This is a genomic window from Paraburkholderia sediminicola, from assembly GCF_046026675.1.
Classification (GTDB): Bacteria; Pseudomonadota; Gammaproteobacteria; order Burkholderiales; family Burkholderiaceae; genus Paraburkholderia; species Paraburkholderia sediminicola_F.
This window is the reverse complement of sequence record NZ_JAQQEY010000001.1, coordinates 800,121-857,791: the sequence shown is the minus strand read 5'-3', so window position 1 is coordinate 857,791 and position 57,671 is coordinate 800,121. Positions and strand designations below refer to the sequence as shown.

Below are 57,671 nucleotides of genomic sequence, written 5' to 3'. Positions count from 1 at the left end.
AGCGCACCTTGCTCGAAGGCGCGCTGCTAACGGTGCTGATCGTGTTCCTGTTCCTCGGCTCATGGCGCAGCACAGTGATCACGGGCCTCACGCTGCCGATCGCGCTGATCGGCACCTTCGCGGTGATGTACGCCTGCGGCTTCACGATCAACGTGATCACGCTGATGGCGTTGTCGCTATGCGTCGGCTTGCTGATCGACGATGCGATTGTGGTGCGCGAGAACATCGTGCGGCACGTGCAACTCGGCGCGGACCATCGCACGGCCGCGCTCGACGGCACCAAGGAAATCGCGCTCGCCGTGCTGGCGACCACCTTCTCGATCGTCGCGGTGTTTCTGCCGGTGGGCTTCATGGGCGGCATCATCGGCCGCTTCTTCCACCAGTTCGGTATCACGGTCGCCGCTGCCGTGCTGATCTCGATGTTCGTATCGTTCACGCTCGATCCGATGCTGTCCTCCATCTGGCCGGACCCCGACCTGCATGACGCCGACACTGGTCGCAAAGGCTATCGCTATGGACGCGTCATCGAACGTTCCCTGCATCTGTTCGACAAGCAGATCGACCGGCTCACCGCGTTCTATCAGCGCCTACTCGGCTGGTCGCTGAAGCAGCGCGCGATCACGTTGGTCGTGGCTGCGGCCACGTTTTTTGGCAGCCTCTTTCTGGTGCCGTTCGTCGGCACCGAGTTCGTGCCGAACGCGGACTTCTCCGAAACGCAGATCGGGTTGAACACGCCAGTGGGCACCTCGCTCGACGCCACTTCGGAAAAAGTGAAACAGGTGCAGGCGATTCTCGCCACCTACCCCGAAGTGCGCTTCAGTTACGCAACGGTCAACTCAGGCAATACGCAAGGCAAAAACACCGCGCTCATCACCGTACGCCTGAAAGACCGACGCGACCGCACGCGCGGCATGGTCGAACTGAACCAGGTGTTTCGCGCGCGGCTTGCCTCAGTGGCGGGGGTGTCGATCACCGAAATCGGCGTGCCCGACGGCGCCGGCAGCACAAAAGCGATCCAGTTGAGCTTGCAAGGCGACAACATCGACGAGCTGCGCCGGCTTTCGGACGCAGCTCAGGCACGGATGGCCAGGATCACGGGCCTCGTCGACCTCGATTCGAGTCTCAAGGCGGACAAGCCGATCGTCGCGATCAATGTGAAGCGCGAACTGGCGTCCGACCTCGGCGTGGGCGTGGCCGATATCGGCACGGCCTTGCGGCCGCTGCTCTCCGGCGACGCCATCAGCACATGGCGCGCGCCCGACGACCAGGACTACGACGTCAGCGTGCGCCTGCCGCGCTCGCAGCGCGAGGACGTCGACGATCTGGCGAAAGTCATGATCGCCACCAACCGCACCGACGCAAATGGCGCGCCAGTGCTGGTGCCGCTGCGGCAGATCGCGGACATCGTCAAAACGACCGGTCCCGATGTGTTGAATCGGCGAGACCTGCAACGCGAGGTGATGCTGTCGGCGAACGTGAATGGCCGATCGCCCGGCGAGGTGGCCGCGGACGTCGCGAAAACGCTCGACGCGATGCATCTGCCGGCGGGCTATCACTACCGATTCGAAGGCTCGACCAAGAGCATGAACGAATCGTTCGTGTACGCGGTGGAGGCGTTGGCGCTCGCGGTGATTTTCATCTACATGATTCTTGCGTCGCAGTTCGCGAGCTTCGCGCAGCCGCTCGCGATCATGGCGTCGCTGCCGCTTACCTTGATCGGCGTGCTGATCGCGCTGCTGCTGTTCGGCAGTACGTTGAACATGTTTTCAATCATCGGCTTCGTCATGCTGATGGGCCTGGTGACGAAAAACGCGATTCTGCTGATCGACTTCGCGAATCAGGCACGGCGCGGCACCTTGCTCGATGCGTCCGGCAAGGGGCGCGTCATCGAGCGGCGTGAAGCGTTGCTCGAAGCGGCGCGCGTGCGTCTACGGCCGATTCTGATGACTACGCTGGCGATGATCTTCGGCATGCTGCCGCTGGCAGCCGCGCTCGGTGAAGGCGGCGAGCAACGCGGGCCGCTCGGGCAAACGGTGATCGGCGGCGTGATCACGTCGTCGATTCTGACGCTGGTGGTCGTGCCGGTGGTCTATACGGTGCTGGAGGATTGGGCGGATTGGCTGCGGAAAAAATTCGGCAAAGTCGGAGCCGCCAAACTGGAGCAATAGCCACGGTTGACCATGCGGACACCACACATCCGGCGTTCGCCGTTCTTCCCAATGTTCTGCGTCAGTAGCCGTTCCTGACCAGTTCAAACGCTGACCGATATGCCCAGGAACGCATTCCGGAAAGCTGACAACGTCCGGTCGGTTCCATCGGCGAAGTCGTCCAGCATCTGAGCGACGGCACGTGCCAACATGTCGCGCCTCAGCGTGTCGTACATGGCATCGTCCGAGAGGATCGCCGAAACGGCATCGAACGTTACCGGCAAAGCGATCTGTCGCGATTCGCGGCCGAGCAGCGCCGTCGCCGCAAGATCGACATCGAAATCATGCTGCACTAGCAGGTCTGCACCGTCCACCCAGATGCGATCCGTATTGCCCGCGTCGCAGTAGGTGCGAAGAATCGGAAGCAGGTCCGACGCGTCGGTATTCCTGGAGGCACGCCGGTCGTGCCATGCAAGAATCTTTAGAAGCGCAAGGGACGGCAGGCTCACAACCGGCACCATGAGGCGTTCACCAAGGTCAATCTCGACAGACGTATCGACGGCCTCCCGGAACCCGAGAACATTCATCACGACGTCGCCCCGGGGCGGCCAGGCGACAGAACCTTCCGGGGCTTCGAGTTCGCCGAACGGAACCAGGTCCAACGGCACCGGATGACCGACGTCCGGATCATCGAAGACCAGGGTCTGCTGTGCTTTGGTACTCGCCCTGAACAGGCCTGTCCGCTCGAGTCCGGCAATCAGGGCGCCATACGCGTCCCAACTGATCGCACAAACGGCAACGTCGACATCGCGCGTAGCGCGCTCGGCACGAATGCCGTACACGTGCCAAAGCACCAAATCCCGCGCGGTCGCGCCGGCGACAACAAACGTCACGCCGAGGCGATGTGCAGCCTCCTTGACGTGGGCAAGCAGCGCCGCGGTGACGGGATGCACGGGCCGCTCTTCGGCAACTTTAAGGCTGAGTAACGTACTGCTCATAGATTTGCGCGGCGGCGGAAAGATTGCGGCTGTCGCCTGAGGCGACGAGGTCCGCGTAGATGAGGAACGGGTGGACCAGCGGCTGACGGCCAGATTCTATCCAGGCACGCTCGAGAGCCTCCGGCCAGAACGATTCAAGAATCTCGACGTCGCCGCGCGGGTCAGGGCGTAACCGGGCGCTCAGCATGAACTGACTGCCAAGCGGAGCACGGCTGTAGAGGGTGACATTCGCGGCCTTCAGTTCATGCGTCAGGATATCAGCTGCCGACTCGCCCCCGAGTCGAGTATCGAAACTCGCGAAGTCGAATGCGCGCCACCAGTCAGGCGTCGTGCTTGCGAAGCGCCGGGCACCCAGTTTGAATCGCAGGCGGGTCTGATAGAGGCTGGCCCACTCGAAAACAAATTTCTGCCAATCAGGAAAGATACGCTCGCCGCTGCTCTTCAGCGCGACAAGCCCCCGGGAATGCAGATCATCGATGACCTGGTTCACCGTGCTCAATGCCACGCCGGAGGCTTGGGCGATAGTTCTATACGGTTGCGACACGAGGCCAGGCTGTGTCGCAATGGCGAACATCACTTGCAGCCCTTTGCGTGTGGTGGCACGTCCTGTCTGCGGCCTTTGCATACGCGGCGGTTTTGGCCGGCCGCTAATCATGACAACACCTTCAGGCTCGCTCAGAAAGGCGTTGCCGGCCGTATCCAGAAATGGCACGTTCTGCTCAATTAGACGGCCGGCGAGTTCCGGGTCGACGTGGGGAACGACCAGCATAAGCGGGCGTCGGGGCGCTTGGGGTTTCGTTGTAAGGGGACGGTTTTGCGTGAGAAGAATGTTCGCGATATCCGCTGCACTCGCCCGTGTCTTGATGAGCACAGGCATTTTGAATTTCCGTCCGGAGAGGTCGAATTCGATTGCAGCGTCGCCATATGGAACGAGTTTACGAACCGGTTTTGCCTTGTAGACGCTGGTCGACCGTCCGAATGCGTCGCACGCTTCTTCAAGAATCTGCGTTTCAAGGAACGAATTGTCGGGACGCGGCATGGTCGGCTCGTGTACGATTTTTATGAATGTACCAGAAAATCGTACATTGGCAAAAAATCGTACAGACTTTCAGCTCATCACTTGAGGGGCGCGCCTCCGGTTCAAAGCGATTCACATCTATCCGCAGGAGTGCGTGTGCGGCGGAATGCGTGCGCAACGCCGGCACAACTCGTCAAACGCCGACAGGCAGGGGCACGGCGGATTGCTGTTAAAGTGTTTAGCTTCAAATTCGCTCTTCCCCGACCATGCGCACCACCCGAGCCATCCACGCTGTCGAGCGCCTGAAAACGCGCAGCGGCAATCCGCAGTTCGCCGCGATCAGCCTCTCCGGCGGCCTGTTCTATCTGGTCGACAAATCGAGTGGTACGGACAGGAAAGTCTCCGATCCGCTGACGCTCGACGACTTCGTCAAATTCGTCGACGGTTTCGGACCGCCGAAACCGCGCAAGGCGAGCAAGCTCGATATCGCGTTTGAAGAGCAAATCAAGAAGAGTAAGGGCAGCTAGGAAGCTGCCGTACCCCATTTGACGACCGAAGATATCCGCTCCATGACCAGGACAAGCGCCAGGTCCGTCAGCATCGCGCCGGACCACAATCGACCCACCCTGTCGAAGGGCCAGAAAGCCTTCAACACGCTGATCAAACAGATCGAAAAGCGGCGCGCCAGTTTGAGCGCGTGGGAGGAGTTCGCGCCGGCTTTCCAGCAAAAGTACGTGAATGAACTGCTGCCGGTGAAGCAGCAGGTGCAACATTTGCGTGCGCGGATGGCGCACCTTCTCGACGAGCAGAGCAACCAGAAACGTATCACCCAGACCGAACGGCGCGCCCTTTCAGGGGTGATTGTCGATCTGGCGGCGAGGTGTCTCGGGGAAGAAGACAGCGACGAGTTGAAAGCGCTATACAACCGGCACAGCGGGTCCGACTACGACGACGAAAAAGCGTCCCAGTTAGACGAAATGAAATCGATGCTCGAGACAGTACTAGGCGTCGAACTGGACGACATCGACATGAACTCGCCCGATGAAGTTCTGGATCGCCTGCAGGCCCATATCGAACAGGATGACGCCGCGCAAGCGGCACAACACCAGGCGCGCCAGGCGCAAAGCGCCCCGAAAAAGAAGACGGCGAAGCAGATGGCTGCCGAGACGCGCCGCCAGGAAGAAGAGGCACAACTGAGCCGCTCGATTCGCGAGGTATATCGCAAGCTGGCCAGCGCATTGCATCCCGATCGCGAAAGCGACCCAGAGGAACGCAGACGGAAGACCGCGCTGATGCAACGAGTCAACGAGGCCTACAGCAAGAACAACCTGCTGCGTCTGCTCGAATTGCAGCTGGAACTGGAACACATCGACCAGAACGCGATCGATAACCTGAGCGAAGACCGACTCAAGCATTACAACAAGATACTGAAGGAACAGGTAGGCGAACTCGACGACGAAATTTTGTTTGCCGAAATGGCGTTCAAGGAGCGCTACGGGCTCGACCCGATGGCGTCCATCACGCCGAAAAAGGCAATGCACGGACTGACGGAGGACGTTTTTATGCTGCAGGAACAGATCCGTTCGCTCGAGTACGATCTGATGGAGTTCCAGGACCTCGGCACGCTTAAGGCCTGGTTGAAAATCAGGCGGCGTTGAAATTGAATGGATCCCTTCGCCGCCGGGCGTGCGCATCACGTATCCACGATCAACCGGGTTCTATCTCGCGCCACTGCCCATCCACTGCACTACTTGCCAGCACGGCCTCAATAAAACGCAAGCCCGCCACACCGTCATCCACCGTTGTGAGCAACAGGCTTTCAGCGGGCAACGGTTGCCCTGCATTCAACGCTTCGATCTGCAACGCAGCATCCTTGTACAACTGCGCGAACGCTTCCAGATAACCCTCAGGATGCCCCTGTGGCACACGCGTCGCATGCGCGGCGATCGCACTTTTCACCCGTCCGCGTGTCAGTCGCTCAGCCGACCCACCGAGCGGCGTAAACCACAACTCGTTCGGATTCTCCTGATCGAAGGCGAGATTCGCTTTCGTCCCATACACCCGCAGACGCAGCGCATTCTCCGCGCCGCTCGCCACCTGGCTCGCCCACAGCATGCCGCGCGCGCCGTTCGGATAGCGCAGCATCGCCTGCACGTGGTCGTCGATCCGGCGTCCTTGCACGAACGTATGTAGCTCGGCGGATAGCGACGACGGCGTCATCCCCGTGATGAAGGCGGCGAGGTGATACGCATGCGTGCCGATATCGCCGAGACAACCGGCAGGACCCGCCAACAATGGATCCGTGCGCCAGCCTGCCTGCTTGTTCGTGCCGCTCGTTTCTATCGGTTCAGCAAGCCAGTCCTGCGCGTATTCGACTTGCATCACGCGTATTTCGCCAAGCGCACCTTTTTCGATGAGCTCGCGAGCATGGCGCACCAGCGGATAACCGGAATACGTATGCGTCAGCGCGAACAACTTGTTCTTCTCGCGCGCGAGCTTCGCGAGCGCCTCGCCTTCCGCCAACGAAATCGCCAGCGGTTTGTCGCACACCACATGAATGCCCGCTTCGAGAAAAGCCGTCGCCACCGGCGCATGCAGATGATTCGGCGTGACGATCGCGACTGCATCGATACCGTCGTGGCGCGCGGCTTCGGCGTGCGCCATCTCGCGCCAGTCTGCATAGCTGCGCGCGATGCCGGCCTCAGCGGCGCTCGCCTGCGCGCGCTGCGGATCGGACGACAACGCGCCAGCTACCAGTTCGAACCGATCGTCGAGCCGCGCGGCGATTCGATGCACTGCGCCGATAAATGCGCCCTGCCCGCCACCGACCATGCCGAGCCTGAGTCTTCTTTGTGCCATCGCACTCACTCCTTTGCGATCTGCTTCAGCCGCTTCACGGTTAGCTCGTAGCCAACTCGCCGTCAAATGCCAAGCACGCGTTTTAGCTGCTCGGCATCCACGCCGCTGCCCGCAAAATCATCGAATGCATGATCGGCCACGCGAATGATGTGGCGGCGAATGAACTCCGCGCCTTCACGCGCGCCGTCCTGTGGATGCTTCAGCGCGCACTCCCATTCCAGCACCGCCCAGCCGGGAAAATCGTACTGCGCCATCTTCGAGAAGATCGCGCCGAAATCGATCTGCCCGTCGCCAAGCGATCGGAAACGCCCCGCTCGTTCAACCCAGCCGCTATAGCCACCGTACACACCTTGCTTGCCGTTCGGACGAAACTCCGCGTCCTTCACATGGAACGCCTTGATGCGCTCGTGATAGATGTCGATGAACGCGAGGTAGTCGAGTTGCTGCAAGACGAAATGGCTCGGGTCGTAGAGGATGTTCGCGCGCGGGTGTTGCTTCACGGAGTCGAGAAAGCGCTCGAAGGTCACGCCGTCGTGCAGGTCCTCGCCGGGATGCAATTCGTAGCACACGTCCACGCCCGCTTCGTCGAACGCATCGAGGATCGGCGTCCAGCGGCGTGCGAGTTCCTCGAACGCCGCTTCTATCAAACCTGCGGGACGCTGCGGCCACGGATACAGATACGGCCACGCCAATGCGCCGGAAAACGACACGTGCGTATCGAGACCCAAACGCTGCGAAGCCTTCGCTGCAAGCTTCATCTGCTCAACTGCCCACTGCGTGCGCGCAGCAGGATTGCCGCGCACATGCTGCGCGGCAAAGCCGTCGAACAACACGTCATAGGCCGGGTGCACGGCCACCAGTTGCCCTTGCAGATGCGTCGACAGTTCAGTGATCGTCACGCCGGCATCTTCCGCGACCTCGCCCAGCTCGTCGCAATACGTCTGACTCGCCGCCGCCTGCTCGAGATCGATCAGACGCGTATCACACGGCACCTGAATCCCCTTGAAGCCGAGACTCGCGGCCCAACCGGCCAGATGCGCGAAGTTGTCGAACGGCACCTCGTCGCCCATGAATTGAGCGAGAAAAATCGCCGGCCCTTTGATGGTTTTCATCGTACGGTTCCTCGAACTATGGCGCACCTGTCACGCCTCTACGACAGAGACATGGCAAGCGCGCGCCGGATGCCCAGGATCAGAACGGCGAGTCAGGAAAATAGAACTGCTGCGCGTTTTCCTTCGTGATCAGCACCGACGGAATGATCGTGGTCGGCGGCAGTTTTTCGCCCTTCAGACGCGCTTCTGCGGTGAGCTTGATCGCGTCGTAGATGAATTTCGGCGAGTACGAGACATCGGCCTTGATCATCGGTGCGCCGTCCATCACGTTCTTCACCATGCCCTTCGAACCTGCGCCGCCGAACACGATCTTGATGTCGGTACGCTTAGCCTGCTCGATCGCCTTGATGACGCCAACGGCCATGTCGTCGTCGGCGGCCCAGACCGCGTCGATGTGCTTGAAGCGCGTGAGGTAATCCTGCATCACCTTGAAGGCGTCGTCGCGATTCCAGTTCGCGTATTTGCCATCGAGAATCTTGATGTTCGGATACGCCTTCAGCACGCCGGTAAACGCGGTCCAGCGTTCGTTGTCGAGCGTCGTCGGAATGCCACGCAGCGCGACGATGTCGCCCTTGCCGTCGAGCGCTTTCGCCAGATACTCGGCGGGGATCTTGCCGAATGCAGTGTTGTCACCCGCAACATACGCATCCTGTGCGCTGGTATCCGTCAGGCCGCGATCGACTACCGTCACGTACACGCCCTTCTTCTTCACCTGAGCAACCGGCTGCGTGAGCGAAGCCGATTCGAACGGGAAAATCACCAGTGCGTTGATCTTGTTCACCGTCACCAGATCCTGCAACTGGTTCGCCTGTTCGGGCGCGCCAGCTGCAGTCTTCACGATCACCTTGAGATCAGGATGCGCTTTCTCCAGATCGGTTTTCGCCTTGTTCGCCCACCAGACGATGCCTCCAGTAAAGCCGTGGTCGGCTGTTGGAATCGCGACGCCCAGCGTGACTTTTTCATCGGCACGCGCAACGCCTGCCGTGCCCAGTATCCCCAACGCCAGCATGCCGGCGCCAACCGCTCGAATGACCTGCTTCATGGTTGTGTCTCCAATTGTGAGGCGGCCATGCGCCCCGATTCTCGAACTTGCCGCTGTATTCCTTGAAGCTCAACGCCCACCACCTACCGCCGTCCGCGCTGCACAAACGCGACGAAGATAATCACGACGCCCTGCACCGCCGCGTTCAGATACACGCTGATGATGCTGGTCAGATTCAGAATGTTGGCGATCACCGAAAGCAGGATCGCGCCAATCACCGTGCCGACCACGCGCCCTTCGCCGCCCTTCAGCGCCGTGCCGCCCACCACTACCGACGCAATCGCCTCGAGTTCCCAAAGCAAACCCGTGGTCGGCGTAGCCGAACCGAGCCGCGGCACATACAGCACCGTCGCAACGCCGACGCAGATACCGAGCAACACGTACGTCACGATCTTCACGGTATCGACACGAATCGCCGCGTAGCGTGCGACTTGTTCGTTGGAACCGATCGCCTGCACGTGGCGGCCAAACGCCGTGCGATTGAGGATCAACGCGCCGCCCGCCGCAACGACCAGGAACACCCAGATCGGGACGGGCACACCAAAGAAGCTCGCGTAGTAAACCGGTCCGTATAGATCGGACAACGAGTTATCCAACGTCAGCGCGCCGCCGTCCGCGAGCCACGTCAACACTGCGCGAAAAATCCCCAACGTACCCAACGTGACGATGAACGGCTCAATGCGTCCTTTGGTAATCAGCAGCCCGTGCGCGCAGCCGAACAAACCGCCGAGCACCAGCGCGAACACAATGCCGAGCGTTAGAATCAGCAAGGGCGCGAACGTATGACCGCCAACACCAGCAGCGAGTCCGTTCATCAACCAGATCATGCTGCCCGCGATCAGCGCCGCCATCGACCCGACCGACAGATCGATGCCGCCCGAAATGATCACGAAGGTCATGCCGACCGCGATGATGCCGATGAACGACGTGCGTGTGAGCACGTTCATCATGTTGTCGAGCGTCGCGAAATCGCGGTTGAGCAGCGTGCCGACGATGCACAGCAGGATCAGCCCAACGAGCGGCCCGAGTGCATACAGGCGATGCGCGAAGCGCAACGCGCGGCCGGACTGGACGGCTTCAGTGGGTGCCGGTCGCATGGGCGATCAACTCCTCTTCGGTCAGATGTTCGAGCGTGAGCGTGGTTTGCAGACGTCCCGCGCGCATCACGGCTACGCGATGGCACAGACCGATCAGCTCGATCAGTTCGGATGAAATGACGATCACCGCGCGTCCCTGCGCAGCGAGACGATGGATCAGGAAATAGATGTCGCGTTTCGCGCCGACGTCGACGCCGCGAGTCGGCTCGTCGAGCACGATCACGTTCGGATCGGGCTGCAGGAACTTGGCCAGCGCGAGCTTCTGCTGATTGCCGCCGGAGAGCATGCGCGCGCGGAGCGACAAATCGCCCGTGCGAATGCCGAAGTCGTGCACGGCTTTCGCTAACGCCGCGCGCCCCGCTTTCATATCGAGCAAGGGATGCGCGTAGCGTTCAAGCGTCATCAGCGTGACGTTGTCCTGCAGGCTTAGATTCACATGCAGGCCTTTGCCTTTGCGGTCTTCGCTCAGATACGTAAGGCCGTGGCGCATGGCGTCGCGCGGGCTCTTCAGATCGGCGCGGCGGCCGGCGATCTCGATGCGGCCCGCCGTGCGTTTGCGCAGGCCGATGAGCGCTTCGAATGCTTCAGTACGGCCTGCTCCGACGAGGCCGGCAAAGCCCAGCACTTCGCCGGCGCGCACGTCGAAGCTCAGGTCTTCGACCCAGTCCGGTACAGCAAGGCCTTCTACCTTTAACGCGATCGGCGCGTCGGCAGGCACCGTGATCTTGTCGGGGAACATATCGGACACGTCGCGCCCGACCATCAGATTCGCCATCTGCTGCCGCGCAAGTCCCGCCGTTTCGCTGCGCGCGACAAAGCGGCCGTCGCGCATCACGATCACTTCGTCGGTGATGCGCTCGACTTCGTCGAGCTTGTGCGAGATGTAGACGATGGTCACGCCGTCAGCTTTCAGCTTCGCCATCAGCGTGAAGAGGCGTTCGGTTTCGGCGGGCGTGAGTGTGGCAGTCGGTTCGTCCATGATGAGCAAGCGCGCGCGCCGCGACAGCGCTTTGGCGATCTCCACCATCTGCTTTTCCGCGACGATCAGCTCGCGCACTTTCGTATCCGGCGCCTTCTCGAGACCGACCAGCGCCAGAAAACGCGCGGCCTCGGCGCGCATTGCAGCGTCGTCGACGAACCAGCTGCGCTTTTTCTCATGACCGAGATACATGTTCTGCGCGATCGTTAGATGCTCGGCGAGATTGAACTCCTGATGGATCAGCACGATGCCGGCCGCTTCCGCGTCGCGCGAACCGATGAACTGCTGCGCCTGGCCGTCGACCAGCAACGTGCCCGAGGTCGCCGTTTCGTAGCCGGCGAGGATTTTCATCAGCGTCGACTTGCCCGCGCCGTTCTCGCCGAGCAAACCGTAGATACGCCCCGGCGCCAGATCAAAGCTCACCCCGTGCAGCACACGCACTGGCCCGAAGTCTTTGCGGATATCGTCGAAGCGAATGGCGAGACTCATGACTTACGCGCTCCTGCGGATCACGAGCCGATGCGGCAGCAGCACGCCCGGCACGTTCGCTAACGGATTCGCGAGCCGTTGCAGCAGGAGGCGCGCAGCGGTTTCGCCGAGTTCGCGCATTGGCTGGGCGATGGTGGTCAGCGGCGGATCGACTTGCGCGGCGAGCGAGATATCGTCAAAGCCGACCACGGCGACATCGTCCGGCACGCGCTTGCCGACGCTGCGCAAGCCGTGGATCACGCCGATCGCCAGCGTGTCGGAGACGGCGAAGATTGCGCTCGGCGCGTGAGGCTGCTGCATCAGCAAGGCCGCCGCCGATGCACCCGCCTCGTAGTCGAGACTGTTCAGGTTCATGCGCCAACGCTCGTCCGGCGTGATGCCCGCATCGGTCAACGCGTCCAGATAGCCTTGCTGACGCTGCCGCGCGTATAGATAGTCGACATCCGAATTGATGAGGCCAATGCGCCGGTGGCCGCGCGCGAGCAGATGCCGCACCGCGTCGCCCGCCGCCCGATAGTTGTCGATGCCGACGTACGGCACGCCCATCTCCGGATCGAACTCGCAGCACGCGACCCACGGCAGCGCACTGGACGCCTCGCCGAGCGCCTGCTGAATGGTCGCCGGATCGAGGCAGATCGCGCCGTCCGCGCGGCGGCGGCGCAGCAGATCGAAGTAGCTGCGCTCACGCCCCGGGTCAGCGCCTGTGTCGCAGAGCAGCATGAAATAGCCGTGCTGGCGCGCGACGCTGTCGATACCGCGCACGATCTCCGCGTAGAAGGGGTTGCCGACGTCGGGCACCATCGTCAGCAGCAGGCGGCTTTCGGCGGTGCGCAGGTTGCGCGCGAGTTCGTTGACGCGATAGCCGCTGGCGTCGACGGCTGCCAATACCTTGTCGCGCGTGGCGGGCCGCACGTTCTCGTGGCCGTTCAGCACGCGCGACACCGTCGCCACCGAGACCCCCGCTTGCTCCGCCACCTGAGCAATCGAAAGGCCCTCGGCCGGGCGCTGCGGCTGACCGTCAGGCTGCGGGCGCGCTTTCGACGACGGCGACGAAGTCGCGCGGGCCGCTTTGGACACCGACTTGGACAAGGGAACCTGCCTCGAAAATGTAATCGATTACATTTTTGCGCGATGGAAGCGGGAATCGCAAGGACAGATCGCTAGGGATTAACACGGGGTCGAGCAGGCATGGCAAGAGCCCGTCCAGGGTTCGGCCCGGCGGCGCACTGCCCGCAACAGCGTGGATTCGCGCCGCCATTTGGTACAATCCCGCAGTTACCCTGTCGTGGCTTGCGTACTGGGCTGTACCCCGCGGGCTGTACCCCGGCGTCACACCCGGAGTCGCACCCCGAGGTCGCCGGTCAGGGCAAAGAATCGCAAACTCGCCAAACCACACTGCCGAATCCACCATGAACATCGAGCAAGCGCGTTTCAACATGATCGAACAGCAGATCCGCCCCTGGGAAGTGCTCGACCAGGACGTGCTGAATCTGCTCTCGATCGTCAAGCGTGAAAACTTCGTCCCCACCGTCTACCGCGATCTGGCCTTCGTCGACTTCGAAGTGCCGTTGCCGGCCGGCCAGCACATGCTGGCGCCGCGCGTCGAAGCGCGCGTGCTGCAGGAACTGGCGGTGAAGAAACACGAAAGCGTGCTCGAAATCGGCGCCGGCTCGGGTTACATGGCCGCCCTGCTCGCGCATCGCGCGCAGCACGTGCTAACGGTCGACATCGAACCGGAACTGGCTGAACTGGCGAAAAACAACCTGATCGCCAACGGCGTGCTGAACGCCGAAGTCGTCACGGGTGACGCCTCGCGCGGCTGGGCCAACGCCGCACCGTACGACGTGATCTGCGTATCGGGCGGCCTGCCGGTGCTGCCGCAGGAAATCCTCGAACATCTGAAGGTCGGCGGCCGTCTGGCAGCTTTCGTCGGCACCGCGCCGGTTATGAAGGCGCAGATCATCACGCGTATCGACGAGAAGCAATACCGCATTGCCGACGTGTTCGAAACCTATGTCGAACCGCTGATCAACGCCGTGCAGCCGCCGCGCTTCAAGTTTTAGATCGCACGTTTCGCACGTTTTTCTGGACGGCCGGCACGCCGCCGTTCTCTGAACTGGATGTCCTGCTGATGCAAAATCTGACCGCTCCCGCGCTCGCTGAATGGCTCGCCGATCAATCGCGCCCTGCACCCGTGCTGCTCGACGTGCGTGAACCGTGGGAAATCCAGACGGCGTCGATCGCTGGCGCCGTGTCGATCCCGATGCGTGAGATTCCCGCGCGCAGCGAAGAGCTCGACGACGACGTGCAAATCGTCTGCGTGTGCCATCACGGCGCGCGCAGCGCTCAGGTCGCGATGTTCCTCGAATCGCGCGGCCACACCAACGTCTTCAATCTGCAAGGCGGGATCGACGCGTGGTCGCGCCAAGTCGATCCGACCGTTCCCACCTATTGATCGCACGGTCGCGATGATCCGTCGGCGGGTGCCGGTCCACGCGGCCGCTCTGGCGCTTCATTGCGCGGTTCTCGCATTTCTCCCGGTTTCCGCACACGCCGTCGGCCTATCGCAGCTTTACGACGAAGCACTCTCGAGCGACGCGCAGTTGCAAAGTGCACGCGCGGCGCTTGCCGCCAATAGCGAAGAGCTGCCGCTCGCCCGCGCCAAACTGCTACCGCAAGTCTCCGCGTCGCTCACTGCGAATCGCCAGAACACTGATTTCGGCGGCGGCTTTCCTGCGTCGTACGGCAATAGCAATGGCTACACGATTTCGCTTACGCAGCCGCTAATTCACGTCGATAGCTGGTACGGCTACGCGCAGGGAAAGCTTGCAGTGGATTCGGCGCAGGCGTCGTTTGCCCAGGCGCGGCAGGATCTGATCGTGCGGCTTGGCCAGGCTTACTTCGACGCGCTCGCCTCACAGGACAGCCTCGCGATTGTGCGCTCGCAGAAGGCGTCGATCGCCCAGCAGCTCGAATCGGCCAAGCGTTCATTCGAAGTCGGCAATACGACGATCACTGATACCAACGAGGCTCAGGCCAAATACGATCAGGCGATCTCGCAGGAAATTGCCGCGCAGAACGATCTCTCGGTGAAGTTGGCCACGTTGCAGCAGATAGTTGGACATCCGGTCGAGCGTGTGGATGGACTCGCCGTCGGCGCGCCGCTGCCGCCGCCCGTGCCCGCCGATATCAATCTGTGGGTCGACGCGGCCACTGATGGGAACTACCAGGTGGTGCTGAAGCAGATCGCGCTGGACAGCGCACAGCGCGAAACGTCGAAGGCCAAGGCCGGCCATCTGCCGACCGTCGACCTGGTCGCGAGCCGCTCGCGCAGCAGTCTCGGTGCGGCCGGTGCGGGTAACTTCGGCGGCAATTTCGGTGGTGGCTTTGGAAGCGGCGCGAACACGCCCTCGCCCGGTACGCCAGCGCTTGCCGCGGAACTGGGTAATCTGGGTTCGACGTATACGAACAGTACGATCGGCGTGCAGCTCACGATTCCGATCTTTGCGGGCGGCGCGACGCAAAGCCGTGTACGTCAAACGCGCGCGCTCGAAGACCAGGCTGCGGCCGATCTGGATACGGCCCGGCGCAACGCGGCACTGTCGGCACGTCAGTCGTTTCTCGGCGTAGTGAGTGGACTCGCACAGGTGCGCGCGCTGCAGACCGCAGAGCGATCGGCGAACACCTCGCTCGAATCGAATCTGCTTGGTTATCAAGTCGGCGTGCGGATCAATATCGATGTGCTCAACGCGCAGGATCAGTTGTTCTCGGCGCGTCGCGATCTGGCGAAGGCGCGTTATGACACGCTCATCAATAGTCTCAAGCTGAAGGCTTCGACTGCTAATCTGACCGATCAGGACGTGCTGCAGTTGAGCGCGCTGCTGTCGCCGGTCGATGATGGTTCGTTGACCGCGCTTCCACAGGTGCCGGCTGTGCCGCATCCGGGCGCCGCGGCGAAAGGCGCTGCCGGGAAGCGCGGTCGACTGGCGTTGCCGAATGTGACGGCGCCGCAGTAAACCGATTCGCTTCATCTTTTTCATTCCCCGATTGACCCTTTGTCTACGCAGCGCTTCATTCGTTGCGCGGGTGGGCTATCTGCTGCTTGTCCATGTTTACTTGCTGTCAATGCCTGCTGACGTTCCCATTTTCCGACGCATGTGACTCTTCGCACATCCTCAGTGCGACGACCCTTTCCCACCTCCCTGACACCGCCCCTTCGTTGCGATCCTTCCGGTCCACGCCGCAGCATTTTCTGAGACTTTCCTGACCGCGACCCGGGCACCATGCTCCGACCATTTTTGGAGGAGCACGGTGATGAAAGTTTTGAAGATCGCGATGCTGGCGGCAACGCTGTTGCCGCTTGCTTCGTATGCGGTTTTGGGCGGCGCGCCGAGCTCCAGTTCATCCTCGCCGGTGATGCTACGTGCCACGCCGCAGTCTGCCGACGCTGCAAGCACGGGCACTGCCTCGGCCAGCGCAACCACCACGGCGCCCTACGCCGTGCGCGAGTCGCGCGACGCCGACGGCGTCACGATCCGCGAATACGTGCTGCCCAGCAACGTCGTGTTCGCGGTCACCTGGGAAGGGCCGATACGGCCGGATATGAAAGCGCTGCTCGGCAGCTATTTCCCCAACTACGTGAACGCCGGTGAAAGCCGTGTGCGCGGGCCCGGCCCCATGGTCGAAGGCAACGACGACTTTCGCGTCGAGTCCGCTGGCCGCCTCGGCCACTTCTTCGGCGTCGCCTATCTCCCCCGCCTGAAACCCGCCGGCGTCCGCCCGGGCGATCTGAAATAAGACGGCCACCGAGTTACGGAAAAATATGAAAACCATTCACAAAACGTTCTGGGCGGCCATGACGGCTGCCAGCGTTCTACTTGCGGCTTGCGGCGGTGGAAGCGGTGGGAGCAGCGGTGACGGCAGCTCCATAGGCTGGAACGCCACGCCCGACTGGATTACCCCGCCCAACGGCTCCGGCGGTACCAGCGGCTCGGGTAACGCCGGCTATACGAGCAACATCAAAACCGACAAGAACAATACGGTAACCGTCCGCGTCGACAACTCAATGGGCAGCATCAACATGCTGTACGCCTCGATCCAGGTGTGCGCGCCCGGCACGCAGGGCAAAGGGCCGTGCGTGACCGTCGACCGCATGCTGGTCGACACCGGCTCGACCGGCGTACGCATTGCGGCCAGCGCGCTGCAGTCGCTCAATTCACAGTTGCTCACGCAAGTCGGTGCTCCCGACGACAATACCGGCGCCTTCCCGATCGCCGAATGCATGACGTTTGCCTCCGGCTTCACATGGGGCTCGGTCAAGCGTGCTGACATCACGATCGGCAACCGGACGGCGAGCAACATTCCGATCCAGGTGACCGGCGACGGCGCATTTAGCACGCCAGCGGACTGCGCTGCACGCGGTGGGGCAGACCTCAGCACCGCGAGAAGTCTCGGCGCCAACGGTATCCTGGGAATTGGACACGGCGTTCAAGACTCAAAGGACGCGCTGCAGAAGGCGGTACCTGGACTCTACTACTACTGCCCATCGGCGAATTCCTGCGTCAGTACACGCATGACTGTTGCCAAGGAGGTGATGAACCCGGTTGCGGCATTCGACGCCGACTACAACGGCACGGTCATCCGCTTGCCGGCGATTGCAGCGGGCGGCCAGGCGGGTGTCTCAGGTCAGTTGATATTCGGCGTCGGCACCCAGTCGAACAATACGCCGCCGGCCAATGCCAACATCTTTGCGCTCGACGAGTACGCCACTATGACGACCCAGTATCACGGCACCGTGCTTAACTGGAGCGCCATCGATAGCGGCACGAATGCGTACGTGTTCCCCGACGACACGATTCCCACGACTTCCGAGTGGGAGTGGTACACGCCGTCGAGCCCGCTCAACCTGACGGCAACGATGGAGCCCACCGACGGTTCCAGTCCGCCGGTTAGCGTGACCTTCCCGATCGACAACGCACTGAACCTGATGGCAAGCGGCAACGCTGCGTACAACAACGTCGGTGCGTACTCCCCGCACAGCCGTATGTTCCTCTGGGGCTTGCCGTTCTTCTATGGCCGTAGCGTGTATACGGTGATCGGAAACGCCAAGATCGGTAAGTTGACCGGACCGTTCGTCGCGTTCTGACGATCCCGTCGTGTCTTGTTTGGGAGGGGGCGTTGCGAGACGCCTGCCTCCCGCTTTCCTACCTCCTGCCACCGCGCGGAAGTAGCCGAATCGCATCGGCGTTTCCTACTTATCGTTAGGACGTTTCACAGCCTCTCATTAATCGCCCGCAGGCAACATGCTCCGACCTGTTTTTTGGAGCAATGTGATGAGATTTGTAAAGATCGTGATGGCCGTGTCGGCTCTTTTGCCGCTCGCGTCGTATGCGGCGTTGGGTGGGGCACCGGGTGCGGGTTCGGCCCCGAAGTCCTTGCTCCAATCGGCAACGCCCACTTCCCCTTCTGCTTCAACCACGGCCTATACCGTGCGCGAGTCACATGACACCGACGGCGTCAGGATTCGCGAATACGTGCTGCCTACCAATGTCGTATTTGCCGTCACGTGGCAAGGGCCGGTGCGCCCCGACATGGTTGCGCTACTCGGCAGCTATTTTCCGAACGCTGTCTCCGCCGGTGCGGGCCGCGCGCGCGGCACCGGTCCGTTGATCGAACGCAACGGCGATTTTCAGATCGAGTCGGCAGGCAGGGCAGGAAACTTCTTCGGCAAGGCCGTTCTGCCGCGCCTCGTCCCCGCGAATGTTCGTGTTGACGATCTGCAGTGACACGGCACATCGATTTCACGGAACACAAGAAACATGACAACCCTCAATAAGAAACTTTGCTTCGCGTTGCTAACGGCCAGTTTGGCTCTTTCGGCCTGCGGTGGTGGCGGTGGCGACGACGGCAGCTCGAACGCGACCAAGGATAACGATAAGCCGGCGACTCCGACGCCGAGCCCAGCGCCTTCTCCGGCGCCAACTCCCACGCCTAGTCCTGCCCCGAGCCCGAGCCCGAGCCCGACTCCGACTCCGACTCCGACTCCGACTCCGACGCCAACTCCAACGCCGACGCCGACGCCAACTCCAACGCCGACGCCGACGCCGACGCCAACTCCAACTCCAACTCCAACTCCAACTCCAACTCCGACGCCGGTCACCGATCTGAACACGGCCCCGATCGTCGTCGATCGCACTACGCCCGGTGCCGCGGTTAACATGCCGTACGTGACCGTCACCATATGCATCCCCGGCGTTCAAGGTGCAAACCAATGCGCAACCGTCGATCACATGCTTCTCGACACCGGTTCGGCAGGCGTACGAGTGATGAGCAGTGCATTGGGCCCGGCGCTTGCCGGTCGGTTGCCGGCACAGACGGGGGCATCCAACGATCCGACCGGAGGCGCGCCGATTGCCCAATGTGCGCTGTTCATGGACGGTTACTTCTGGGGTTCGATCAAACGTGCCGATGTGACGATCGGCGGCAAAACCGCAGGCAATCTGCCAATCCAGGTAATCAGCGACGTTGCGTATCCCACCACACCGTCGGATTGCGCTTCGCGCGGCATCAATAACATCGGTAGTACGGTAGCCGCGCTCGGTGCCAACGGCGTGGTCGGCATTAGCCCTTCGCTGACCGACTATCCGCGGGCAGCACAGTCCGCTTTGTCGGCCACCTACTACTACTGTCCGTCCACGGGATCTTGCACCGGCGCGCGAGTGCCGCTCGACACGCAAGTCATGAATCCGGTCGCCAATTTCACGTCGGATAACAATGGCACGATTATCCGCATGCCCGCATTGCCAGCAGGCGGTCAGGCAACTGCCACGGGTGAACTCGTGTTCGGCATCGGCACCCGGCAAAACAACGCGCTGCCGTCGACGGCAAACATTCTAAAGGTGGACAACAGCGGCGCCTTCAGTACTGTGTATCAGGGGCGCACGCTCACCAGCTACGTCGATAGCGGGACCAATGTACTTCGGTTCCCAGATACGACGACGCCGACCTGGGGCGATTTTTACGTGCCGCCAACTACGCTGAATCTCTCCGCCACGTGGTATTCCGCTGACTATTCCACTGTCGGGAAAACCGGTACGGTTCTTACCGTACCGTTCTCGATCGCCAATTCGTCAAACCTGCTGGCGAATCAGTACGCCGCCTATAACAACCTTGGCGCATTCTGGACCGAGTGGGCCTTCCTCTGGGGTTTGCCGTTCTTCTACGGCCGCGACGTGTACACCGCGCTTAGTACCGCCAAAGTCGGTACGCAGACCGGGCCGTTTATCGCCTTCTGATTGTTCGGAGATGCGTAGCTGTCCGACACAAGAGGCAGGTGCACACACTAGGAAAATACACCGCCCTTTGCACTCTGGTGCGCGAACGTACCGACGCAAATGGCGCGGTCGTTTTCGTTTTCAACGGATCGCGCGGAAGTGGTTTTGCAGTCCAGGGCACATTGCAGTTCCATCGCGAGTTACCGGAACTGCTGGAGTTGGTCGCGCATCCAGTAAAAGGCGATCGCAAAACTGAACCGGCTTGTGGGACACAGTCGCGACATCGGCATGGTTGATGGCGAGCAGTACGCTTCGTTCCTGGCAGGGCTCCCCATTGAATTAGGGGGGGCAATAAACATGCGTCAGGCAGTAAAACGTCACACGCGCCGTCCGGCGCGACGTGTCGGCGCGCTCGTCGTCGGTCCGTCGACCTGGCAGCTTGAAAAAGCTCAAGCCGGGTGAAATCCTGTTTAAATACGACTCCAATGTTGCGATTCGTCGCAACTGTCTGCCTGCGATTGCGACCGTCGTGAAGCATGACCCAAGGCACGAATATGACCTGAGTCTCTGGTCCGGATTGCATCACACAGGAGCAGGCCCTGGTATTCGCATCTATCGCATTGGCAGATTGAAGTAAACGACAGGCAGATCAACACAACTGGCCACACGGTAATCGAGCGCGCGACCGACCCGAGCGCACTACACCATTCTTCACCACTCATTTCAGACTCCCGCAGTTCAATAATCTCGCCCGTCTCATCCAAGTCAATTGTCACCCCTGCTCCAATCCGCTAAGCGTTGATGGTGTCGTAATCGACGATGGCGCATACCGGGCATTCCCATTGGTTGTGGATCGTAACTTTCATGGTTTGCGCCTCCGTTGGATTCTCGCACCATGGGCGTTGTTGGCGCGCAGACTTGCGCCGCTTCTGCTTTAACGCTGTCAATTTCAGCCGGTCTGTAAAGATGTGTTCGCGCGACGGCGCTTTTCAGAATTGTTCCATTTTTACCCCCAACTCCCCGATGCAGTGTCGCCTTATTACGCATTTCTAACGACGCGTTGCAAAAGGGAGATGTATGAGAATAAACAAACCATCTTGCGGGCCAGCAGGCAACTTGGCCCGTCTACTGGCGGCACTCGCATTACTGATGTTCGCGTTCGGCGCAAACGCGGGCGACGGCTGTTGGGAGCTTTACTCAAAATCGGGCGCGACGCCGGGAACTCGAACGTGCCGCCTCGACGTAGCAAGCAATACTCCAAGCGGCGGCGGCAGCTACAACTGTCGAAATGACATGGCGTTGATTGACGCGTGGTGCTCTACGCCCGCTGACCCGCCACCTGACGACACATGCCCGGTGGCCGACCCGGTGTTTGCGTCTAGTGGGGTGGTCACGTTGACGGATGATGATTTCATCAGCGGCGACGAACTGCCAATCACATTCACCCGCACATACCGCTCCACCGTATTTCTTAAAAGTGCAAGCGCCGTCGGGCCAATGTGGTTTCATAATTGGCAGCGGCAATTGAACGTCACCGGTGCGGGATGGAGTTCCGGTAACGTCATTGCATACCGCGCAAACGGTGAACCCCTGACATTCACGTTAACGAACGGCGCGTGGAGAACGAAGAGCTTTAGCGGCCTGACGCTCACGCAGAACGGCGCGAGCTGGATGCTCAATGACCTGTTGACAGAGACCAACGAAACGTACTCTTCGCAAGGCGTTCTGCTGTCGGAGGTAACCAAGACCGGATTTGTCAGGACGTTGACCTATGACGGATCGGGGCGGCTTGCCGCGATCACACAACATGGCCCCGACACCAGGACAGTCTACGACCTGATTCTTCGCCTCGAATACGACGATAAAGGCCGCATCGCTCGATTAGTCGACCCTGAGGGTCACTTCACGCAGTACAAGTACGACGCAAACAGCAATCTCGTTTCTGTCACATGGCCCGATGGAAACGTACGGCAGTATGCGTACGGCGACTCTCGTTTCAAGGGTGCGCTGACCGGCGTTATTGACGAGACTGGCTCGCGAATCGCAACGTGGACGTACGACGCACAAGGCCGAGCGACTGCTGTCAGCCATCCTGACACAACAAAGAACGTCCAGTTTTCCTACGGATCGGGGACGACCACTGTCACGGATAGCAATGGTGAAAGGACGCTTTCCTTCTCGACCATAGGTGACAAGGTTCGACCAACCGGCAGCAGTGGTTCTCTATCGGGTGGATTGACCTGGGACGCATCGGGTAGTCTCCTGACGACGACTACGTCGGGACGCAATGCGGTCTATAGCTACGACGAAACTGGTCGTCCGGTGAAAGCGACCGTGCGGACATCTACCGCCGTCTCTGTCACTTCGGTGCAGTACGCCGACGCAACAAGCCTTCATCCCGCGTCCGTCGCCATGCCAGGAAAATTGATGTCATTCGTCTATGACGCCAATGGCAACGTCACGGGGTATAGCGAACGCATCACAAATGACCTGACAGGTGAAGCCGGTTTCGATGCTACCTGGAACGGGCAGCAGCAGCGAACTGTTGGTGCTCGATACGACAAGTTCAACCGGTTGGCTGAGGCGATCACTTACGTTAACAATGTTAAGGCTTCGGATTGGGTCTACTTCTACGACCATACCGGCAATCTCAGGACCGCGCAAAACATTGTCTCAGGGTGGCTCTTTGGTAATCAGGATCGCGATGCGGCGAACCGCGTTACTTGGCAAACTGGCAACTATCGCGAGGCTCGTATCGCATACGACCTCAGAGGGCGAGTTGCCCGGTTCACGTACGATGAGCAGCCGATAGCTCAAATCGGCCGGGTTCGTCGTCTACTGAACGTAGATTACGGTTACTCACCCGCTGGCCGCGTGGTATCTCGCAACGGTACAGTCGCAACCAGTGATGAGGCTGCGATAGCAATCAGCAGTGACGACACCGACAAATGGCTCGATAACTATCAGGCCGGTCTTGATCCCGTAGGTCCCGCGGCCACCCGACTTGGCTGGTTGCGGTCGAACACGCCCGACGCACCGCCGGTCATAAGCGCTGTTTGCGTGGATTGCGGGTTCATTCAGGCGCGTCTTGCATGGCCGCTGTTCCTTCACGACCTCTATTTCAGTGCACAGACGGGTAAACCCATTGAGGACAACCCGATTGAAATTCAGGTTGCCGCACAGAATCAGTTACCGTTTCCGGTATTGACTCCTGACCTGTCGAATCGGACGATGCTATATGCAAAGCTGTTCGCAGGCGCTACAACCGATTCATCAGGATTCGTCAAATGCAAGGACACCGGAGATTGCGCGCAGGTGAGAGCCATGTGTCGAGAAAAGTGCGATGCGGTATTACCAACAGGTGTAGACGTCGGATTCAAGTACTGGAATTGTGTGAACAATTGCGCGGAATTGCACGGGTGTCCTCGGATTTAACACCAGATGCAAAATGTAAGGAGTCGAAAAAAATGATCGAAAATAAGCAAACGGCCACGGAAGTGATTGCGCGACTGTACGACGCAAACAAGTCCATCAACGATGCGATCAGGATCGTGCAAGCGAACTGCTCGCCAGAGGTTTTTTCCACTTTCCGGCGCGGAATGGCCGACGTCATCTACGAACTCTTTGAGAAAGCGATCGTTCCCATTTGCAGAGAACACCCGGACCTGATACCCGAAGGGGAAACTCTCGACTGAATCCAACGCTAGCTACTCTAGGGATGTTTGCGAGCAATGCAGACTTGTCGCAAACCTGAAGTGAAAGCGACGCGAAATCTCTCGCGTCTCTTTCTTTGCAGCGGTGTGGTGGTCACTAGTAGTAGTCACTGCTGGGCGGTCACCGCTTGCACGCGGGGCCGCATTTACTGCGCTGAGCTTTCGGACTGTCCACGAATATAACGCGCACAATCGGTGTCAGCTAGTGCCGGGACACGCAATATCCTGGCGGCGGATTTCGGGTTCCATAGATTAAGTTGGAGTAGAAGCATGATTAAAGATAAGGTATCGGCCCTAGAAGGGTGCAACCGCATGTTAAGGATAAACGGATCGCTCGACGAAGCGATTGTCTTTGTTCAAGCGCATTGCTCCGCCGAAGAGCTTGAAACCGTCAAACAGGCCGTGGGAGAGGTCATGTACATGGTGTTCGAGCAAATGCTCATCCCCATTTACAAACAACACCCGGACCTCGTTCCGGAGGGGCAACGTCTAAGCGGAACCACGGACTAAGTTAGGCTTGAGCAAAAAAAGGGCGAGCAAATCGCCCCTTTTTCATTGCTGCCGCGTGCTGGCCGCGAGTGATCGTCGGTGCTGCGCGGTCACCGCTCACGCGCGGTGCTGCATTTCATGGTCGATGATTTCCGCTCGGCGTTGCCGCGCCGCAGAATGTCGGCCGGTACATCAGTGGTCGAGAAAGCACAGAGTGTCGGTCGCGACGAGAGTAAACGCTACTTCCTCCGCGACTGCGCGATCCTTGTAGTGCACAGCACTATCGACCAGAGCGTTCACCAAGTTCAGCAAACGTAAATGGCTCCTAATCCGTCTCCTTCAAAACCTCAGCCACCGTCTTAAAGATCTCATCGATCTGCGCTTCCTCGATGATGAGCGGAGGCGAGAACGCCAGGATGTCCCCGGTATAACGCGTCAACACCCCCTTCTCAAAACACCGCACGAATACATCATAAGCACGCGCACCAGGTGCTCCAGCACGCGGCGCCAATTCCACACCGCCAATGAGTCCAAGATTGCGCACGTCAATCACATGTCGTTCCCCGCGCAGCTTATGAATCGCGTTCTCGAAGATCGGCGCCATCCGTGCAGCGCGTTCGAACAGTTGCTCGCGCTCGTAAAGATCAATCGTCGCGCAAGCCGCAGCCGCCGCAATCGGGTGTCCTGAATACGTATAGCCATGAAATAGCTCGATCCCACCCGGTGCCCCATTCACGATCGAGTCATGAATCTTCCCACTAGCCGCAACCGCCCCCATCGGCGCTGCCGCATTGTTAGTGCCCTTGGCCATCGTCAGCAGGTCAGGCGTCACGCCGAAGTACTGCGCAGCGAACGGAGTACCCAAACGCCCCCAGCCAGTAATCACTTCATCGAAGATCAGCACGATGCCGTGCTTGTCGCAGATCTCACGCAGCCGTTGCAAATACCCTTGCGGCGGAATCAGCACCCCCGTCGACCCCGCAACCGGTTCGACAATCACAGCAGCAATCGTCGACGCATCGTGCAGCGTAACGAGCCGCTCCAGTTCATCAACGAGATGCGCACCCCACGCCGGCTGCCCCTTCGAAAACGCCGCCTCCTCGATATTCAGCGTATGCGGCAAATGATCGACAGCAGGCAGCAGTCCACCTGAAAACGCCTTGCGGTTCGGCGCAATGCCACCCACCGAAATCCCGCCAAATCCCACGCCGTGATACCCACGCTCGCGTCCGATAAACCTCGTACGCTGCCCTTCACCACGCGACCGGTGATAAGCCAACGCGATCTTCAGCGCAGTATCCACCGCCTCCGAACCCGAGTTCACAAAGAAGATGTGCTTCAGATCCCCCGGCGTATGTCGCGCGATTTTCGTCGCGGCTTCGAAAGCCTTCGGATGCCCCATCTGAAACGTCGGCGCGAAATCCATTTCGGCGGCCTGAGCCTGCACAGCGGCCACGATCTCGTCGCGGCAGTGGCCCGCGTTGACGCACCACAGCCCGGCGGTGCCGTCGAGAATGCGCCGGCCATCGTGTGACGTGTAGTACATCCCCCTCGCGCTCGCCAGCAGACGTGGCGTGCTCTTGAACTGACGGTTGGCAGTAAAGGGCATCCAGAACGCGGACATATCGGGTGTATTGACGCTGGCGCGCTCGGTCATGGCGAGTCTCCTTGTGTGGTTGGTCTTTCAGTGTAGGCAGGGCGCGGCGCATGCACAAAGGGGCGGCGGTCATGCACCGCCGACGCCCGCTGGCCGACGAACACGCTTCGTTGCGGCGCGGCACGCACCTGAACGATGCGCACGCCCTGCTCCTGCACCAATTTTGCGCCGCGTTACGCATAACTGAGGGAGCGCATCACCGCGTCGCAGCACGCAACACGTGGACTTCAAGTCGAAATTACTACATGGCATGTGCCTTGCAGTACACAAGCGGCAAGTCATGCGGGATAAGCCCTGCTGGCTGAAATCGACGCCCATAAACATTCACCATCAATGGCAAGGGGAAATACATGAAACGTCGTAGTCTGTTGAAGTTCGGCTCCATGTCGGGCGCATTGGCGCTTGCAGGTCAGGTTCCGTTTGCTCAGGCGCAATCGGGCAGCGGTCCGATTAAAGTAGGCGTTTTACATTCCCTGTCCGGCACGATGGCGATCTCGGAGACATCGCTCAAAGACACCGCGCTGATGACCATCGCGGACATCAACAAGAACGGCGGTGTCATGGGCCGCCAACTGCAGCCGGTGGTCGTGGACCCGGCGTCGAACTGGCCGCTGTTCGCCGAGAAAGCGCGTCAGCTGATCACCCAGGAAAAGTGTGCCGTCGTGTTCGGCTGCTGGACGTCGGTGTCGCGCAAGTCGGTGCTGCCGGTGTTCGAAGAACTGAACGGCCTGCTGTTCTACCCGGTGCAGTACGAAGGCGAAGAAATGTCGCGCAACGTGTTCTACACGGGCGCCGCGCCGAATCAGCAAGCGATTCCGGCAACCGAATATCTGATGAGCACGGAAGGCGGCGGCGCCAAGCGCTTCTTCCTGCTGGGCACCGACTATGTGTATCCCCGCACGACCAACAAGATCCTGCGCGCGTTCCTCAAGTCGAAAGGCGTGCAGGAAGCCGATATCCAGGAGGTCTACACGCCGTTCGGCCACAGCGACTATCAGACCATCGTCGCGAACATCAAGACCTTCTCGCAGGGCGGCAAGACCGCGGTGATCTCGACCGTCAACGGCGACTCGAACGTGCCGTTCTACAAGGAACTCGGCAACCAGGGGCTGAAGGCGTCCGATGTGCCGGTCGTCGCATTCTCGGTCGGCGAAGAAGAACTGCGCGGCATCGATACGAAACCGCTGGTCGGCAATCTCGCGGCATGGAACTACTTCATGTCGCTGCGCAACCCGGCCAACGAGAAGTTCAAGAAGCAATGGGCTGCCTGGGTCAAGGACAACAACCTGCCAGGCGGCACCAAGCGCGTGACCAATGACCCGATGGAAGCGACTTTCGTCGGCATCCATATGTGGAAGCAGGCCGTCGAAAAAGCGAAGAGCACGGATGTGGACAAGGTGCGCGTGGCGATGATCGGCCAGACGTTTGCGGCACCGTCGGGCTTCACGCTCGAAATGGACGGCAATCACCATCTGCATAAGCCGGTGATGATCGGCGAAGTGCGTGCCGATGGCCAGTTCAACGTGGTGTGGCGCACCAAGACCGCGGTTCGCGCGCAGCCGTGGAGCCCGTTCATCGCCGGCAATTCGAGCAAGCCGGATGTGGTCAGTTCGATTCCCACGTTCCTGAAGCGCTCGCGAGTTGCCTGAGCCTGAACCTTCTGGGCAGAGCCGGGGCTGAATCGCGGCTCTGCCCGCGGGACGCTGCAAGACGCAAGACAACGGCGTGGCACCGGTGCATCACCTCGATGCCGCGCCGCCTCGCCGGTTTTTCTTCAAAGGCCATCATGGCGTTTTCATTTCCGAAATTCGCACGACGCAGCATCGGCGGCCTCGCGCTCGCGCTTATCGTTAGCGCGCCGCTTACCGCCTTTGCGCTCGCTCCGGCCGATGTCGCGCCGCTCGCCGGTGACGACTTCGATGCGAAATCCGCGGCAATCGACAAACTGATTGCCAACCACGACAAAGAATCGCTCGCGGTGCTCAAAGCCCTGTCCGAAGACAGCGCGCTCGCCACCGATTCCGGCGCAGTGCTGCTGCAAGACGGCGACACGGCACGCGATGCCGTCACCGGTAAAACGGTCGCCGCGGGCGACGCGCAGCCGGTCACCCTGAACAATCTGCTGCGCTCGAAAGTGGCGGGCGCGCTCTCGGGTTTGCAACTCGATTCACCCGACGCCGCCACGCGCGACGCCGCCATCACCGCACTGCTGCAAAACCCCGATCCATCCATCAAACCGCTCGTCGATGCGGCGCGCGCAAAGGAAACCGACCCGGCGCTGAAGAAGCGCCTCGACACGCTGTGGGCAATGACCGCTTTGCACGACGCCGACCCAGCCAAGCGTCTCGAAGCCGTGCAACTGGTCGCCGCGCGGCACGATCTCGACATGAACGAACTGCTGCGTCCGCTCGTCGCGAAGAAGCCGGACGGCACCTTCAACGAAGCGGACGATCGCGTGCGCTCCGCCGCGCAAAGTGGCATCGATGAACTCGATTCGATCCAGCGCCGCAGCCAGATCGCCGGCACGTTGTTCGCGGGCTTGTCGCTCGGCAGCGTGCTGTTGCTCGCTGCATTGGGCCTCGCAATCACGTACGGCTTGATTGGCGTGATCAACATGGCGCACGGCGAATTCCTGATGATCGGCGCGTACGCGACCTACGTCGTGCAGAACCTGTTTCAGCGCTTTGCGCCCGGTGCGTTCGACTGGTATCCGCTGCTTGCCGTGCCGGCGTCATTCGCCGCAGCCGGACTGGTCGGCATCGTGCTCGAACGGCTGGTGTTGAAGCATTTGTACGGCCGTCCGCTCGAAACCCTGCTGACGACCTTTGGTGTCAGCCTGATTCTGATTCAGGCGACGCGCATGCTGTTCGGTGCACAGAACGTGCAGGTGATCAATCCCGCGTGGATGAGCGGCGGTGTGACCGTGCTGCCGAATCTGATCCTGCCGTACAACCGGCTGGCGATTCTGGCGTTTTCGCTGATCGTCGTCGGGATTGCCTGGGCTGTCCTGACTAAAACCCGCTTGGGTCTGTTCGTGCGAGCCGTCACGCAAAACCGACGGATGGCAGCATGCGTCGGCGTGAAAACCGCGCGTGTCGATTCGTATGCGTTCGCGTTCGGCGCGGGCATTGCCGGCCTGGGTGGCTGCGCGCTGTCGCAGATCGGCAACGTGGGCCCGGACCTCGGCCAGAGCTACATCATCGATTCGTTCATGGCCGTGGTGCTCGGCGGTGTCGGCCAACTCGCCGGCACGGTGATCGGCGGCTTCGGTCTCGGGTTGATCAGCAAGGCGATCGAGCCGTTCTGGGGCGCGGTGCTCGCCAAGATCGCAGTGCTCGTGCTGATTGTGTTGTTCATCCAGAAGCGTCCGCAGGGTATGTTCGCCCTTAAGGGCCGTAGCGCGGAGGCATGAGATGACATCGGCTACCTCTTCGGCTCACGTCGGCTCAGCGAGCGGTGGCGCTTCTGCCGGACGCGAAGCGCAGTCCGGCTTCGCGCTCGGCTTGCCGCCGCGTCCTGCATTGCTGTCACGCCGCGCGTGGCTCGCGCTGATCGCACTGATCATCGTGTTCGGTCTCGGCGTGCCATTCGCCACGCTGGTGCTCCCGGAGACGAGCGCGTTCCATCTGTCCGCGTATGCGATGACGATCACCGGCAAGTTCATGTGCTACGCGATCGCTGCGCTGGCACTCGATCTCGTGTGGGGCTACTGCGGCATTCTCAGTCTGGGACACGCGTTGTTCTTTGCATTGGGCGGTTACGCGATCGGCATGTACCTGATGCGCTCGATCGGCCACGAGGGCAAGTACGGCAGCGACCTGCCCGACTTCATGGTGTTTCTCGACTGGCACCAACTGCCGTGGTACTGGCAAGGCACGCAGCATCTCGGCTATGCGCTGCTGCTGGTGGTGCTGGTGCCCGCCGTTGTCGCGTGGGTGTTCGGCTTCTTCACGTTCCGTTCGCGGGTGAAGGGTGTGTATCTGTCGATCATCACGCAGGCGATGACGTTTGCAGCCATGCTGCTGTTCTACCGCAACGAAACGGGGTTCGGCGGCAACAATGGCTTCACCGACTTCAAGCGTATCGGCGGCTTTCCGATTACGCATCCGGGCACGCGCACTGCCCTTCTGCTGATCACGTTCGCGGTGTTGATCCTGGCCTTCATCGGCGCGCGGGCAATCGTCACGTCGAAGCTCGGCCGCGTGGTCACTGCGGTGCGCGACGGCGAAACGCGTTTGATGTTCCTCGGCTACAGCCCGCTCGCGTATAAGCTGTTCGTGTGGACCGTCTCCGCTGTTTTGTGCGGGATTGCTGGCGCGTTGTATGTGCCGCAGGTCGGCATCATCAACCCGGGCGAGATGTCGCCGGGCAACTCGATCGAGATGGCAATCTGGGTTGCGGTGGGTGGACGCGGCACGTTGATCGGACCGATCATCGGCGCGTTCGCGGTGAATGGTGCGAAGAGCTTTTTTACGGCGAACTTCCCTGAATACTGGCTGTTCTTTCTTGGTCTGATTTTCGTGCTGGTCCCGCTGTTGTTGCCGAACGGCATCATGGGCCTGATCGAAATGATCACGCGCAAGAGGAACCGTTCATGAACGAAAACCCGATGGTTCCTGATCTTGCATTACCTGAAGAACCTGCTGAACGGTCGCTGAGCGGTGTCGCGAGCATGGGGCACGCGGTGGTGCCGGGTGAGATCGATATTTCGCACGGGACGATTCTGTACCTTGACGACGTGACCGTCAGTTTCGATGGATTTCGCGCGTTGAATGCGCTGACGTTATCGATCAACGCAGGTGAATTGCGTTGCATCATCGGGCCGAATGGCGCCGGCAAGACGACGATGATGGATGTCATCACCGGAAAGACCGAGCCGGATTCCGGCAAGGTTTTTCTGGGGCAGTCGATCGATTTGACGCGGATGAATGAGCCGTCTATCGCGCGTGCGGGTATTGGGCGCAAGTTTCAGAAGCCTACTGTTTTCGAACAGCATCCTGTTTGGGAGAACCTTGAGTTGGCCATGAAGGCTGACAAGGGATGGTGGGCTTCTTTGCGTGCGCGATTGGATCGTGAGGCGCAAGCGCGGATCGAAGAGACGTTGGCTTTGATTGGTCTTGAGAGTGAGGCGCGGCGGCTTGCCGGTGAGTTATCGCATGGACAGAAACAGCGGCTCGAGATCGGCATGTTGCTGATGCAGAAACCGGCCCTGCTGTTGCTCGACGAGCCTGCAGCAGGCATGACCGATGACGAGACCATGCAATTGGCTGAGCTGCTCAATCACTTGCGGGGGAGTTGCTCGATGATGGTTGTCGAACACGATATGGAGTTTGTTGCGGCTCTTTCAGGCGAGAAGGGCAAGGTCACGGTGATGGCCGAAGGGCGAGTGCTCGCCCACGGCACGCTTGATGAGGTGAAGAGAGACGAGACGGTGATCGAGTCTTATCTCGGGCGGTAGTGGCCGCAATCAAACCACGGCCGCGACAAGCCACCAGAATTCAAGGATCGACCGACATGCTAGAAGTAGAAAACCTCAACCAGTACTACGGCGGCAGCCACATTCTTCGTGATGTGAAACTCACCGTGCCCGACGGCAAGCTCACCGTGCTGCTGGGGCGCAATGGCGTGGGCAAGACAACCTTGCTTCGATGCCTGATGGGCGTCGTCCAGACCAAGAGCGGTTCGATCGCCTGGCGCGGCGCACAGCTCACCAAGCTGCCGACCTACTCGCGTGTAGAAAAAGGGCTCGCCTACGTTCCGCAAGGCCGCGACATCTTCCCGCGCCTGACGGTCGAAGAAAATCTGCTGGTCGGTGCGGCCAGCAAAAAAGCCCCGAAGAAAATCCCGGACCGGATCTACGAACTCTTCCCGGTCCTGAAGGACATGCGCAGCCGCCGCGGCGGTGACCTCTCCGGAGGTCAGCAACAACAACTCGCAATCGGCCGTGCGCTGATGAGCGATCCGCAATTGCTGATCCTCGATGAACCCACCGAAGGCATCCAACCGTCGATCATTCAGGACATCGGCCGCACGCTGCGTCAGTTGGTCGAAGAAATGGGCATGACCGTGCTGCTCGTCGAACAGTATTACGACTTCGCCAAAGAAATCGCCGATCGGTACTGGGTGATGAGCCGCGGTGAAATCGTCGCGGGCGGTGAAGGCGCCAACATGGATACGGACGGCGTACGCGCACTGATCGCCGTCTGACCGGCACAAACAGCACAAACAGCGCAGCGTGCTATTCTCGCCGCATCCTGTGGCAACGCGGCCCGTCGTTGCCTAACGCGTGCGGGCACGCTGCGCATTGACGCGTCTGTTGCCGCGTCCGCTACTGTGCCCAATACCGCGCCCAGCCGTTCATTCATTCGCAAGTCCGCTCGCATGTCGCTTCACGAAAACCACGCTGCACTCGCCACCGCGCAACCCAGCGCGCACTCACAATGGCGCGCGCGCCTCGAACTCGGCTTCGTCAAAGACGGCGAACGGACGACGCTCAAGCATCGGCTGCATGATGGTCCGTTGCGCGTGCAACGGCCGCTCTATCCGGAAGGTCATGCGATCTGCCACGCAGTGATCGTGCATCCGCCGGGCGGGATCGCGGGCGGCGATCAACTCGATATCGACGTGGATGTCGGCGACAGTGCGCACGCCGTCATCACCACGCCCGGCGCAACCAAGTGGTACAAGTCCAATGGCCGTGCGGCACGGCAGAATATTGCGGTGCGTGTCGGCCCTCAGGCGAAGCTCGACTGGCTGCCGCAGAACAATATCGTTTTCGATCACGCCAACGCGATGCTGGATTTTTCGCTGACGCTTGGCGAAGGCGCTACTGCGATTGGGTGGGATGCGACGCAGCTTGGGCGGCAAGCGGCTGGTGAGCGATGGTCGGACGGGCATTTGCGGGCTGTGTCGCGGATCGTTGGCGCGAATGGCGAGGCGCTGTGGCTCGAGCGTGCGAGCCTCAGCGCGGAAGATTCATTGCGCGATGCCGCGCAAGGCCTTGCCGGGTTTCCTGCGTATGGGACTCTGTGGGCGGTCGGGGCGGCTTGCGATGATGCACTCGCTGAGGCACTCACTGCTCACCTACCGTTTGATGATTCGTTGCGGGCGGCAGCTTCCTGTGTCACTGAAGGGGTGTTACTCGTGCGGGCGGTTTCGCGGTCTATGGAGACGCTGCAGCGTGCTTTGACTCGGTGCTGGCTTCAGTTGCGCCCGGTCGTGCATGGCGTCGACGCTGTGCCACTTCGAATCTGGTCGACCTGATTCGCTCGGCAGAGCTACCTGGCAACGCAGCGTGCCTTTCACCTTCGTAAGACATCGCGAGCACCAATCTGGCGCTGCCGACCGCCCCAAGCCGGTGCGCCACAACATCTTTCGCCCCGCCAAGCCATGCTGCACCGCCATGGCACATACCTTGCGTCGAAATCCCCCACGATGCTGCCGCGTCCTGACGGCAGCCGACCATCCGCTACCTCCGCTCGCACAACATGACCCGATCGACCCTTCGCCCTGCGCGTCGCGCCTGGCTCGCCGCGCTGCTGCTCTCGCCCGTCCTCGCCATCAATGCGCCCGCCGCCCACGCGGATACGCTCGACAACATCGCCAAGGCCGGTGTGCTCAAAGTCGCCGTGCCGGAAGACTATCCGCCGTTCGGTTCGGTCGGCGCGGATATGAAGCCGCAAGGCTATGACATCGATACCGCCGCGATGCTCGCGAAGTCGATGAACGTGAAGCTCGAACTCGTGCCGGTCAACAGCGCGAACCGCATTCCGTATCTGCAAACGGGTAAGGTCGATCTGGTGATTTCGTCGCTCGGCAAAACGCCTGAACGCGACAAGGTCATCGACTTTTCGACGGCCTATGCGCCGTATTACCAGGGCGTGTTCGGTCCCGCCGACATCAAGGTCACCGGGCCGGCCGATCTCACCGGCAAGACGGTCGGCGCAACGCGCGGCGCGCTCGAAGAAATCGGCCTCACGCAAATGGCGCCGAACGCCACCATCAAACGCTTCGAAGATAACAACGCGACCATCGCCGCGTTTCTCTCGGGTCAGGTGCAGTTGATCGCTGCCGGCAATATCGTCGCCGCCGCGATTAATGCGAAGAATCCGCCGCGTCGTCCGGAGCCTAAGTTCGTTATAAAGGATTCACCATGTTTCGTCGGCATGAATAAGAATGAAAGCCGGCTGCAAACGAAGGTCAACGCCGCCATCGCCCAAGCGAAGGCAGACGGCACGCTCAACACGATGTCGAAGAAGTGGTTCGGCGCGCCCTTGCCCGCCAATCTGTAAGCGGGTCGTTAATTCAGCTTGATATCTTTGTAAGCTGATCTGGCAGTAAGCTTGTCGCGGTTTGTTTCGCCTCGCATTTCGAGCGGCCGCGATGGCGCACAACGAAGCGCGACCCCGATCGCATCCAACGCCTGTCCTGACTGGGACGGGCGTAACCCAACCTGACATTCGATGAAGCTGACACCTCGCGAGAAGGACAAGCTCCTGATCTTCACCGCCGCGCTGCTCGCCGAACGGCGCCGCGCCCGCGGCCTCAAACTGAATTACCCGGAAGCGATCGCCTTCATCACCGCCGCGTTGATGGAAGCGGCCCGTGACGGCAAGACCGTCGCCGAGGTCATGCACTACGGCACCACGCTGCTGACCCGCGCCGACGTGATGGAAGGCGTGCCGGAAATGATCCCCGACATTCAGGTCGAAGCCACGTTCCCCGACGGCACCAAGCTCGTCACCGTTCATCACCCGATCCCCTAATCACGCAAGGCAGCCCCATGATTCCCGGCGAACTCCTCATCGACGACGGCGAACACGAACTCAACGCGGGCCGCGCCACCGTCACGGTGGTCGTGTCGAATACCGGCGACCGTCCGGTGCAGATCGGCTCGCACTATCACTTCTATGAAGTGAACGAGGCGCTCTCCTTCGATCGTGAAGCGGCGCGCGGCTTCCGGCTCAACATCGCAGCGGGCACCGCCGTGCGCTTCGAGCCCGGCCAGGAACGCACCGTCGAACTGGTCGAACTGGCGGGCGACCGCGTCGTCTACGGCTTCAACGGCAAGGTGATGGGCAAGCTCTGATGCGCCAACCGCGCACGCTTGCTCCAACCACCCTGCTCATTTCCGGACCCTCACTATGACATTACGCATCGGCCGCCGCGCATACGCGGAAATGTTCGGCCCCACCACCGGCGACCGCGTGCGCCTCGCCGACACCGAGTTGCTGATCGAAGTCGAACGCGACTTCACGACCTACGGCGAAGAAGTGAAATTCGGCGGCGGCAAAGTGATTCGCGACGGCATGGGCCAGTCGCAACGCGTGCATGCCGACGTGGTCGATACCGTCGTCACGAACGCGGTGATTCTCGATCACTGGGGCATCGTCAAGGCCGATATCGGCATCAAGAACGGCCGCATCGCCGCAATTGGCAAAGCGGGCAATCCCGACATTCAACCGAACGTGACGATCGCGATCGGCGCGTCCACCGAAGTGATCGCAGGCGAAGGCCTGATCGTGACCGCCGGTGGCATCGATACGCACATCCACTTCATCAGCCCGCAGCAGATCGAAGAAGCACTCGCGAGTGGCGTAACGACGATGCTCGGTGGCGGCACGGGTCCGGCAACGGGTACGAATGCCACGACTTGTACGCCGGGTCCGTGGCATCTCGAACGCATGCTGCAGGCGGCCGATGGTTATCCAATGAATCTCGGCTTTCTCGGCAAGGGCAATGTGAGTCGGCCGCAGCCTGCTTTGGAGCAGATCGCCGCGGGGGCGATCGGTTTGAAGCTGCACGAAGACTGGGGCACGACGCCGGCTGCAATCGACAACTGTCTTTCCGTCGCCGACGATACCGACACGCAGGTCGCGATCCACACCGACACGCTGAACGAAGCCGGTTTTGTGGAAGCGACGGTGGCCGCGTTCAAGGGCCGCACGATCCACACGTATCACACGGAAGGCGCAGGCGGCGGCCACGCACCGGACATCATCAAGGTCTGCGGCGAGGCGAACGTGCTGCCCTCCTCCACGAATCCGACGCGCCCGTACACCGTCAACACGCTCGAAGAGCATCTCGACATGCTGATGGTATGCCACCACCTGGACCCGTCGATTGCGGAAGATATCGCGTTTGCCGAGTCGCGCATTCGTCGCGAAACCATTGCCGCCGAAGACATCCTGCACGACCTCGGCGCGTTGTCGATGCTGTCGTCGGATTCGCAGGCGATGGGGCGTGTGGGCGAAGTGATCATCCGCACGTGGCAGACCGCGCACAAGATGAAGGTGCAACGCGGCGCGCTGCCTGAAGACAACGCGCGTCATGACAATTTCCGCGCGAAGCGTTATATCGCCAAGTACACGATCAACCCGGCCATCACGCATGGTATCTCGCATGAAGTCGGCTCGATCGAGCCGGGCAAGTGGGCCGATCTGGTGTTCTGGGAGCCGGCGTTTTTTGGCATCAAGCCCTCGCTGATTCTGAAGGGCGGCATGATCGCAATGGCGCAGATGGGCGACCCGAATGCGTCGATTCCGACGCCGCAACCGGTCCACTATCGCGAGATGTTCGCGACCCGTGGCGGTGCGTTGGGACGCACTTCCCTGACCTTCGTTTCGCAGATGGCTGCCGATGCGGGCGTCGGTGAACGCTATGGTCTGAATAAGCGTATCGTTGCCGTGAAGAACTGCCGCAAGATCACGAAGGCGGACATGATTCACAACGCGTGGCGTCCGGCGATCAGCGTCGATCCTGAGACGTATCAGGTTATCGCAGATGGTCAGTTGCTGACCTGCGAACCGGCAACTGTACTGCCGATGGCGCAACGTTACTTTTTGTTCTAAACCATGCGCACTATCGACAAACTGATTGCACCGCATCTGAAGCTCGCACCTGTGCTGGTGAAGCGCGCGCCGACTTTGACGCTCGCGTTTGATGACCGGCGTAAGAGCCGTCTTGCGGCAACGTTGGATAACGGTGAGGAAGTCGCGCTGCTGCTGCCGCGTGGCACGGTGCTGCGCGACGGTGATGTTCTGGTCGCCGATGATGGTGGTTTGGTGCGCGTGGTCGCTGCTCCTGAAGCGGTGCTGGTTGTCCGCGCTAGAGACGCGTTGACGCTGACGCGCGCCGCTTATCACCTCGGCAATCGCCATACGCCTGTTGAAGTCGGAGCGGATTATCTGAAGCTCGAATACGACCCGGTTCTTGCCGATATGCTCAAGCGCATCGGTGCGAGCGTGGATCAGGTGTCGATGCCGTTCCAACCGGAATCGGGCGCGTATGGCGGTGGTCACAAGCATGGTCACGATGAGACCTTTGCCGAAGACTATGCGTTAGCTCAGCAAGTGTTCGGCGAGCATCATGGGCATGAGCATTCGCACGATCATGCCCATGATCGCTCGGATCACGAACACGGTCACAGCCACGCGCACGGTCACTCGCATGACCATGACCATGACCACGACCATTCGCACGATCCCAAAGACGACGATCACGTCCACGACGAATCGTGCGGCCACGGGCATAATCACCATGCGCATCGCTGAACTCACAGCGCTGCTGCATCTCGCGTCTCCGGCATTGCCGATCGGCGCGTTCAGCTACTCGCAGGGTCTCGAAGCCGCGATCGAAGCGCAACTCATCACCGACGCGGATTCCGCACGCGATTGGATCGCGAGCGGTCTAACCGACGTGCTCGCGCGTGGCGAGTTACCGTTTCTTGCGCATCAGATGGAACGCTGGCGAGCGCACGATGCAGACGGCTTAAAGGAAGCAAACAGCGAATTCCTGGCAAGTCGGGAGTCCGCGGAACTCAGACGCGAAACGGAACAAATGGGCTGGTCACTACGACAGTTGTGCGTCTCGCTCGAATGGGGCGACGCAGAACGGCGCATGACTTTGGCATCGCTCAAACCCTTGGCCCAACCCACGGCTTTCGCCTTCGCCGCTTTCGCACACGATGCAGCGCCTGACGCCGCTCTTGCCGCCTACGCATTCAGCTGGGTAGAAAACCAGGCCGCCGCCGCATTGAAGGCGGTGCCGCTCGGTCAACTCGCGGGTCAACGCATCATCGTCGCGTTACGCGAGCCGATCGACGCCGCCGTCACGCGAGCCTTGGCCACTTCACCCGACAACATCAACACCTTCGCGCCGCAATTGGGCATTCTGTCGGCGCGTCACGAGTCGCAGTATTCGCGGCTCTTTCGCTCTTAAAAAGATCCATCATGAACGCACCTCATCACCCCGCTCACTCGTCTGTCCGCACGAAGAAACTGCCGCCGCTGCGCGTGGGCGTCGGTGGCCCGGTCGGCTCGGGCAAGACCACGCTGCTCGAAATGCTCTGCAAGGCGATGCGCGAACAGTACGACCTCGTCGCGATCACCAACGACATCTATACGAAAGAAGACCAGCGTCTGTTGACCGTAGCAGGCGCGTTGCCGGCCGAGCGGATCATGGGCGTGGAAACGGGCGGCTGCCCGCACACTGCGATTCGCGAAGACGCGTCGATCAACCTCGAAGCCGTCGACCGCATGCTGACGCGCTTCCCCGACGCAGACATCGTGTTCATCGAATCGGGCGGCGACAACCTCGCGGCGACCTTCAGCCCGGAGCTGTCGGACCTGACGATCTACGTGATCGACGTGGCCGGCGGCGAGAAGATTCCGCGCAAAGGCGGCCCAGGCATTACGAAGTCAGATCTGCTGGTGATCAACAAGACCGACCTCGCACCGATGGTCGGCGCGAATCTGGAGGTAATGGCTTCGGACGCGAAGAAGATGCGCGGCGAGCGCCCCTTCGTGATGTGCAATCTGAAGGCGCTCGACGGACTGGATGTGGTGGTGAAGTTTATCGAGAAGAAGGGGCTGTTGAAGGCTTAAAACCTTACTCGCCCGGATGGCATTCAAGCAGGAATGCCATCATCTCCGTCGCGTCTTTCGACAGATAAAATCGCACCATCTTCTCGTTGAAATCGCCAGCGCGCTGCGCTGGGACACTGATGGCGTCGATGCCATTCGACATCAATACGCCGTTCATCATGAAACGTGACGTGCGTTTGTTGCCGTCGAAGAAGAACTGCTGCAACGCCCCGAACAGGAAGAAAGCGCAACCCCGTTCAAATGCATTTGAGACCTGATCTGTCAGCACGCGGGTACCGGTGGCAAAAACCCGGTTGAGTTCGGGGGCACCAGGCAAGGTCGGTAGCGGCGTGTGCCGCCCTGCTTCACCTAACGCCACATCCGGCGTATATCGCGTTTCGTCTCCTTCACCGCGGAACATACCCCACTCGAGAGCCTCATTGCGTGCAACAAGCCGATGCAGGTCGCAAAACGTGGCCTTGTCGAGAGCAAATCGACCGTTTTGCACGATCGCAAGCAGATGCTTTGAACTCTCCGCCAGATTCAGGACCTGTTCCTGATCAGAAATCTTCCGTCCACCAACCGTTACGCCGTCGAGCAGCGTTTTCACTTCGGGAAACGTAAATGGATTGCCTTCGAGCACGCTCGCATCCCACACGAATTCCGGCAGCATCCGATGAAAGCGAAAGCACACCCGTTTAATCGAATGGGTCGGCAAGTCTTGCGGAATCGCGGTGCGGTCCCATTGAAAGCCGAGGTCGGTGAAGAGCGTCATGGCAGATTGGAAAAGGCAGTTTGGATCACAGGGCCGTCAACGCTTAAGCCCAGTGTTGGCAGAATATACGATTTATCAGCGCGCGAAGCGATAACGCGAGCACCGCCTTGGCGGCGCTCGAACGACTACTCCGGCAACACCGCCATCAACACATCAACAGTCCGTGCCGTCGCGCCACGATGGCGCGCGGCAAACGCCGAAGCCGCGCCGCCCATCGCCAGCCGCCTCGCTTTGTCGCCGAAGAGCTCGCGCAACGCCCGCGCCAGGTCAGCCGGATCCTGCACCTGCACCGCCGCACCCGCCGCGACTGCATCCGCGGTAGCCTGCGTGAAGTTGAACACATGCGGCCCGATCAGCACCGGCACCCCAACCGCGCACGCCTCGATCAGATTTTGCCCGCCCAACGGCAGCAAACTCCCGCCGATAAACGCCAGATCCGAAGCCGCGTAGTAAGCACCCAATTCGCCCATCGAATCGCCAAGCAGCACGTTCACATCGGCAGGCAAAGCCGGCACGCCACCGCCTGCACTTGAAGCAGCCGCCGATGCCACCGTCGCCGCAGGCGCCCACGTCGAACGCCGCTCAAGACGCAAACCAGCCTTCTCGACCAGCCCCGCCACTTCATTAAACCGTTGCGGATGACGTGGCACCAAGATCAGCAACGCATCCTCGATACCCAGCGCCGCGAACGCCTGCAGCACCAACTCCTCTTCACCTTCACGCGTACTCGCCGCAACCCACACCGGCCGCGTGCCGATCGCCGCACGCCATGCGTGGCCACGCGCCGCCAGTTCCGGCGGCGTGCTCATATCGAACTTCAGATTCCCGAGCACCGCGACATTACGCGCACCGAGTGCAGTGAGTCGCTCCGCATCCGACGGACTCTGCGCCAGCACTCGCGAAAAGCCGCCGAACACATCCTTCGTCGCATGACCGAACTTGGCCGCACGCTTATACGAGCGTGCCGACATCCGCGCATTGGTCAGCACCAACGGCACATCCGCGCGACGGCATTCGTCGATCAGCGTCGGCCACACCTCAGTTTCCATCACCAGACCGAGCGACGGCCGCCACGCCCGCAAAAACCGCCGCACCGCATGCGGCATGTCGTACGGCAGATAGCTGCGCAACACGCGGTCGCCGAAAATCTGCTCGCCGGTGGCGCGGCCACTCGGCGTCATATGCGTCAAAAGAATTCGCGCGTCGGGACGCGCCTTGATCAACGCATCGATCAGTGGTTGCGCGGCACGCGTCTCGCCCACCGACACCGCATGCACCCAGATCAGCGGCGCATTGTCTTCCGGCAGCCGGCCGCGCGAGTAACCGAACCGCTCGGCGATATGCTCACGATAGCCACGCTCCTTGCGCGAACGGATCAGCAAGCGCAGCACAGCAAGCGGCGCGACGATCCACCAGAGCGCGTTATAAATCGCCCTCAGCATCGGGACTCCGCACGCCCGAGCGCGAATCCGAATGCAAGCGCGCGTTTCACCGCGCGATCGAAACAGACAGCGGCGCTCAAACGAGAGCCCTGCCCTTCAGGCGCTCGAGAATGCCGAGCGGTGCGCAGTCCGGCTGCGCCATCGCCTTGACCGGCAGGAAGAAGGTCTGCTCCAGCATGAACTGGCCGGACATCACCGCATGCGAAGTCTGGTCGGAGAAACACACCCAGACGCTACCCGGCGGAAACGGCATGATCTCCTGCTGGCTCGACTTCTGATACTCGAGGTCGGCCTTCATGCCGTCGTGCAGATTGAGCATCAAATGGTCATATTCGCTGCGCGGCGATTTGGTCACGTGCAGCAGATTCAACAGCCACGCCGAGCCCGGCATCTGCGGTTTGATGCGCGGCAAGAAGCGCTTGGCCATATCCTCGAACGGCTCGCCGACGCGCCACACACGCGGTGCGCCATGCGGATTCACATTGGTGAACACGCGCAGGATGCGCTCGCCGTAATTCGGCCGCGACGGGAAGGCATCGACATGCAGACGGCTATCGTCCTTACGCCAGGACGTCTCGCGCCCTTCCACCTGATGCAGCCGCAGGCTGGTTGGCGCGACGCGCAACTTGCTGTTGTATTCGGGAAAGAGTCCATCGACCAGCGTGCGCGCATTGGCCTGATAACGCGCGATCAACGCGCGCACGGCCGATTGCGTGACCGCATCACCGGCCACGCCATGCAGCGCGCCGCCATTCGGCTCAAGACTGATGTTCTTGCGGTTCGGATCGGCCAATGCGGGATCGAGCAAGGCCTGTTCGCCGCCTTCGATGGCAAAGCGCAGATTCGGGAAATACAGCACCTTGCCGCGTTCGACGCCGGCCAGCAGCGTCTCGCGCGGCACGGACAGGTTGCGTCCGTGCCAGTCGGCGTTCGCTACTTCGATGATCTGGGTTTCGTTCATGGTCGCCCTTGAAAACGGATGGAGCGTAAGGCGAAGCACACCGCATTACAGCGCTACAGCATTAGAGCAGGCCGAAACCGGCCAGCGCGGATTTGACTTCCTGCAGCGTGGGCGGCTTGCCGGCCGTGCCGAGATTGACGACGTTCGGCGACCAGTAGCCGCCAGTGCGCCACGCGGTGGCGAAATTGTACAACTCGACTGTCGGCCGCTTCAGCGCCGCCGCAATGTGAACCAGACCTGTGTCAACGCCGACTGTCGCGGCGGCGCCTTCGATCAGGCCGACCACCGCCGGCAACGATAGCTTGGGTGGCACGATGGCCGCGGCGCCGAATTCCTTCGCCAAACGCTCGCTGGTGACGCGCTCTTCCTCGCTGCCCCACGGCAGCACGATCGACGCGCCGCGCCGCACCAAAGACTGCCCGAGTTCGATCCAGGCGGTATCGGGCCACTGCTTGTCGGCGCGCGAGGTGGCGTGCACGAACACCACGTAAGGCACCGGCAGATTCAGATTCGCTTCCGACAAAGCCAGCGCCGCGCGCCCGGTGTCGATGCCGAAGTCGATTTCGTCGGTGGGTTGCGGCTGCGGGTCGTCCAGCGCCGCGGCCACCAGTTGGCGCGTACGTTCGACCACATGGGTGCGCGGCTCGATCGGCACGCGCTTGTCGTAGAAGAAGCGCACCGGCCATTCGAAGCCCGCGCCGTCGGTACGGTTCGCGAGGCCGACCAGCGGCCCGCGCGCCATGCTCGCGACCCACGCGGTCTTGATGAGCCCCTGGCAGTCGATTACGAGGTCGTAGTTCTCGGCGGCGAGCGCGCGGCGAAACGCGCCGATCTCGCGCCAGTTGTCGACCGAGAGGATGCGCTTGCGCCAGCGCCGCAGCGACACGGGAATCGCCCGCCGCACGCCGCTGACGAGCTCCACGAGCCCCACGAAGCTTTCTTCGACGAGCCAGTCGATCTGGGCCTCGGGATGGCGGCGTCGGATGTCGGCGATCACCGGCATGTTGTGAACGACGTCGCCCAATGACGACACCCTCACGATTAGTATCTTTTGCACGCTCAAGTGTGGGAAAACCGGCTATCCGGCCCGAAGATGCGTTGAAAGAGCCCCCAACCTGTCGCTTCGCGCCAGGCCCCTCAATGGGGTGGGGACCGCAATTCTAGCGCGACACGGGTAAATGGCATGAAAAAACGCGGCGCGGTAATTGAAACCCGCGCCGCGTTCGACGGCAACCGCGGTTCACGTGGAACCGCGCCGCCGCTGGAGCTTTTAGAACGGCAGCTTCGCGTCCGGCTTCTCCGCCATGATTACGCGACGGAAGTCTTCCTGGATGCGCTTGAGCGCTTCGTCGCTATCGGCTTCGAAACGCATGACCACCACCGGCGTGGTGTTCGACGAGCGCGCCAGACCGAAGCCGTCCGGGTATTCGACACGCAAGCCGTCGATCTTCACGACGTCGTCCGCGCCGGTGAACTTCGCGTTTTTCTGCAAACGCGCGATCAGTTCGAAGTTTTCGCCTTCTTCGAGCTTCAATTGCAGTTCCGGCGTGGAATTCGAGTTCGGCAGCGAGTTCAGCAGCTTGCTCGGATCCGCCACACGCGTGAGGATTTCCAGGAGACGCGCGCCCGTGTACAGGCCGTCGTCAAAACCGTACCAACGGTCCTTGAAGAACACGTGGCCGCTCATTTCGCCTGCCAGCGGTGCGCCGGTTTCGCGCAGCTTCGCCTTGACCAGCGAGTGGCCGGTCTTCCACATCAGTGGTTCGCCACCCTTTTCCTTGATCCACTTGCCCAGATTGCGCGTGCACTTCACGTCGAAAATGATCTGTGCGCCCTTGTTGCGCGACAGCACTTCTTCGGCGAACAGCATCAACTGGCGGTCCGGATAGATGATCTGGCCGTCTTTGGTGACGACGCCGAGGCGGTCGCCGTCTCCGTCGAATGCGAAGCCGATTTCCGCATCCGTTTCCTTCAGCGCGCGGATCACGTCCTGGAGGTTTTCCGGGTGAGCCGGGTCCGGATGATGGTTCGGGAAGTTGCCGTCGATTTCGGTGAACAGCTCCACCAGTTCGCAGCCGAGCTTCTTGAAGAGCTTCGGCGCGAGGCCGCCTGCCACACCGTTGCCAGTATCGACCACAATTTTGATCGGGCGCGCGAGCTTGATGTCGCTGGTGATGCGATCCAGATACGCATCGGCGATGTCGTACTCGGTGTACGTACCGCTGCCTTGCGAGAAGTTTTCGTCGACGATGCGCTGATGCAGCGCGAGAATCTGCTCGCCGTAAATGGCCGCGCCGCGCAGGACCATCTTGAAGCCGTTGTAGTCAGGCGGATTGTGGCTACCCGTCACGACGATGCACGAATCGACGCGGCGCTCGCCACCGTCGAGCTTCAACGGCACATTGGCCGCGAAGTAGCCGACCGGCGTCGGCACCATGCCGACGTTGACCACGTCGACGCCGGCTGCACGCAGACCGTCCGATAGTGCCTGGATCAGATCGGGACCCGAGAGGCGGCCGTCACGCGCCACCACCACGGCGTCGCCGCCTTGCGCGCGCACTTCGCTGCCAAAAGCGAGGCCGATCGAACGCGCTGCGTCAGTGTCGAGCGTCTTGCCGATCACACCGCGAATGTCATACGCCTTGAAAATAGATTTGGAGATCATGTTGGCTCACTTGCGTGCAATGGAAAATTTTGACCGGCGTATTGCCGAGGGATCGGTAAAACTACCTGTTAAACCGAGCGATGCGCCCTTGCCGGAAGCGATCCGGTTCCAACTTATAATTGCGCCTTCCGGACATGCCCTAATAGACGCCCATTCTAATGCTTAGACGCCCTGCTTTTGCAATGTTGCCGCGACAGCCGGCCAGGTGGTCTGTTACATATAGCGCCCTGGCGCACGTTGCGTCCCACGTGCAACGCGTGCAACCGCATTGGCGGGTGTCCACCGGATGCTGACGCTCAAACGCTTCGCCAATCCCGACGTCACCCGCGCCTTCACAAACATCGTCTGGCTCGGGCTGGAGCGGCTCACGCAGATCGGCGTGGCGATCGCAATCAGCGGCATGCTGGCGCGCTACTTCGGGCCTGACACCTTCGGCAAATGGCAGTACGCGAACACGCTGCTGCTGGTGCTGTCGCCGATCACCTGGGTGTGCGGGGCGGAAATTCTGGTTCCCACCATCGTCGGCCGGCCGCCAACTCAGCTGGGCACGGTGCTCGGCAGCGCCTTCGCGCTGCGGTTTTCGGTTTCCGTCGCGGCGCTGCTGCTCACGTGGCTCGGCATTGCATTGCACTTCTTCGACCCGCTGGTGGGCGCCATGCTCGCCGGTCTTGCGGTCACGATGCTGTTTCGCGAACCGTTCGTCGGCGTGATCAATGCGTGGCTGCAAAGCATGACTTACAGCAAGCCGCAGTTGCTCACCAGCATGAGCACCGCGGTGCTGAAGGCCGGCGTCGTCTATCTGATGGTGCGCGCGATAGCTACACCCGCGCGCTTTGGCTGGCTGTGGGCGGTCGAATCGGCGCTCATTGGCGCGGTTCTTCTGATCTATTACACCCGCCGACATGGCGGCAAGCTCGGCTGGCATCTCGATCGTTCGCTCTTCAAGCACTTCGCGACAGCGGGCACGGTGTTCTGGATCGGCTTGATCTGTATGTATCTGTTCCTGAAACTGGACAGACTGATGCTCGAGCGGGCGATTTCCTTCGCCGACCTCGGGCGCTATTCCGCCGCGCAGCAGCTGAACGAAAACTGGATCACGCTCGCCCTGATGCTTGCGCAGACGATTGCGCCCGCCTTTGTCTACCGCGTGCAGGACGCCGCACAATTGCGCCGCAACGTGTGGCGGCTGACTGCCATGACCGCCGTGCTGATGGTGAGCGGCGCGATCGTGCTGGATTTGCTGGCGGGTTTCATCATCCGCCGCGTGTTCGGGCCAGACTTTGAAGACGCCATCGAGATTTTCCGCTGGGCCGTATGGCTTTCCGTGCCGGCCGGCATTGAAGCGATCGGCAATCTGATCGTGCTGAAATATCAGGCCAAATTCGTGTTGCTCTCCAAGTGGCTGCTGGCGCTGGCCGTTGCGTTCGTGGTCAATCTGCTGGCGATTCCGCGGCTTGGCGCTTACGGTGCGCTGGTGGGCCTCGCGGCCGGTTATCTCGCCGCCGCGTCAGTTAATCTTTATTACATTCGTTTCAAATTGCGCCCATGACGAATTCATCCGCCGCCGCGCAGATTTCTCTCGACGACGTCGCCGTCCTGATGCCCGCGCACAACGGCCAGGCCGACGTCGATCTCACGCTGGCCTCATTCAGCGAAAGCGCGCTGATCCACGTATTGATCGTCGACGACGGCAGCACGCCGCCGATCGTCGCGCCGGCGATCGCCAACATGAAGATCCAAGTGCTGCGTATGCCGCAGAACGGCGGTATCGAGCGCGCGCTGCAAACCGGCATCGACGCCCTTGCGCAGCGCGGCTTTCGCTACGCAGCACGCATCGACGCGGGCGACCGCAGCGTGCCGCAGCGCCTCGCCAAACAACGTGTGTTCATGGAATTGCATCCGCAGGTGGCCGGCCTCGGCATGTGGACGCAGGTCGTCACGCGTGAAGGAAAACCGCTTTTCATGCTGACGCCGCCCGCAGAACCGAACGAGATCCGGCGTCTGCGCTTCTTCCGTTCTTGCCTCGCGCATCCTTCGATGATGCTGCGCGTTGACGCGGTCCGCGCGGTCGGTAACTATCGCGCGGCCTATCCTTCCGCCGAAGACCTCGATCTGTTCCTGCGCCTGATGGCGCGCTACGACTGCGCGAACCTGCCGGAACTCGGGCTCTATTACGAGCTGAACGAAGGCGGTATCAGCGCGACCAAACGGCGCCGCCAGGTCAGCTCGACGCTGCGGCTGCAACTGCGCTACTTCAACGTCACCAATCTGTACGACTGGCTGGGTCTCGCCAAAAATATGCTGCATCTCGTGACGCCTTACCGCGCATTGCAGCGGGTCAAACGCACGCTGCTCGCGCCGCGCGCGGGTCATTGATTCCGTTACGCCGTCATTCACCCTGTCATTCACCGTCGAGCCCGTTCCCGCATGAAGCCTGCCTTGAAATCGACGCCCGCGCTACGCATTACACTCGTCTGTAACACCGCCTGGGCAATCTATACGTATCGGCAAGGACTGATCCGCACGCTGGTTGGGCGCGGCGTCGACGTGACGGTGCTCGCGCCGCGCGACCGCACGTTCGAGCTGCTCACCGCAATGGGGTGCCGCTGCATCGAATTGCCGGTGGCGTCCAAAGGCACCAGTCCGCGCGAGGACCTGTGCACACTTTTGTCGTTGTATCGTTTGTATCGCAGCATCCGCCCGCACGTTGTGTTCCACTACACGATCAAGCCGAACATTTACGGCTCGGTCGCCGCGAAACTGGCGGGTGTGCAGTCGGTGGCGGTGACGACCGGGCTCGGTTACGTGTTCATCCAGCAGAGCCGCGCTGCGCAAGTCGCCAAAAAACTGTACCGTTTCGCCTTCCGCTTCCCGCGCGAAATCTGGTTTCTGAATCGCGACGATCAGGCCGCGTTTGTCGAGCAGAATTTGTTGGTGCATCCTGAACGTGCGCGTCTCCTGCATGGCGAAGGCGTCGATCTCGAACAATTCGCCTTCACGCCGCTGCCGGAGCGGGCGGAATTCAAGTTCGTGCTGATCGGGCGGCTCTTGTGGGACAAGGGCGTGGCCGAATATGTCGAAGCCGCGCGGCGCTTGCGTGAACGTTATCCTCAGGCGCGGTTCCAATTGCTCGGTCCGGTTGGCGTCGACAACCCGAGCGCGATCACACGCGAAGAGGTAGCCGCGTGGGAGCAGGACGGCATCATCGAGTATCTTGGCGAAGCGCACGACGTGCGGCCTTTTATCACCGATGCGGACTGCGTCGTCCTGCCTTCCTATCGCGAAGGCGTGCCGCGCACGCTGATGGAAGCATCGGCGATGGGCCGGCCGATTGTTACGACGGATGTGCCCGGCTGCCGTGAAGTGGTGGCGGACGGCGTCAATGGATTGCTGTGCGAAGTGCGCAATGCCGTGAGTCTCGCGGAGAAGCTGGCGCAGATGCTCGACATGAGCGGCGCCGAACGCCGTGCAATGGCTGAACGCGGCCGACAGAAAGTCGCGGAAGAATTCGACGAACGCGTGGTCGTCGAAACGTATAAAGACCTGGTGCAGAAAATGACGGGCGTTTTACTTTAACGGAGCAACAGCATGACCACGAAGGGTACGATTCTGGTAACGGGCGGTGCAGGATTTATCGGCTCGCACACATGTGTCGAACTGCTCAACGGCGGTTACGACGTCGTGGTAATCGACAATCTCGTGAACAGCAACCGCGAATCGCTGCGGCGCGTGGAGAAAATCACCGGCAAGGCCGTGAGCTTCTACGAAGCCGATGCGCGAGATGAAGCGGCGCTCAACCGTATTTTCGACGCACACCCGATCACCGGCGCGATTCACTTTGCGGCGCTGAAGGCGGTGGGCGAATCGGTCGCCAAGCCGATCGAGTACTACAGCAATAACGTCGGCAGTTTGCTGACGCTGCTCGGCGTGATGCGCGATCGCAATGTGAAGCAGTTCGTGTTCAGTTCATCGGCAACGGTGTATGGCGTGCCGAAGAGCTCACCGATCGATGAATCGTTTCCGCTGTCGGCGACCAATCCTTATGGGCAGTCGAAGCTGATTGCCGAGCAGGTGTTGCGTGATCTGGAAGTGGCGGATGCGTCCTGGCGGATTGCGACGCTGCGCTATTTCAATCCGGTTGGCGCGCATGAGAGCGGGTTGATTGGCGAGGATCCGGCTGGGATTCCTAACAATCTGATGCCTTATGTGGCGCAGGTTGCGGTCGGCAAGCTGGAAAAGCTGCGGGTGTTTGGTGGCGACTATGAGACGCCGGATGGCACCGGGGTGCGGGACTATATCCACGTTGTGGACCTGGCGCGTGGGCATCTGGCGGCACTGGATGCGCTGGTTAAGCGGGATGCCAGTTTGGTGGTGAATCTTGGGACGGGCCAGGGGTATAGCGTGATCGACGTCGTCAAGGCGTTCGAGAAGGCTTCTGGGCGGCCCGTGCCTTATGAGATCGTGGCGCGGCGGCCGGGCGATGTGGCTTCGTGTTATGCGGATCCGGCGGCGGCTTTGAATGTGCTTGGCTGGCGCGCAGAGTTTGGGATCGAGAGGATGTGTGCGGATCACTGGCGGTGGCAGGCGGCGAATCCACAGGGCTTCGCTTAAGTTAATTACAGCTCGACGGCAGCATGATCGACGAAAGGTCACCATGCTGCTGGTCGAGCAATTCGCGGCGGCGGCACTCAACGTGGCCGACAATGACTATGTCATGCGACATCACGCCGCCACTCCCGACATCGGCGCGACAAGCCGCTTTCATCACACACATGGGCGCGCTTCATCGGAGCGTTTCCTAACCGCGCGTTGTGTGCTGTACCGAACGGAATAGCGATATTCCTACAGATACGCTACGACCGAGCATTGCCTGACCAAGGCAGAGCAGGCGCAGTGTTTCTTTGCATTAAAGTCATGTTAGTCATGATACAAAAATGCAAGAGACAGTGAGCCGAATTATGACGATTTACCTATCGAATTGGTCGTCAAATAATTTCGCGACGCGATAGCTTGCCCATGAGCTGGACAGCGTTGCCGAAAAAATTTCGCATTGCAAATAATTGCCTCGTGACGTTTTATTCATACCTATCTGCTTATCTTTTGAGTCGGCCAAGACATCGGCACTTTACGACTTTCCTGCTGATGGACGTGGAATCGTAAAGCTATACTTTCTACGGCAATAATTAGGTTTCGACTCCTCACGTGTCTCGACGAATCGTATGCGCAGAACACATGTTCCATATGGCATGGAGAGACTTGTATTCCGATTTTTTGTTGAATCAACCGGTACGACTAGCAATACCGAAACACTGATGTATCCGTCAACAAACTTCGGCCCGGGGGCAGCGATGGCTTTAGTCGGCAAGGTATCGGAATCGGTGTCAAAGGAAGTCGCCCCTTTCGATACCCGCCACGCCAGTCGTTCGTACGCCGAACGTGCGGATCTAAGCGGTCACACCTTTTCAGCTTCTCACATTGATGGCACGACGGAATTCATTCGCAGCGAAGAATCGTTTCCTTCGGACGCGTCAACGGAAACAGCGGCAAGTCCTATGGCTTGTCTCACCTTGTCTGCGGCGAACGATCCGGGCTTGCCGGGCAGGAAAAGCGACTTTACGAAGCGCGCCTTGGATATCGTTGGCGCGTCCGCCTTGCTCCTCACGTTATCCCCGATTTTCCTCGTGATGGGGTGCGTCGTGCTGAGCGACGGCGGGCCGGCTTTTTTTGGTCATTCCCGGGTTGGAAAAGGCGGCCGGCCGTTTCGCTGTTTAAAGTTCCGCTCCATGGTACCGAAAGCCGACGTCGTTCTCGCTGAACTCCTTGCCAGCGACGCCAGCGCGCGTGAGGAATGGAATCGCGATTTCAAGCTTAAGAACGATGTGCGCATCACATCCGTTGGCCGGTTTCTGCGCACGACGAGCCTCGATGAACTGCCTCAACTCTGGAATATCCTTCGCGGCGACATGAGCCTGGTCGGCCCCCGCCCCATCGTCAACGAGGAGTTGGAACGGTATGGTGCCGACGCGTACTACTACCTGTCGGTCAGACCCGGATTGACAGGATTGTGGCAAGTCAGCGGACGAAACAATATTGACTATCCATCGAGAGTCGCACTGGACGTCACTTACGTGAAAGAACGTTCAACTCTGCTCGACATCAGCATTCTGCTGAGAACATTCAAAGTAGTCTTCGACGGCAGAGGCGCGTACTGAACAGCATGCACCCCAGCCGAAACCAAGTAATCCGTACTGCAGCATGCCTATGAAAATTGTTCACGTCGTCGAATCGACTGCTATGGGAACGCTTTCGCTGGAGACGCGTTGTTGAACTGCGGACTCAGACGACAGGGACTGCAGGCGGACTCGGCAATGAAGTGGCTTTCGCGATGGAATCCGCCCGTCCGTGCGGTGCCTGCGCAATGACCGGGAAATCCAGAAGGTTGAGGAGTTTATGACAGTGAATCATGCGAATTGGTCAACATCGAACTTCGAGCCGGTGCATCAGCAACCTGCGTCGACAGGCCACTCTATGAGCGCCTTCTATCACGGGCGTTGGGTCATCGTCGGTTCGACACTTCTGTGTCTGCTAGCAGGCATTGGCTACGCGACGTTCAAGCAGCCTGTGTATCGCTCCGATATCCTGATTGAGGTCGAGCAGACTCCGGAAATACCAAAGAGTGCGTTAGGCGACGTGTCGTCGATGTTCGACTTGAAGACCGATGTGTCATCTGAGATCGAGGTACTGAAGTCGAGGCTGGTCACATCGCAAGCGGTCAACAACCTGAAGCTCTATATCGATGCTGAACCGCGGTATATCCCGGTCGTTGGCTGGTGGCTCTCGGAGCGTTCGGACGAGTTGTCGACCCCGCTGCCCGGCGGCTATGTGAGCGGCAAGGAAAGTATCGACGTCGCAACGTTAAACGTCCCGCAGCGGCTGTATAGCAAGACTCTCAAGCTGACGCTGGAAGCGGGTGGAGCCTACACGCTTTCGGGCGGATTCCTGTTCGGGGACAAGTTTCAGCTTCAGGGCCATGTCGGCCAGATGCTTCACGAGCAGACGTCTTATGGCCCGGTCGAGCTGCTGGTGCAGCACGCGGACGGGAAGCCGGGTGCAACCTTCAATTTAAGTCGCTATTCGGAAGCCGGCACGATCGAGTGGTTGCAGAACACCGTTGCGGTTCTGGAGAGGGGCAAACAGTCCAATATCATCGGCGCGACGCTCGACGGTACCGATCCGAAGGAGGACAGCCGGATTCTGAATGAAATCGGTCGCGCATATATCGAACAGAACGTGCAGCGCAAATCTGCAGAGTCGAACAAGTCGATCCGCTTTCTGGACACGCAACTGCCGGCGCTGAAAGCGCAACTGGAAGCGGCCGAAGCCCGACTCAACGCGTTCCGGGGGGAGCACGGCACGCTTGATACGAGTCAGTACGGCGCGGCCCTGCTGCAACAATCGGTAGCGGATCAGGTGAAGGTGTTCGACCTGAAGCAGCGCCGCAGCGAATTAATGTCGCGCTTCACCGAGGGGTATCCCGAGGTGCAGGCAGTCGACCGCCAGTTGCAGGACGCACAGGCGGCGCTAGCAGCGGTGCTGGGGGCCACCCAGGCGTTGCCGGCACTCGAACAGAGCGTTTTGCAACTACAGCGTGACGTGCAGGTCAGCTCCGACCTGTACAGGATTCAGCTCGCTACCCGTCAGCAACTCACGCTCGTGGGCGCGGGTAAGGTAAGTAACGTCAGGCTGATCGATACTGCGATGCCGACGGAGGAGCCCATTCAGCCGCGCGTCGGCGTCGTGATTGGCGGCTCGATAATCTCCGGTCTGCTGATCGGCGCGGGTCTTGTGTTCTTCCGGCGGCGCGTGCGCGGCCGTGTGGACGACCCGCAGGAAATTGAAGCGTCGATCGGTCTGCCCGTGTACGCGACGGTGCCGCCGCACGGCCGTCTGCCCGATTACACGCGCCGCAACGCGCTGGCGAAGCCGACGGCACCTCTCATGCTCACCGATGGCTCGATCAATTGTCCCACCATCGAAAGCCTGCGCAGCTTCTACGCGATACTGCAGTTCAGGCTCCCGGAAGCGCGTAACCGGGTTGTGCTGATCACCGGTCCGACCGCGGGCATCGGCAAATCGTTCGTCTCTGCGAATCTTGCAATGCTGGCCGGTGCGTCGAATAAACGCGTGCTGCTGATCGACGCTGATCTGCGTAAGGGCGTTTTGCATCAGTACTTGAAGGTCGAACGCGGTCACGGGCTGTCAGAAGTTGTGGCGGGCACCCACCACATCAACGCGGTATTAAAGCGCAACGTGTTGCCGGGGCTCGACTTTCTGTCCACGGGTGAAGCGCCGTCCGGTCCGAGTGAGATGCTGTTGCGCCCCGAATTGTCGAACCTGATCGACGAGGTCAGCTCGCAATACGACATGGTGGTGATCGATGGCCCGCCGCTGTTGATGGTCCCCGATGCGATCATGCTGGGGCAGGCCGCCGGCGCGGTCTTCATGGTGGCTCGCCATGGCGTGACCACTTTGCCCGATATCCGTGAGAGCGCTCGCAGATTGGCGCAGGCAGGTGTGCCGATCCGCGGCGTGGTGCTCAACGACTTCAAGGCATTGCCGGGCAAATATGGTTACGCCGGTTATGCGGGTTATGCGGGTTATGCGGATAGCACGCTGGGTGATTACACGCGCGGTGGCCTTATAGAGCAGCCTGCGCAACAATGATCTCACAGTGAGCTATCTATGCGCGGCAGCAGCACGCCACCTCCGCTCACGGTAGTTCCATGAGGAAACCATGTCGAATATGACAGTGGTGATCTGTAATTACAACTACGGCGAATATCTACGCTGTGCGATCGATTCCGCGCTGACGCAAACGGTCGGCGCGGCCCAGGTGCTCGTCATCGACGACGGGTCGACGGACGATTCACGCGACATCATCCAATCGTACGGCGAGCGCATCACCGCGATCTTTCAGGAAAACGGCGGCCAGGTAGCCGCCTACAATCGCGCGCTCGAGCAGATCGATAGTCCTTATGTGATTTTTCTGGACGCTGACGACCTGCTGTATGCGGACGCGGTGAGTCGCGTGATCGCCGCGTTCGCATCCGGTGACTACGTCAAAGTGCAATTCAAGCTGGATGTGGTGACCCACGAAGGCGACAAGACAGGCGTCACCGTACCGCAAACCACGGCGGTCGCCGACTGCGGCAAGCTGCTGCGCGCGGGTTGGCTCTATCCATCGCCACCTGGTTCAGGCAACGCTTACCGGGTTGCGGCGCTGAAGCGGATCTTTCCCATTCCCGTCACATCCGACAATCGCCATGGCGCAGATTTCTATGCGATCTACGGTATTGCGCTCCTCGGCCACGTTTGTATGCTCGATCTCCCGCTAGGTGGATATCGGGTTCACCGGTCTGCAGCAAGCATCGCGAGCGGAGCGAACGGTTCTACGGCGCAGCTCGCATTTTCCAACTCGGAAGGTCCGCTGGCCCTCGCAAGAAAGGCTGCACTCCGCTGGTCGACGCTGCGCGTCGTCGCGCAAGAGAGGCTCGGTGAAACACTCCCCGTAGCGTTTTTCGACTTCTCAACTGAAAAGGCACACTTTGCCGACCGCCTGTATCAGGCGTCGCTCGCGCGCCGATGGCGCTGGTTCATGCTCGAATCCGGGAGCTATTTCCATACCGTGCTTGCGAATCCGTTCTGGAGCATCCGCAAGAAATTAGCTGTTTCCTGTCTGACAGGACTTTGTCTGATTCCGTTGGCGTCGGTCAGCGATCGCGCGGTGCGCTACATCGCCAATCCGCTGACAAGAGCGGGCCGTGTCGGCAAATTGCAGCCGGATGCCCGTTGAGCCGAATGGCGGCGAGTGATGTGGTTTGCCGCGTTGGGCAGCCAGTCTCAGGAGAAACTTAATGCAGAACAAGATTGGCGAGCCGGCTGAACAGTCCCGCTGGACTGGCCCGGCGCAAGAGTATGTCCGCATATCGATGCGCGGACAACTTGCATTCAACGGTTACTGGTGGGAAGACCCGGCGCGCGTGATGCTGTTCTTCATCTTGCCGCTCTACGCGTTGATTTCGATGGAATTGTTGGGCGATCAGAAAGCAATCGGACAACTGTATTTCAACGGTTTCTACGCATTGGTCGCCGCACTGTTCCTCATTACCATATTGGCGGTGTCCTACTTCGGCCGAACTGTGCCCCCAAAAGCCGTTCAGGAGCCGGTCGAGATATCGCGATGGGTGCTCGATGCGCTCTTTGTGCTCTCATTGATTGGCTATCTGACCATGATGAGCGGCGTGATCGCCCATCCGGCGCTCATCCTGTCGTTCTTCAGCGGCGATGCAAGCGCATTCGACCTGATCGAGGCGAAAGGTCGGATTGCCGGGATAAGCACACTGACGCAGGTGGCCGTCGCTTACGTGCCCTTGTACTTCTATGTGTTCCGGCAACCCGAGCGGGGCATCACGCGGTACAAGATCTACCTGCTCGTCCTCCTCGGGTTGGCGCTGCTAAGAAGCTTTATTTTTGCCGAGCGCCTTGCGCTGATCGAACTCGTGATTCCGCTCGTGTTAATGCTTGTGAAATTCCGGCGCTCGAATCGACCACCTTCCAGGATTTTGAAGCTCGGCCCCTATGCCGCCATCGTGCCGCTGATCGGGTTCTTCATCGCCAATGAATACAACCGCTCATGGGAAACCTACTATATCAACGTCTATAGCAACATCTTCGAATTCGCACTCGAGCGGCTTGCGCTGTACTACTCGACTGCGCTCAACAATGGCGCCGGAATTCTAAAGATTCTCGGTTGGGGCGTAGGCGGACCCGTGTTCACCCTCGATTGGTTGTTCAGGTTTCCGATACTCGGCGACCTTCTTTTGGCCTCCCCCGATTTCAATGCGAACTACGTTGCCTTTCTGAGCAACAACGCCGACCCGGAATTCAACAATCCGTCCGGTATCTTCGTGCATTTCTACGAATGGGGCTGGTTTGCACTGTTCGTCGCTGCTTTCATCGGTTGGGTGTTCAACAGAAGCTACTCAGGATGGCGCAGCTCTAACGGGTTCTGGTGCTGCGCGCATCCGGTCTTGATGGTGTCGTTGTTCGAGATCCTGCGTGTTCCGATTCTGTTTAGCGGCAGAAACTTTGTATCGGTCGCGATGCTGATCATCGTGTTCCGTTTCTTTAGAACGAGACCTGTCAGGCCTACTCGCACAGTAGCGCCACAATGCTGACACACATGGGGCGCGCTTTATGCTCACTCTATTCCTCGCCGTTTCGTCTGAAAGACGGAGTGTTCGCTAGAGAAAGGCCGCATGACCAAGAAAATCGAACGCGTCCTGTCGGCCATTGCGATCGCGTCGTGTTGTGCGACGCTCGCTTACGCGCAACCGGACACGATCCATCCGTCCAGTGACGGCAGCGATCAAGCCGATATCATTCAGACCGCGCTCGACGCGCTGCGTGACGGCCAACGGCTGGTGATCGCGCCGGGCACTTACGTCGTAAGCCATTCTTTGGTTGTCAAGGCGCCGAGCGTGGTGGTGTCGGGGTATGGCGCCACGCTGGTTGCAACCCACCCTAACGATCAATCACTCGTCGTCAACGGGACGAACGCGACGGTCGCTGGTCTGACGCTGCGCGGCACGGGCAGTAAGCGGCTCGAAACCGAAAGTTCCGCGAAAATCGTGGTGCGCGGCACAGGCATCCAGATTCTCGATATCAGGATCGAGGGCGGCGCGAGCGCGGGTATTTTCGTGTCTGGCGCGACTAACGTCGCGCTAGCGGGAAATTGGGTTAGCGCGACACTAGCCGACGGGATACACATCACGGGCGGATCGCAGAACGTTCTGGTGTCGGGTAATACAGTGATTGGCACGGGCGATGACATGATCGCAATCGTCAGCTACCAGCAAGACGGCGCCATAAGCAGGAACATACTCGTCACCGGCAACAGGGTGTCGGGCAATTACTGGGGCAGAGGTCTGTCGGTGGTTGGTGGTTCTAGCGTGACGCTGTCGGACAACACAGTGCAGGGCGTGCAGAAAGCGGCCGGCATCCTGGTCGCGCAAGAAGATGGTTACCGGACCTATAACGCGACGAATGTTGTGATCCACAATAACATCGTGTCGGACGTAGAGAATTCGACGAACCCCGACAACAAACGGCCAGCAGCGCAGCACGCGGGGATCGACATCAACACCGGCGCGGGCTCAGTTTCGCGGGTGTTGATAACGGACAATAAAGTCTTGCGGGCGAACTACGGTGGCTTTCGCGCGCTTGGCAACGTCTGTCAGTACCGCATTACCAACAGCACGTTCGCTTCGATAAGAGGCTCGCCGATTTCGATGCAGAGTAGAAATTGTGCACCGAGCCAGATCGTCTCCAGTGTCAACACACTTGACGGCAAGGTATTCACTCAACCGGTAGGCACCTCCGCGACTGGCGAGCCCCCTATAACCGGTGCCGATGCGGCGCTCCTGCCGCGCGTCAACACGAGTGTTCGCGCAGCACGACAAACGCACTGAACCTCGGGCGAGCTGCGGGGCCAGAGTTGGAACGAACGTCCAACGCAAATATGCCCTTTCAATTCCGCCGATCGTCCGGGCTATCCCGCCAGATTTTTTGGCTCGCCCCCCTTTGCCGTCTATGCTGCATTGCGACAGCGAAGGCAACGCGATAACCATCGCGAACCTTTGATCGTCTCCATTACCGCTTTTGTTTGCTGACCGCGCGAGTGAGGGCAACGCATCGCCATTGGCTTCTCGATTCGGGCGTGGGTCCGCCGTACCCCGGCAGGCCCTGCGATACTTACGTGAGGGAAATGATGACGACATTCCAGGCATACCAGCGTGGTAACCGTCTTCTCGAGGCGCTCCCAACGCATGAATGGGAACTGCTGGCTCCTCATCTCGAACTCGTCGAATTAAGTCCGGGGCAAATGCTGTCGCACTCCGGCGAACTCATACGAATCGTCTATTTTCCGGCCACTGCGATCATTTCCCTGCTACAGACCATGGAAAACGGAAGTTCGGTGGAAATCGCCGCGATCGGCAGGGATGGCACGACAGGCGTGCCGATCCTGACGGG

At 60.5% G+C, this 57,671-nt stretch carries 51 protein-coding genes and 1 pseudogene (2 of these 52 cut by a window edge); 37 read left to right on the top strand and 15 right to left on the bottom strand.

Annotation, left to right across the window (positions count from 1 at the left end):
* A protein-coding gene (locus PQQ86_RS03715) for an efflux RND transporter permease subunit (protein ID WP_408264997.1) crosses the window boundary here: on the top strand, positions 1 to 2,168 show its 3' portion. Its footprint begins 1,042 nt before the window's first position; the window shows 2,168 of its 3,210 coding nt (coding positions 1,043-3,210); its start codon lies off the left edge, out of view; the stop codon is at positions 2,166 to 2,168.
* A gap of 83 nt (positions 2,169 to 2,251) precedes the next feature.
* On the opposite strand, the gene PQQ86_RS03710 is transcribed toward PQQ86_RS03715, so the two are convergent.
* Positions 2,252 to 3,145 (bottom strand): nucleotidyl transferase AbiEii/AbiGii toxin family protein, encoded by an 894-nt coding sequence (locus PQQ86_RS03710; protein ID WP_408264996.1) that lies wholly within the window; start codon positions 3,143 to 3,145, stop codon positions 2,252 to 2,254.
* The gene (locus PQQ86_RS03705) at positions 3,120 to 4,184 is read right to left on the bottom strand and encodes a type IV toxin-antitoxin system AbiEi family antitoxin (RefSeq protein ID WP_408264995.1); all 1,065 of its coding nucleotides are present in this window, start codon (positions 4,182 to 4,184) and stop codon (positions 3,120 to 3,122) included. The genes PQQ86_RS03710 and PQQ86_RS03705 overlap by 26 nt, the downstream gene beginning before the upstream one ends.
* Before the next feature lie 245 nt (positions 4,185 to 4,429).
* Here PQQ86_RS03705 and PQQ86_RS03700 point away from each other — a divergent pair, with 245 nt between their 5' ends.
* Entirely contained in the window at positions 4,430 to 4,690 is a 261-nt protein-coding gene (locus PQQ86_RS03700; protein WP_408264994.1) for a hypothetical protein, read from the top strand.
* Between the two features lie 207 nt (positions 4,691 to 4,897).
* A complete protein-coding gene (locus PQQ86_RS03695; protein WP_408264993.1) occupies positions 4,898 to 5,821 on the top strand; it encodes a molecular chaperone DnaJ in 924 nt (307 codons plus the stop codon).
* A gap of 49 nt (positions 5,822 to 5,870) precedes the next feature.
* Here PQQ86_RS03695 and PQQ86_RS03690 read toward each other — a convergent pair whose 3' ends face one another.
* From PQQ86_RS03690 to PQQ86_RS03665, 6 genes are all read right to left on the bottom strand, one after another.
* Positions 5,871 to 7,022 carry a Gfo/Idh/MocA family protein gene (locus PQQ86_RS03690; protein WP_408264992.1) on the bottom strand — a complete coding sequence of 384 codons (1,152 nt, stop codon included), beginning with the start codon at positions 7,020 to 7,022 and terminating at the stop codon, positions 5,871 to 5,873.
* A 62-nt stretch (positions 7,023 to 7,084) separates the two neighbouring features.
* Positions 7,085 to 8,134: a sugar phosphate isomerase/epimerase family protein gene (locus tag PQQ86_RS03685; RefSeq protein WP_408264991.1), complete on the bottom strand. Its 1,050-nt coding sequence runs from the start codon at positions 8,132 to 8,134 to the stop codon at positions 7,085 to 7,087.
* A gap of 79 nt (positions 8,135 to 8,213) precedes the next feature.
* A complete protein-coding gene (locus PQQ86_RS03680; protein WP_054042876.1) occupies positions 8,214 to 9,176 on the bottom strand; it encodes a substrate-binding domain-containing protein in 963 nt (320 codons plus the stop codon).
* An 83-nt stretch (positions 9,177 to 9,259) separates the two neighbouring features.
* Positions 9,260 to 10,273: an ABC transporter permease gene (locus tag PQQ86_RS03675; RefSeq protein WP_093636277.1), complete on the bottom strand. Its 1,014-nt coding sequence runs from the start codon at positions 10,271 to 10,273 to the stop codon at positions 9,260 to 9,262.
* Positions 10,254 to 11,741, bottom strand: coding sequence for a sugar ABC transporter ATP-binding protein (locus PQQ86_RS03670; protein ID WP_408264990.1), 1,488 nt, complete (start codon positions 11,739 to 11,741; stop codon positions 10,254 to 10,256). The genes PQQ86_RS03675 and PQQ86_RS03670 overlap by 20 nt, the downstream gene beginning before the upstream one ends.
* A 3-nt stretch (positions 11,742 to 11,744) precedes the next feature.
* Positions 11,745 to 12,830, bottom strand: a complete 1,086-nt coding sequence (locus PQQ86_RS03665) for a LacI family DNA-binding transcriptional regulator (RefSeq protein WP_408264989.1) — start codon at positions 12,828 to 12,830, stop codon at positions 11,745 to 11,747.
* Between the two features lie 320 nt (positions 12,831 to 13,150).
* Between PQQ86_RS03665 and PQQ86_RS03660 the strand changes: the two genes are divergently transcribed.
* The 6 genes from PQQ86_RS03660 (at position 13,151) to PQQ86_RS03635 (ending at position 18,526) form a co-directional block, all read left to right on the top strand.
* Entirely contained in the window at positions 13,151 to 13,804 is a 654-nt protein-coding gene (locus PQQ86_RS03660; protein ID WP_097391616.1) for a protein-L-isoaspartate O-methyltransferase family protein, read from the top strand.
* A gap of 68 nt (positions 13,805 to 13,872) precedes the next feature.
* Positions 13,873 to 14,196: a rhodanese-like domain-containing protein gene (locus PQQ86_RS03655; RefSeq protein ID WP_054042884.1), complete on the top strand. Its 324-nt coding sequence runs from the start codon at positions 13,873 to 13,875 to the stop codon at positions 14,194 to 14,196.
* A 13-nt stretch (positions 14,197 to 14,209) separates the two neighbouring features.
* Complete coding sequence (locus tag PQQ86_RS03650) at positions 14,210 to 15,757, top strand: TolC family outer membrane protein (protein ID WP_408264988.1); 1,548 nt, start codon at positions 14,210 to 14,212, stop codon at positions 15,755 to 15,757.
* 298 nt (positions 15,758 to 16,055) lie between these two features.
* Positions 16,056 to 16,538: a DUF2844 domain-containing protein gene (locus PQQ86_RS03645; protein WP_408264987.1), complete on the top strand. Its 483-nt coding sequence runs from the start codon at positions 16,056 to 16,058 to the stop codon at positions 16,536 to 16,538.
* 25 nt (positions 16,539 to 16,563) lie between these two features.
* A complete protein-coding gene (locus PQQ86_RS03640) occupies positions 16,564 to 17,886 on the top strand; it encodes a DUF3443 domain-containing protein (RefSeq protein ID WP_408264986.1) in 1,323 nt (440 codons plus the stop codon).
* Between the two features lie 187 nt (positions 17,887 to 18,073).
* The gene (locus tag PQQ86_RS03635; RefSeq protein WP_408264985.1) at positions 18,074 to 18,526 is read left to right on the top strand and encodes a DUF2844 domain-containing protein; all 453 of its coding nucleotides are present in this window, start codon (positions 18,074 to 18,076) and stop codon (positions 18,524 to 18,526) included.
* A 205-nt stretch (positions 18,527 to 18,731) separates the two neighbouring features.
* On the opposite strand, the gene PQQ86_RS03630 is transcribed toward PQQ86_RS03635, so the two are convergent.
* Positions 18,732 to 18,878, bottom strand: coding sequence for a hypothetical protein (locus tag PQQ86_RS03630; RefSeq protein ID WP_408270373.1), 147 nt, complete (start codon positions 18,876 to 18,878; stop codon positions 18,732 to 18,734).
* A gap of 26 nt (positions 18,879 to 18,904) precedes the next feature.
* Here PQQ86_RS03630 and PQQ86_RS03625 point away from each other — a divergent pair, with 26 nt between their 5' ends.
* From PQQ86_RS03625 to PQQ86_RS03610, 4 genes are all read left to right on the top strand, one after another.
* Positions 18,905 to 20,035, top strand: a complete 1,131-nt coding sequence (locus tag PQQ86_RS03625; RefSeq protein WP_408270054.1) for a DUF3443 domain-containing protein — start codon at positions 18,905 to 18,907, stop codon at positions 20,033 to 20,035.
* 1,095 nt (positions 20,036 to 21,130) lie between these two features.
* A complete protein-coding gene (locus tag PQQ86_RS03620) occupies positions 21,131 to 23,449 on the top strand; it encodes a DUF6531 domain-containing protein (RefSeq protein ID WP_408264984.1) in 2,319 nt (772 codons plus the stop codon).
* A 32-nt stretch (positions 23,450 to 23,481) separates the two neighbouring features.
* On the top strand, positions 23,482 to 23,709 hold the full coding sequence (locus tag PQQ86_RS03615; protein WP_408264983.1) for a hypothetical protein: 228 nt from the start codon (positions 23,482 to 23,484) through the stop codon (positions 23,707 to 23,709).
* A gap of 288 nt (positions 23,710 to 23,997) precedes the next feature.
* Positions 23,998 to 24,237 carry a hypothetical protein gene (locus PQQ86_RS03610; protein WP_408264982.1) on the top strand — a complete coding sequence of 80 codons (240 nt, stop codon included), beginning with the start codon at positions 23,998 to 24,000 and terminating at the stop codon, positions 24,235 to 24,237.
* A 304-nt stretch (positions 24,238 to 24,541) separates the two neighbouring features.
* Here PQQ86_RS03610 and aptA read toward each other — a convergent pair whose 3' ends face one another.
* Positions 24,542 to 25,873: an omega-aminotransferase AptA gene (gene aptA / locus PQQ86_RS03605; protein WP_408264981.1), complete on the bottom strand. Its 1,332-nt coding sequence runs from the start codon at positions 25,871 to 25,873 to the stop codon at positions 24,542 to 24,544.
* Positions 25,874 to 26,223: 350 nt separating this feature from the next.
* On the opposite strand from aptA, the gene urtA reads away from it, so the two are divergent.
* From urtA to ureG, 13 genes are all read left to right on the top strand, one after another.
* Positions 26,224 to 27,522, top strand: a complete 1,299-nt coding sequence (gene urtA, locus PQQ86_RS03600) for an urea ABC transporter substrate-binding protein (protein WP_408264980.1) — start codon at positions 26,224 to 26,226, stop codon at positions 27,520 to 27,522.
* A 137-nt stretch (positions 27,523 to 27,659) separates the two neighbouring features.
* Positions 27,660 to 29,285, top strand: a complete 1,626-nt coding sequence (gene urtB, locus PQQ86_RS03595; protein ID WP_408270051.1) for an urea ABC transporter permease subunit UrtB — start codon at positions 27,660 to 27,662, stop codon at positions 29,283 to 29,285.
* A 1-nt stretch (position 29,286) separates the two neighbouring features.
* Complete coding sequence (urtC, locus tag PQQ86_RS03590; protein ID WP_408264979.1) at positions 29,287 to 30,471, top strand: urea ABC transporter permease subunit UrtC; 1,185 nt, start codon at positions 29,287 to 29,289, stop codon at positions 30,469 to 30,471.
* Complete coding sequence (gene urtD / locus PQQ86_RS03585; protein ID WP_093636302.1) at positions 30,468 to 31,331, top strand: urea ABC transporter ATP-binding protein UrtD; 864 nt, start codon at positions 30,468 to 30,470, stop codon at positions 31,329 to 31,331. Before urtC ends, urtD begins: the two co-directional genes overlap by 4 nt.
* Positions 31,332 to 31,387: 56 nt before the next feature.
* Complete coding sequence (urtE, locus tag PQQ86_RS03580; RefSeq protein WP_408264978.1) at positions 31,388 to 32,080, top strand: urea ABC transporter ATP-binding subunit UrtE; 693 nt, start codon at positions 31,388 to 31,390, stop codon at positions 32,078 to 32,080.
* A gap of 174 nt (positions 32,081 to 32,254) precedes the next feature.
* Positions 32,255 to 33,136: an urease accessory protein UreD gene (locus PQQ86_RS03575; protein ID WP_408264977.1), complete on the top strand. Its 882-nt coding sequence runs from the start codon at positions 32,255 to 32,257 to the stop codon at positions 33,134 to 33,136.
* A gap of 224 nt (positions 33,137 to 33,360) precedes the next feature.
* Complete coding sequence (locus PQQ86_RS03570; RefSeq protein WP_408264976.1) at positions 33,361 to 34,164, top strand: transporter substrate-binding domain-containing protein; 804 nt, start codon at positions 33,361 to 33,363, stop codon at positions 34,162 to 34,164.
* A gap of 171 nt (positions 34,165 to 34,335) precedes the next feature.
* On the top strand, positions 34,336 to 34,638 hold the full coding sequence (ureA, locus tag PQQ86_RS03565) for an urease subunit gamma (RefSeq protein WP_054041799.1): 303 nt from the start codon (positions 34,336 to 34,338) through the stop codon (positions 34,636 to 34,638).
* Between the two features lie 17 nt (positions 34,639 to 34,655).
* Entirely contained in the window at positions 34,656 to 34,961 is a 306-nt protein-coding gene (locus PQQ86_RS03560; RefSeq protein ID WP_054041797.1) for an urease subunit beta, read from the top strand.
* A 55-nt stretch (positions 34,962 to 35,016) separates the two neighbouring features.
* Complete coding sequence (ureC, locus tag PQQ86_RS03555) at positions 35,017 to 36,723, top strand: urease subunit alpha (protein WP_408264975.1); 1,707 nt, start codon at positions 35,017 to 35,019, stop codon at positions 36,721 to 36,723.
* Between the two features lie 3 nt (positions 36,724 to 36,726).
* Positions 36,727 to 37,425: an urease accessory protein UreE gene (gene ureE, locus PQQ86_RS03550; RefSeq protein ID WP_408264974.1), complete on the top strand. Its 699-nt coding sequence runs from the start codon at positions 36,727 to 36,729 to the stop codon at positions 37,423 to 37,425.
* A complete protein-coding gene (locus tag PQQ86_RS03545) occupies positions 37,412 to 38,092 on the top strand; it encodes an urease accessory protein UreF (protein ID WP_408270048.1) in 681 nt (226 codons plus the stop codon). The genes ureE and PQQ86_RS03545 overlap by 14 nt, the downstream gene beginning before the upstream one ends.
* Before the next feature lie 11 nt (positions 38,093 to 38,103).
* Positions 38,104 to 38,757: an urease accessory protein UreG gene (ureG, locus tag PQQ86_RS03540; protein WP_054041789.1), complete on the top strand. Its 654-nt coding sequence runs from the start codon at positions 38,104 to 38,106 to the stop codon at positions 38,755 to 38,757.
* 4 nt (positions 38,758 to 38,761) lie between these two features.
* Here ureG and PQQ86_RS03535 read toward each other — a convergent pair whose 3' ends face one another.
* The 5 genes from PQQ86_RS03535 to PQQ86_RS03515 all read right to left on the bottom strand — a co-directional run bounded on the left by PQQ86_RS03535 (position 38,762) and on the right by PQQ86_RS03515 (position 44,579).
* On the bottom strand, positions 38,762 to 39,379 hold the full coding sequence (locus PQQ86_RS03535; protein WP_408264973.1) for a Fic family protein: 618 nt from the start codon (positions 39,377 to 39,379) through the stop codon (positions 38,762 to 38,764).
* Positions 39,380 to 39,636: 257 nt separating this feature from the next.
* Positions 39,637 to 40,953 carry a lipid IV(A) 3-deoxy-D-manno-octulosonic acid transferase gene (gene waaA, locus PQQ86_RS03530; RefSeq protein ID WP_408264972.1) on the bottom strand — a complete coding sequence of 439 codons (1,317 nt, stop codon included), beginning with the start codon at positions 40,951 to 40,953 and terminating at the stop codon, positions 39,637 to 39,639.
* Between the two features lie 76 nt (positions 40,954 to 41,029).
* Positions 41,030 to 41,914 (bottom strand): Kdo hydroxylase KdoO, encoded by an 885-nt coding sequence (gene kdoO / locus PQQ86_RS03525; protein ID WP_408264971.1) that lies wholly within the window; start codon positions 41,912 to 41,914, stop codon positions 41,030 to 41,032.
* Between the two features lie 61 nt (positions 41,915 to 41,975).
* On the bottom strand, positions 41,976 to 42,977 hold the full coding sequence (gene waaC / locus PQQ86_RS03520; protein WP_408264970.1) for a lipopolysaccharide heptosyltransferase I: 1,002 nt from the start codon (positions 42,975 to 42,977) through the stop codon (positions 41,976 to 41,978).
* 207 nt (positions 42,978 to 43,184) lie between these two features.
* Positions 43,185 to 44,579, bottom strand: coding sequence for a phosphomannomutase/phosphoglucomutase (locus PQQ86_RS03515; protein ID WP_408264969.1), 1,395 nt, complete (start codon positions 44,577 to 44,579; stop codon positions 43,185 to 43,187).
* A 286-nt stretch (positions 44,580 to 44,865) separates the two neighbouring features.
* Between PQQ86_RS03515 and PQQ86_RS03510 the strand changes: the two genes are divergently transcribed.
* The 11 genes and pseudogenes from PQQ86_RS03510 to PQQ86_RS03460 all read left to right on the top strand — a co-directional run.
* The gene (locus tag PQQ86_RS03510) at positions 44,866 to 46,128 is read left to right on the top strand and encodes an oligosaccharide flippase family protein (protein ID WP_408264968.1); all 1,263 of its coding nucleotides are present in this window, start codon (positions 44,866 to 44,868) and stop codon (positions 46,126 to 46,128) included.
* Positions 46,125 to 46,955 (top strand): glycosyltransferase, encoded by an 831-nt coding sequence (locus PQQ86_RS03505; protein WP_408264967.1) that lies wholly within the window; start codon positions 46,125 to 46,127, stop codon positions 46,953 to 46,955. Before PQQ86_RS03510 ends, PQQ86_RS03505 begins: the two co-directional genes overlap by 4 nt.
* Positions 46,956 to 47,006: 51 nt before the next feature.
* Complete coding sequence (locus PQQ86_RS03500; protein ID WP_408264966.1) at positions 47,007 to 48,155, top strand: glycosyltransferase family 4 protein; 1,149 nt, start codon at positions 47,007 to 47,009, stop codon at positions 48,153 to 48,155.
* A 12-nt stretch (positions 48,156 to 48,167) separates the two neighbouring features.
* Complete coding sequence (gene galE, locus PQQ86_RS03495; protein WP_408264965.1) at positions 48,168 to 49,190, top strand: UDP-glucose 4-epimerase GalE; 1,023 nt, start codon at positions 48,168 to 48,170, stop codon at positions 49,188 to 49,190.
* Positions 49,191 to 49,227: 37 nt separating this feature from the next.
* Positions 49,228 to 49,302 (top strand): annotated as a pseudogene (locus PQQ86_RS03490) (ABC transporter ATP-binding protein); the annotation flags it as partial.
* 625 nt (positions 49,303 to 49,927) lie between these two features.
* The gene (locus PQQ86_RS03485; protein WP_408270045.1) at positions 49,928 to 50,791 is read left to right on the top strand and encodes a sugar transferase; all 864 of its coding nucleotides are present in this window, start codon (positions 49,928 to 49,930) and stop codon (positions 50,789 to 50,791) included.
* A gap of 316 nt (positions 50,792 to 51,107) precedes the next feature.
* Positions 51,108 to 53,303, top strand: coding sequence for a polysaccharide biosynthesis tyrosine autokinase (locus PQQ86_RS03480; protein ID WP_408264964.1), 2,196 nt, complete (start codon positions 51,108 to 51,110; stop codon positions 53,301 to 53,303).
* Between the two features lie 70 nt (positions 53,304 to 53,373).
* Positions 53,374 to 54,432, top strand: a complete 1,059-nt coding sequence (locus PQQ86_RS03475; protein WP_408264963.1) for a glycosyltransferase family 2 protein — start codon at positions 53,374 to 53,376, stop codon at positions 54,430 to 54,432.
* A 61-nt stretch (positions 54,433 to 54,493) separates the two neighbouring features.
* Positions 54,494 to 55,816: an oligosaccharide repeat unit polymerase gene (locus PQQ86_RS03470; protein WP_408264962.1), complete on the top strand. Its 1,323-nt coding sequence runs from the start codon at positions 54,494 to 54,496 to the stop codon at positions 55,814 to 55,816.
* An 81-nt stretch (positions 55,817 to 55,897) separates the two neighbouring features.
* Entirely contained in the window at positions 55,898 to 57,109 is a 1,212-nt protein-coding gene (locus PQQ86_RS03465; RefSeq protein WP_408264961.1) for a right-handed parallel beta-helix repeat-containing protein, read from the top strand.
* A 299-nt stretch (positions 57,110 to 57,408) separates the two neighbouring features.
* Positions 57,409 to 57,671, top strand: the 5' end (the start) of a protein-coding gene (locus tag PQQ86_RS03460; RefSeq protein WP_408270042.1) for a Crp/Fnr family transcriptional regulator. 475 nt of this gene lie beyond the right edge of the window; 263 of the gene's 738 nt are visible here — the first part of the coding sequence; its start codon is at positions 57,409 to 57,411; the stop codon falls past the right edge of the window.

Bases quoted from the DNA above. Each gene is read 5' to 3' on its own strand.
- PQQ86_RS03710 (WP_408264996.1), bottom strand. From the start codon at position 3,145: ATGAGCAGTACGTTACTCAGCCTTAAAGTTGCCGAAGAGCGGCCCGTG.
- PQQ86_RS03705 (WP_408264995.1), bottom strand. From the start codon at position 4,184: ATGCCGCGTCCCGACAATTCGTTCCTTGAAACGCAGATTCTTGAAGAA.
- PQQ86_RS03700 (WP_408264994.1), top strand. From the start codon at position 4,430: ATGCGCACCACCCGAGCCATCCACGCTGTCGAGCGCCTGAAAACGCGC.
- PQQ86_RS03690 (WP_408264992.1), bottom strand. From the start codon at position 7,022: ATGGCACAAAGAAGACTCAGGCTCGGCATGGTCGGTGGCGGGCAGGGC.
- PQQ86_RS03685 (WP_408264991.1), bottom strand. From the start codon at position 8,134: ATGAAAACCATCAAAGGGCCGGCGATTTTTCTCGCTCAATTCATGGGC.
- PQQ86_RS03680 (WP_054042876.1), bottom strand. From the start codon at position 9,176: ATGAAGCAGGTCATTCGAGCGGTTGGCGCCGGCATGCTGGCGTTGGGG.
- PQQ86_RS03675 (WP_093636277.1), bottom strand. From the start codon at position 10,273: ATGCGACCGGCACCCACTGAAGCCGTCCAGTCCGGCCGCGCGTTGCGC.
- PQQ86_RS03670 (WP_408264990.1), bottom strand. From the start codon at position 11,741: ATGAGTCTCGCCATTCGCTTCGACGATATCCGCAAAGACTTCGGGCCA.
- PQQ86_RS03660 (WP_097391616.1), top strand. From the start codon at position 13,151: ATGAACATCGAGCAAGCGCGTTTCAACATGATCGAACAGCAGATCCGC.
- PQQ86_RS03655 (WP_054042884.1), top strand. From the start codon at position 13,873: ATGCAAAATCTGACCGCTCCCGCGCTCGCTGAATGGCTCGCCGATCAA.
- PQQ86_RS03650 (WP_408264988.1), top strand. From the start codon at position 14,210: ATGATCCGTCGGCGGGTGCCGGTCCACGCGGCCGCTCTGGCGCTTCAT.
- PQQ86_RS03645 (WP_408264987.1), top strand. From the start codon at position 16,056: ATGAAAGTTTTGAAGATCGCGATGCTGGCGGCAACGCTGTTGCCGCTT.
- PQQ86_RS03640 (WP_408264986.1), top strand. From the start codon at position 16,564: ATGAAAACCATTCACAAAACGTTCTGGGCGGCCATGACGGCTGCCAGC.
- PQQ86_RS03635 (WP_408264985.1), top strand. From the start codon at position 18,074: ATGAGATTTGTAAAGATCGTGATGGCCGTGTCGGCTCTTTTGCCGCTC.
- PQQ86_RS03615 (WP_408264983.1), top strand. From the start codon at position 23,482: ATGATCGAAAATAAGCAAACGGCCACGGAAGTGATTGCGCGACTGTAC.
- PQQ86_RS03610 (WP_408264982.1), top strand. From the start codon at position 23,998: ATGATTAAAGATAAGGTATCGGCCCTAGAAGGGTGCAACCGCATGTTA.
- aptA (WP_408264981.1), bottom strand. From the start codon at position 25,873: ATGACCGAGCGCGCCAGCGTCAATACACCCGATATGTCCGCGTTCTGG.
- urtA (WP_408264980.1), top strand. From the start codon at position 26,224: ATGAAACGTCGTAGTCTGTTGAAGTTCGGCTCCATGTCGGGCGCATTG.
- urtB (WP_408270051.1), top strand. From the start codon at position 27,660: ATGGCGTTTTCATTTCCGAAATTCGCACGACGCAGCATCGGCGGCCTC.
- urtC (WP_408264979.1), top strand. From the start codon at position 29,287: ATGACATCGGCTACCTCTTCGGCTCACGTCGGCTCAGCGAGCGGTGGC.
- urtD (WP_093636302.1), top strand. From the start codon at position 30,468: ATGAACGAAAACCCGATGGTTCCTGATCTTGCATTACCTGAAGAACCT.
- urtE (WP_408264978.1), top strand. From the start codon at position 31,388: ATGCTAGAAGTAGAAAACCTCAACCAGTACTACGGCGGCAGCCACATT.
- PQQ86_RS03575 (WP_408264977.1), top strand. From the start codon at position 32,255: ATGTCGCTTCACGAAAACCACGCTGCACTCGCCACCGCGCAACCCAGC.
- PQQ86_RS03570 (WP_408264976.1), top strand. From the start codon at position 33,361: ATGACCCGATCGACCCTTCGCCCTGCGCGTCGCGCCTGGCTCGCCGCG.
- ureA (WP_054041799.1), top strand. From the start codon at position 34,336: ATGAAGCTGACACCTCGCGAGAAGGACAAGCTCCTGATCTTCACCGCC.
- PQQ86_RS03560 (WP_054041797.1), top strand. From the start codon at position 34,656: ATGATTCCCGGCGAACTCCTCATCGACGACGGCGAACACGAACTCAAC.
- ureC (WP_408264975.1), top strand. From the start codon at position 35,017: ATGACATTACGCATCGGCCGCCGCGCATACGCGGAAATGTTCGGCCCC.
- ureE (WP_408264974.1), top strand. From the start codon at position 36,727: ATGCGCACTATCGACAAACTGATTGCACCGCATCTGAAGCTCGCACCT.
- PQQ86_RS03545 (WP_408270048.1), top strand. From the start codon at position 37,412: ATGCGCATCGCTGAACTCACAGCGCTGCTGCATCTCGCGTCTCCGGCA.
- ureG (WP_054041789.1), top strand. From the start codon at position 38,104: ATGAACGCACCTCATCACCCCGCTCACTCGTCTGTCCGCACGAAGAAA.
- waaA (WP_408264972.1), bottom strand. From the start codon at position 40,953: ATGCTGAGGGCGATTTATAACGCGCTCTGGTGGATCGTCGCGCCGCTT.
- kdoO (WP_408264971.1), bottom strand. From the start codon at position 41,914: ATGAACGAAACCCAGATCATCGAAGTAGCGAACGCCGACTGGCACGGA.
- PQQ86_RS03515 (WP_408264969.1), bottom strand. From the start codon at position 44,579: ATGATCTCCAAATCTATTTTCAAGGCGTATGACATTCGCGGTGTGATC.
- PQQ86_RS03510 (WP_408264968.1), top strand. From the start codon at position 44,866: ATGCTGACGCTCAAACGCTTCGCCAATCCCGACGTCACCCGCGCCTTC.
- PQQ86_RS03505 (WP_408264967.1), top strand. From the start codon at position 46,125: ATGACGAATTCATCCGCCGCCGCGCAGATTTCTCTCGACGACGTCGCC.
- PQQ86_RS03500 (WP_408264966.1), top strand. From the start codon at position 47,007: ATGAAGCCTGCCTTGAAATCGACGCCCGCGCTACGCATTACACTCGTC.
- galE (WP_408264965.1), top strand. From the start codon at position 48,168: ATGACCACGAAGGGTACGATTCTGGTAACGGGCGGTGCAGGATTTATC.
- PQQ86_RS03485 (WP_408270045.1), top strand. From the start codon at position 49,928: ATGGCTTTAGTCGGCAAGGTATCGGAATCGGTGTCAAAGGAAGTCGCC.
- PQQ86_RS03480 (WP_408264964.1), top strand. From the start codon at position 51,108: ATGAGCGCCTTCTATCACGGGCGTTGGGTCATCGTCGGTTCGACACTT.
- PQQ86_RS03475 (WP_408264963.1), top strand. From the start codon at position 53,374: ATGTCGAATATGACAGTGGTGATCTGTAATTACAACTACGGCGAATAT.
- PQQ86_RS03470 (WP_408264962.1), top strand. From the start codon at position 54,494: ATGCAGAACAAGATTGGCGAGCCGGCTGAACAGTCCCGCTGGACTGGC.
- PQQ86_RS03465 (WP_408264961.1), top strand. From the start codon at position 55,898: ATGACCAAGAAAATCGAACGCGTCCTGTCGGCCATTGCGATCGCGTCG.